At 45.0% G+C, this 57,671-nt stretch carries 51 protein-coding genes (1 of these 51 cut by a window edge); 28 read left to right on the top strand and 23 right to left on the bottom strand.

Annotated elements, in window-relative coordinates; all coding sequences use genetic code 11:
* Window positions 1–7: 7 nt before the first annotated feature.
* The 12 genes from DW015_RS06545 to DW015_RS06495 all read left to right on the top strand — a co-directional run bounded on the left by DW015_RS06545 (window position 8) and on the right by DW015_RS06495 (window position 12,586).
* Window positions 8–487 carry a dCMP deaminase family protein gene (locus DW015_RS06545; RefSeq protein ID WP_046439855.1) on the top strand — a complete coding sequence of 160 codons (480 nt, stop codon included), beginning with the start codon at window positions 8–10 and terminating at the stop codon, window positions 485–487.
* 168 nt (window positions 488–655) lie between these two features.
* The gene (locus tag DW015_RS06540) at window positions 656–1,504 is read left to right on the top strand and encodes a shikimate dehydrogenase (RefSeq protein WP_117905017.1); all 849 of its coding nucleotides are present in this window, start codon (window positions 656–658) and stop codon (window positions 1,502–1,504) included.
* Between the two features lie 26 nt (window positions 1,505–1,530).
* Window positions 1,531–2,046 (top strand): shikimate kinase, encoded by a 516-nt coding sequence (locus DW015_RS06535; protein ID WP_117905015.1) that lies wholly within the window; start codon window positions 1,531–1,533, stop codon window positions 2,044–2,046.
* A gap of 29 nt (window positions 2,047–2,075) precedes the next feature.
* A complete protein-coding gene (locus tag DW015_RS13850) occupies window positions 2,076–2,204 on the top strand; it encodes a hypothetical protein (RefSeq protein WP_272114246.1) in 129 nt (42 codons plus the stop codon).
* Between the two features lie 183 nt (window positions 2,205–2,387).
* Complete coding sequence (locus tag DW015_RS06530) at window positions 2,388–4,928, top strand: EAL domain-containing protein (protein ID WP_117905013.1); 2,541 nt, start codon at window positions 2,388–2,390, stop codon at window positions 4,926–4,928.
* Between the two features lie 96 nt (window positions 4,929–5,024).
* Entirely contained in the window at window positions 5,025–5,834 is an 810-nt protein-coding gene (locus DW015_RS06525; protein ID WP_207659361.1) for a hypothetical protein, read from the top strand.
* A 200-nt stretch (window positions 5,835–6,034) separates the two neighbouring features.
* A complete protein-coding gene (locus DW015_RS06520) occupies window positions 6,035–6,610 on the top strand; it encodes a xanthine phosphoribosyltransferase (RefSeq protein ID WP_022288138.1) in 576 nt (191 codons plus the stop codon).
* Window positions 6,611–6,655: 45 nt separating this feature from the next.
* A complete protein-coding gene (locus DW015_RS06515) occupies window positions 6,656–7,807 on the top strand; it encodes a BMP family ABC transporter substrate-binding protein (RefSeq protein ID WP_117905009.1) in 1,152 nt (383 codons plus the stop codon).
* Window positions 7,808–7,960: 153 nt separating this feature from the next.
* On the top strand, window positions 7,961–9,496 hold the full coding sequence (locus tag DW015_RS06510; RefSeq protein ID WP_242993231.1) for an ABC transporter ATP-binding protein: 1,536 nt from the start codon (window positions 7,961–7,963) through the stop codon (window positions 9,494–9,496).
* Window positions 9,489–10,595, top strand: coding sequence for an ABC transporter permease (locus DW015_RS06505; RefSeq protein ID WP_117905007.1), 1,107 nt, complete (start codon window positions 9,489–9,491; stop codon window positions 10,593–10,595). Before DW015_RS06510 ends, DW015_RS06505 begins: the two co-directional genes overlap by 8 nt.
* Window positions 10,588–11,547, top strand: coding sequence for an ABC transporter permease (locus DW015_RS06500; protein ID WP_117905005.1), 960 nt, complete (start codon window positions 10,588–10,590; stop codon window positions 11,545–11,547). Before DW015_RS06505 ends, DW015_RS06500 begins: the two co-directional genes overlap by 8 nt.
* Window positions 11,548–11,755: 208 nt before the next feature.
* Entirely contained in the window at window positions 11,756–12,586 is an 831-nt protein-coding gene (locus DW015_RS06495) for an AraC family transcriptional regulator (protein ID WP_117905003.1), read from the top strand.
* A 115-nt stretch (window positions 12,587–12,701) separates the two neighbouring features.
* On the opposite strand, the gene DW015_RS06490 is transcribed toward DW015_RS06495, so the two are convergent.
* The 4 genes from DW015_RS06490 to DW015_RS06475 form a co-directional block, all read right to left on the bottom strand.
* The gene (locus DW015_RS06490) at window positions 12,702–14,513 is read right to left on the bottom strand and encodes a beta-L-arabinofuranosidase domain-containing protein (protein ID WP_117905001.1); all 1,812 of its coding nucleotides are present in this window, start codon (window positions 14,511–14,513) and stop codon (window positions 12,702–12,704) included.
* Window positions 14,514–14,703: 190 nt separating this feature from the next.
* Window positions 14,704–15,027, bottom strand: a complete 324-nt coding sequence (gene trxA / locus DW015_RS06485; protein WP_117904999.1) for a thioredoxin — start codon at window positions 15,025–15,027, stop codon at window positions 14,704–14,706.
* 17 nt (window positions 15,028–15,044) lie between these two features.
* Window positions 15,045–15,242 (bottom strand): ferredoxin-thioredoxin reductase catalytic domain-containing protein, encoded by a 198-nt coding sequence (locus DW015_RS06480; RefSeq protein WP_117904997.1) that lies wholly within the window; start codon window positions 15,240–15,242, stop codon window positions 15,045–15,047.
* 30 nt (window positions 15,243–15,272) lie between these two features.
* A complete protein-coding gene (locus tag DW015_RS06475; protein ID WP_022288147.1) occupies window positions 15,273–15,809 on the bottom strand; it encodes a flavin reductase in 537 nt (178 codons plus the stop codon).
* 475 nt (window positions 15,810–16,284) lie between these two features.
* Here DW015_RS06475 and DW015_RS06470 point away from each other — a divergent pair, with 475 nt between their 5' ends.
* The 9 genes from DW015_RS06470 (at window position 16,285) to argF (ending at window position 25,833) form a co-directional block, all read left to right on the top strand.
* Complete coding sequence (locus DW015_RS06470; RefSeq protein ID WP_038672450.1) at window positions 16,285–17,520, top strand: argininosuccinate synthase; 1,236 nt, start codon at window positions 16,285–16,287, stop codon at window positions 17,518–17,520.
* 79 nt (window positions 17,521–17,599) lie between these two features.
* A complete protein-coding gene (locus tag DW015_RS06465; RefSeq protein ID WP_117876987.1) occupies window positions 17,600–18,034 on the top strand; it encodes a pentapeptide repeat-containing protein in 435 nt (144 codons plus the stop codon).
* Window positions 18,035–18,141: 107 nt separating this feature from the next.
* A complete protein-coding gene (gene argH, locus DW015_RS06460) occupies window positions 18,142–19,515 on the top strand; it encodes an argininosuccinate lyase (protein ID WP_117904995.1) in 1,374 nt (457 codons plus the stop codon).
* A complete protein-coding gene (locus DW015_RS06455; RefSeq protein ID WP_117904993.1) occupies window positions 19,496–19,936 on the top strand; it encodes a hypothetical protein in 441 nt (146 codons plus the stop codon). Before argH ends, DW015_RS06455 begins: the two co-directional genes overlap by 20 nt.
* Before the next feature lie 128 nt (window positions 19,937–20,064).
* Window positions 20,065–21,012 carry an N-acetyl-gamma-glutamyl-phosphate reductase gene (gene argC / locus DW015_RS06450; protein ID WP_117904991.1) on the top strand — a complete coding sequence of 316 codons (948 nt, stop codon included), beginning with the start codon at window positions 20,065–20,067 and terminating at the stop codon, window positions 21,010–21,012.
* Between the two features lie 462 nt (window positions 21,013–21,474).
* Window positions 21,475–22,731, top strand: a complete 1,257-nt coding sequence (argJ, locus tag DW015_RS06445) for a bifunctional glutamate N-acetyltransferase/amino-acid acetyltransferase ArgJ (protein ID WP_117904989.1) — start codon at window positions 21,475–21,477, stop codon at window positions 22,729–22,731.
* A gap of 34 nt (window positions 22,732–22,765) precedes the next feature.
* Complete coding sequence (argB, locus tag DW015_RS06440; RefSeq protein ID WP_022288154.1) at window positions 22,766–23,623, top strand: acetylglutamate kinase; 858 nt, start codon at window positions 22,766–22,768, stop codon at window positions 23,621–23,623.
* 32 nt (window positions 23,624–23,655) lie between these two features.
* Window positions 23,656–24,840, top strand: coding sequence for an aspartate aminotransferase family protein (locus DW015_RS06435; protein ID WP_117904987.1), 1,185 nt, complete (start codon window positions 23,656–23,658; stop codon window positions 24,838–24,840).
* 78 nt (window positions 24,841–24,918) lie between these two features.
* A complete protein-coding gene (gene argF, locus DW015_RS06430; RefSeq protein ID WP_117904985.1) occupies window positions 24,919–25,833 on the top strand; it encodes an ornithine carbamoyltransferase in 915 nt (304 codons plus the stop codon).
* Between the two features lie 120 nt (window positions 25,834–25,953).
* Here argF and DW015_RS06425 read toward each other — a convergent pair whose 3' ends face one another.
* The 4 genes from DW015_RS06425 to DW015_RS06410 all read right to left on the bottom strand — a co-directional run bounded on the left by DW015_RS06425 (window position 25,954) and on the right by DW015_RS06410 (window position 30,390).
* The gene (locus DW015_RS06425; protein ID WP_242843639.1) at window positions 25,954–26,175 is read right to left on the bottom strand and encodes a helix-turn-helix domain-containing protein; all 222 of its coding nucleotides are present in this window, start codon (window positions 26,173–26,175) and stop codon (window positions 25,954–25,956) included.
* A 99-nt stretch (window positions 26,176–26,274) separates the two neighbouring features.
* Entirely contained in the window at window positions 26,275–26,787 is a 513-nt protein-coding gene (locus DW015_RS06420; protein ID WP_117904983.1) for a hypothetical protein, read from the bottom strand.
* Window positions 26,788–26,813: 26 nt separating this feature from the next.
* On the bottom strand, window positions 26,814–29,273 hold the full coding sequence (locus tag DW015_RS06415) for a glycosyl transferase (RefSeq protein WP_117904981.1): 2,460 nt from the start codon (window positions 29,271–29,273) through the stop codon (window positions 26,814–26,816).
* A 112-nt stretch (window positions 29,274–29,385) separates the two neighbouring features.
* Window positions 29,386–30,390: an aldose 1-epimerase gene (locus DW015_RS06410; protein WP_117904979.1), complete on the bottom strand. Its 1,005-nt coding sequence runs from the start codon at window positions 30,388–30,390 to the stop codon at window positions 29,386–29,388.
* A 272-nt stretch (window positions 30,391–30,662) separates the two neighbouring features.
* Here DW015_RS06410 and DW015_RS06405 point away from each other — a divergent pair, with 272 nt between their 5' ends.
* The 5 genes from DW015_RS06405 to DW015_RS06385 all read left to right on the top strand — a co-directional run bounded on the left by DW015_RS06405 (window position 30,663) and on the right by DW015_RS06385 (window position 35,685).
* Window positions 30,663–30,869: a DUF378 domain-containing protein gene (locus DW015_RS06405; protein WP_022288161.1), complete on the top strand. Its 207-nt coding sequence runs from the start codon at window positions 30,663–30,665 to the stop codon at window positions 30,867–30,869.
* Window positions 30,870–31,460: 591 nt separating this feature from the next.
* On the top strand, window positions 31,461–31,991 hold the full coding sequence (locus tag DW015_RS06400; RefSeq protein WP_117904977.1) for an isochorismatase family cysteine hydrolase: 531 nt from the start codon (window positions 31,461–31,463) through the stop codon (window positions 31,989–31,991).
* 34 nt (window positions 31,992–32,025) lie between these two features.
* Window positions 32,026–32,736: an AzlC family ABC transporter permease gene (locus DW015_RS06395; protein WP_117904976.1), complete on the top strand. Its 711-nt coding sequence runs from the start codon at window positions 32,026–32,028 to the stop codon at window positions 32,734–32,736.
* Entirely contained in the window at window positions 32,730–33,050 is a 321-nt protein-coding gene (locus tag DW015_RS06390) for an AzlD domain-containing protein (RefSeq protein WP_022288164.1), read from the top strand. The genes DW015_RS06395 and DW015_RS06390 overlap by 7 nt, the downstream gene beginning before the upstream one ends.
* Window positions 33,051–33,324: 274 nt before the next feature.
* The gene (locus DW015_RS06385) at window positions 33,325–35,685 is read left to right on the top strand and encodes a phosphoketolase family protein (protein WP_117904974.1); all 2,361 of its coding nucleotides are present in this window, start codon (window positions 33,325–33,327) and stop codon (window positions 35,683–35,685) included.
* A gap of 130 nt (window positions 35,686–35,815) precedes the next feature.
* On the opposite strand, the gene DW015_RS06380 is transcribed toward DW015_RS06385, so the two are convergent.
* A complete protein-coding gene (locus DW015_RS06380; protein WP_117863366.1) occupies window positions 35,816–36,607 on the bottom strand; it encodes a Bax inhibitor-1/YccA family protein in 792 nt (263 codons plus the stop codon).
* Between the two features lie 181 nt (window positions 36,608–36,788).
* Between DW015_RS06380 and DW015_RS06375 the strand changes: the two genes are divergently transcribed.
* A complete protein-coding gene (locus DW015_RS06375) occupies window positions 36,789–39,470 on the top strand; it encodes a cation-translocating P-type ATPase (RefSeq protein ID WP_242993230.1) in 2,682 nt (893 codons plus the stop codon).
* Between the two features lie 65 nt (window positions 39,471–39,535).
* Complete coding sequence (locus DW015_RS06370; protein ID WP_117904970.1) at window positions 39,536–40,117, top strand: helix-turn-helix domain-containing protein; 582 nt, start codon at window positions 39,536–39,538, stop codon at window positions 40,115–40,117.
* A gap of 31 nt (window positions 40,118–40,148) precedes the next feature.
* On the opposite strand, the gene DW015_RS06365 is transcribed toward DW015_RS06370, so the two are convergent.
* From DW015_RS06365 to DW015_RS06300, 14 genes are all read right to left on the bottom strand, one after another.
* Window positions 40,149–40,835, bottom strand: coding sequence for an ECF transporter S component (locus tag DW015_RS06365; RefSeq protein WP_117858119.1), 687 nt, complete (start codon window positions 40,833–40,835; stop codon window positions 40,149–40,151).
* Complete coding sequence (locus DW015_RS06360; protein WP_117904968.1) at window positions 40,825–42,465, bottom strand: ABC transporter ATP-binding protein; 1,641 nt, start codon at window positions 42,463–42,465, stop codon at window positions 40,825–40,827. The genes DW015_RS06365 and DW015_RS06360 overlap by 11 nt, the downstream gene beginning before the upstream one ends.
* Window positions 42,438–43,304, bottom strand: coding sequence for an energy-coupling factor transporter transmembrane component T (locus DW015_RS06355; protein WP_117904966.1), 867 nt, complete (start codon window positions 43,302–43,304; stop codon window positions 42,438–42,440). The genes DW015_RS06360 and DW015_RS06355 overlap by 28 nt, the downstream gene beginning before the upstream one ends.
* Window positions 43,301–43,831, bottom strand: coding sequence for a DUF4430 domain-containing protein (locus tag DW015_RS06350; RefSeq protein ID WP_117904964.1), 531 nt, complete (start codon window positions 43,829–43,831; stop codon window positions 43,301–43,303). Before DW015_RS06350 ends, DW015_RS06355 begins: the two co-directional genes overlap by 4 nt.
* Window positions 43,828–45,849, bottom strand: a complete 2,022-nt coding sequence (locus DW015_RS06345; protein WP_117904962.1) for a transglutaminase family protein — start codon at window positions 45,847–45,849, stop codon at window positions 43,828–43,830. The genes DW015_RS06350 and DW015_RS06345 overlap by 4 nt, the downstream gene beginning before the upstream one ends.
* A gap of 17 nt (window positions 45,850–45,866) precedes the next feature.
* Window positions 45,867–46,835: a DUF58 domain-containing protein gene (locus DW015_RS06340; protein ID WP_117904960.1), complete on the bottom strand. Its 969-nt coding sequence runs from the start codon at window positions 46,833–46,835 to the stop codon at window positions 45,867–45,869.
* Window positions 46,832–47,764 (bottom strand): MoxR family ATPase, encoded by a 933-nt coding sequence (locus DW015_RS06335; RefSeq protein ID WP_117904958.1) that lies wholly within the window; start codon window positions 47,762–47,764, stop codon window positions 46,832–46,834. Before DW015_RS06335 ends, DW015_RS06340 begins: the two co-directional genes overlap by 4 nt.
* A complete protein-coding gene (locus tag DW015_RS06330; protein WP_181979862.1) occupies window positions 47,752–49,482 on the bottom strand; it encodes a prenyltransferase/squalene oxidase repeat-containing protein in 1,731 nt (576 codons plus the stop codon). Before DW015_RS06330 ends, DW015_RS06335 begins: the two co-directional genes overlap by 13 nt.
* A 10-nt stretch (window positions 49,483–49,492) precedes the next feature.
* The gene (locus DW015_RS06325) at window positions 49,493–51,373 is read right to left on the bottom strand and encodes a DUF4430 domain-containing protein (protein WP_207659360.1); all 1,881 of its coding nucleotides are present in this window, start codon (window positions 51,371–51,373) and stop codon (window positions 49,493–49,495) included.
* Window positions 51,374–51,551: 178 nt separating this feature from the next.
* Window positions 51,552–53,789, bottom strand: coding sequence for an NPXTG-anchored protein (locus DW015_RS06320; RefSeq protein WP_147338140.1), 2,238 nt, complete (start codon window positions 53,787–53,789; stop codon window positions 51,552–51,554).
* Window positions 53,790–54,089: 300 nt separating this feature from the next.
* Entirely contained in the window at window positions 54,090–55,841 is a 1,752-nt protein-coding gene (locus tag DW015_RS06315) for an NFACT RNA binding domain-containing protein (RefSeq protein WP_117904950.1), read from the bottom strand.
* Between the two features lie 16 nt (window positions 55,842–55,857).
* Window positions 55,858–56,619: a Nif3-like dinuclear metal center hexameric protein gene (locus tag DW015_RS06310; RefSeq protein ID WP_117904949.1), complete on the bottom strand. Its 762-nt coding sequence runs from the start codon at window positions 56,617–56,619 to the stop codon at window positions 55,858–55,860.
* On the bottom strand, window positions 56,603–57,088 hold the full coding sequence (locus DW015_RS06305) for a hypothetical protein (RefSeq protein WP_117904947.1): 486 nt from the start codon (window positions 57,086–57,088) through the stop codon (window positions 56,603–56,605). The genes DW015_RS06310 and DW015_RS06305 overlap by 17 nt, the downstream gene beginning before the upstream one ends.
* A 23-nt stretch (window positions 57,089–57,111) precedes the next feature.
* Window positions 57,112–57,671, bottom strand: partial view of a class I SAM-dependent methyltransferase gene (locus DW015_RS06300; RefSeq protein WP_117904945.1) — the 3' portion only. It continues 112 nt past the right edge of the window; the window shows 560 of its 672 coding nt (coding positions 113–672); the start codon falls outside the window, past its right edge; the stop codon is at window positions 57,112–57,114.

Genomic DNA, 57,671 nt, shown 5'->3' with positions numbered 1-57,671 from the left:
GTATAAAATGAAACGCAATGACTACATATCATGGGACGAATATTTTATGGGCATTTCACTGCTATCTGCACAGAGGAGCAAGGATTCTCACACGCAGGTAGGGGCGTGCATAGTTTCTCAGGACAACAAGATATTGTCAGTAGGCTACAACGGTATGCCTACCGGGTGTTCTGATGATGAGATGCCGTGGGACAGGAACGGAGAGTTTCTTGACACGAAATATCCATTTGTGTGTCATGCCGAGCTTAACGCCATTCTCAACCATGCGGCAGGAAGCTTGCAGAATGCCAAGATATATGTTTCACTTTTTCCATGCAACGAATGTGCAAAGGCTATCATTCAAAGCGGCATAAAGGAAGTCGTTTACTGGGAGGACAAATACGCCGACACTGACGGAGTTAAGGCTTCTAAGAAAATGTTTGAGCTGACGGGGGTAAAGATACGCAGGTATGTGCCTACTAACAGGGAGATAACTATTAGGCTGTAAAAGGCAATTATCCTGCTGAAACAGTTTCAGGCGACAATGCGGGCGAACACTGTTCGCCCCTACTGTACATTGTGCAGTTATTAAGGTTTGTGCAATAAATTGCAAGTTGCCCCTACGGATATACATTATTATTAATATGCGGAAATTTTTATAAAGAAGGAATGTAAAATGTCAAGAAAATACGCTATACTTGGAGAAACGCTTAAACACACTATGTCGCCGCCTATACACGCCAGGCTTTTTGAGCTGAAAGGACGTGAGTTTGAGTATGAGATACTTGAAGTAAAGCCTGAGGAGCTTAAGGACAAGGCGGAGTATCTTAATTCTCTTAACGGCTACAACATCACTATCCCTCACAAGATAGGCATTATCGACTACACTGATGAGCTTGACAAGTCGGCAAAGCGTTATCACTCTGTGAACTGCGTTGACAACAAAAACGGCAGGCACGTTGGTTACAACACTGACTGCGACGGCTTTCTCAGAACTGTTCGTGCAATGAATATCGACTTCACAGGAAAGATACTGCTTATAGGCTGCGGCGGAGTAGGCAGAATGATGGCAATTGAGGCGGCTCTTGCCGGGGCTGACCTTTACATTGCGGTACTGGAAAGCGATATGCCTTTGGCTAAGCAGGTAGAGAAAGAGATAAAGGCTATGAAGTCTGACGCTAGGATAGCTATTGTTCTAAACACTGAGATACCGACCGACGTTCACTACGAGCTGCTTATGAACGCTTGTCCTGTGGGAATGTATCCTAAGACAAACGCCTGCCCTGTTCCTGATGAAGTTATAAATGCGAGCGGTGCGGTATTTGACGTTATATACAATCCTCGTGAGACTTTGCTCATGCAGAAAGCCAAGGCTATGGGCAAGAACGCTGTCGGAGGCATGGCAATGCTAGTTTGGCAGGCGGTTTCCGCTCACGAGATATGGGACGGCGACGAATACACAGACGAGGAAGTTCAGTCTATCATAGACGAAATGGAGATCGCTGTGGAGAAGGATTTTAAGTAAAATACATTATAATAAGGATAGTAAATATGAGACCAATTTTTTTGTGCGGCTTTATGGGCTGCGGAAAATCTACTGTGGGAAAGATCTTGGCGAAAAAAATGGGCTGTCAGTGCGTTGACCTTGACAAGTATATCGAGGATACGGCAGGAATGAGCATACCTGAAATATTCGACAAATACGGTGAGGAGCATTTCAGGAAGCTTGAAACCGAGGCTCTTGCAGCATTTGCTGACATTGGCGGCGTTGTTGCAACAGGCGGCGGAGCATTGCTTTCGGAGGAGAACGGCAAGGTGGCTAAAAGATCGGGCATGGTGGTCTTTATCGACACATATTTCAACACCTGCTACGGACGCATAAAAAACGACCCTAACAGGCCTATCGCTTACAACTCCACCAGAGAACAGCTTTCAGAGCGGTTTGACTATCGAAGACCTTTATATCTTGCCCACTCACACTATGTCATAAGCGGTGGTTATCCGCCTATCGTCATCGCTTCTAAGATACAAAAGCTTTACAAGAGATTTGATTTCGGGCAGGGCTGATTCAGCTCTTCCCTGCAGGCTCGACCTTCATGCCCCCTGTTTTCGGGCTTATCGCAAACCATGCGAGCCTTAAGCTTATGCCCGTTTATCTTGCATTTTTCTTCATACTTCTGCTTGTGATGATGTCAAAAACGGAAAAGCTTTGTCATAATAAATAGTACGGCTTGTGCAAACAGTACCAAATTATTTGTATCTTGGATAATCAAAAATAGCTATTTATAACGAATAATACGAAAAGCCTGCAAGCACTGATAAAAAATGTTGAAAATCCTACCGACATGTTGTATACTTATGATATGAAAACGTTATATTGAGCTGCAATATAACAGAGGGAGCTGCACATGGACATACAGAAAACCGTGCTTGTCGTTGACGACAGCACAACGAACCGATCTATACTTTGCGACATACTACATTCTGACTATACTGTGATCCAAGCAGAAAATGGCATACAGGCTCTTACAATGCTAAAAAAACAGGATAAAAAAGTTGACGCTATAATACTGGATATCATAATGCCCGAAATGGACGGATATGAGTTCATGAATAAAATAAAGCATGATAAAACCTTATCTCAGATACCTGTTATTATTCTAACAGAAAAATCAGACAGAGACACTGAAAAAAAGGTGCTTGAAAGCGGTGCGTGGGACTTTGTTCCAAAGCCTTATGACGCTGATATTATAAAGCTAAGGCTCAAAAACGTTATCGCAAGAAGTCAGGTATCGCTTCTCAAAGAGCTTAATAACGTTATGAACTACGACCCTCTTACGGAGATATATTCAAAGAATAAATTTTTCAGTGCGTCAAAGGCACTTCTTAAGGCTAATCCTGACAAGCAGTTCGCTTTTCTAAGACTAGATATCGACCGTTTCAAGCTTATAAATTCATTTTTCGGCACTGCGTATGGAGACAGACTGCTAAAGCATGTTGCAAAACGTATAAGAGATTTTGCAAAAACAACGGAATGCTGTACCTTCGGTAGGATAGACGCTGACGTTTTCGGTATCTTCACCCCTTATCAGGGCAAGGAAGAAACAGTAAAGCAGATAGAGCAGGCTGTTGAAAACATGAAAAAACTGTCCGCAAGCTATAACATCATGATCGTTTACGGCGTTTATGTGGTGACTGACAGAAGCCTGCCAATATCCTTCATGTGCGACCGTGCCGCTCTTGCCGCTAAAACTGTAAAAGGGCATTATATGAAAAGCTATGCTTTTTATGATGACAAAATGCGGCTTTCTATTGAAAATGAGCAGAATATAATAAATGAAATGAGCGACGCTCTTGAAAATAATGAGTTCGTACCTTACTATCAGCCTAAATACGATGTAAAGACAAACAAGCCTGTGGGTGCGGAGGCTCTTGCAAGGTGGATACACCCTACCAAGGGATTTATCTCACCTGGTGTGTTTATCCCGATATTTGAGAAAAACGGCTTTATCTCAAAGCTTGATTTCTACATATGGGAATGCGTATGCAAACAGCTCAAGGAATGGAAAGACAGCGGAGTTCCGCTCTTCCCTGTTTCTGTAAACGTTTCAAGGGTCAATCTTTATAACCCTAATCTTTCAAAAATAATAATCGAACTTACGAAAAAGTATGACGTTGACCCTAAGTATTTCAACATCGAGATAACGGAAAGCGTTTATACTGACGACAATGTAATGATAGATGATATCACTAGCCAGCTCAGAAATAATGGCTTTACTATCCTCATGGACGATTTTGGCAGTGGCTATTCTTCCCTGAACGTACTCAAAGATGTTCAGGTGGATATGCTAAAAATGGACATGATGTTCATGTTCAAGGCAAAGTATGACGGCCGTGCAGAAACTATAATTTCTTCTGTTATCAGAATGGCCAAATGGCTCAATATCCCTGTTATAGCGGAAGGCGTTGACAAAGCGGAGCAGGTAGAATTTCTGAAAAGCGTAGGCTGTGACTACATTCAGGGTTTCTATTATTCAAAGCCTTTGCCTGCGGCAGACTATGAAAAGCTTATTTCAGATCAGGAGGAACAGCCTGTGCCTGAGAACGGGACGTCGGTAAACGACCTGCTGTGGGGCAAAGGCGGAGGATTGCTGGCATATATCGACAGCATCGACCAGCCTGCTACGATATATGAATGTTTTCCGGACGGCACAGTGGTAATGGTATGTTCAAACAAGGCATTTTCACAAAAATACGGCTATGACAGCAGTGTGTACGGCAAACTCAATGTTAAGAACTGCATTGACAGCGAATGCAAAGAGAAATTCACAAGCACTGTGAACAAGGCAATAGAGAGCAAGGACAGAGCAGAATGTGTTCTCAGTATGCACGAGATAAACGGCAAGAAGCACTGGTTCAAGACGCATTTACGATTTATCAGCGAAACAGGTGTAAGCTCTGTGCTTATAGCGTATTTCACGGACGTGACCGACATGGTGTTGACGGATAAACGCATAAACGACTATAAGAACTATATCCAAAACGAAATAGACCGAAAGCACAAGATCCTTATTGTAAGCAACAACAGCGACGCACGCTGTCAGCTCGAAGGGATACTTTCTCAGGAAAATACCGTTTTCACTGCAGAAACCATTCAGGAAGGGAAAAAGCTTCTTCTTAACGAGGATATCGACCTTATTTATTTTGACATACAGCTTATTTCCAAGGACGACGAATTTCCTCTTGACATTGATGAAAGAAGACTTCCCGTTATTGCTATAACTCAGGCTCATAGCGTACTTAAAGGCATGACAAAATTGAAGAACAGAGTTTCAGACTTTGTTATGAAGCCGTATATAGATGAGCTGGTACGCCTGAGAACGAACAATCTTTTAAAGATCAATATTTCAGGCAGTGCAAACGAAAAATATTTCAGCCGGACGAAATGATCTGAAAAAGTCCTCTGCGATAAGCGGGGGCTTTTTTTCTATTATTAAGCTGTCAGCTTTATTGACAAAATATACACTATCTGATATTATATAGGTATGAATGCTGAAAGCGAGGGAGAAAAAATGTATCTTGACAAGTGGCGTGTGGCAATAAGGAATTTGAAAAATTCGCTTTTTTCATATCCAAACACGGCTCAAAGCTGTTTCCCTGACCCTATCACGGACGACACAGTGTTTTACTGCGTTCAAGGTCTTGTATATGGCAGTCAAAAGTTCCCTGACGGAAAATTCATACGCAGTTCTCCTGTGACCTCGGTATACTCCGAGGACGGAAAGCTTTTTGCCAAAACAACAAACAACGTTTATGAGCTTAAAACGCCAAGCGATTATTTTGACTGCGATATAGCTGAAAATGCCGCACAAAAAACAGGAAGCAGTGAGCTTGCTGAAACAGCTAAAATGCAGAGAGAAAAGCTCACGGCACAGCTTGATAAATTTTTCACGATCTGCCGGAGGCTTTGCGATAATGAACAGGCTGACGTTGCAAATGAGTTACCTGAAGATACTCTTGTTATATGCTATTACGGCACTGACCCACATGGAAACAAGATGTTCTACAAAAAGGAAGATATGGTAGTGCCTGTTTTTGCATATGTGACCGCCGGGCTGGTCATTGATTCTGTGGGGCTTGCGGAAAGCGAGGAAAAGCTGGAATTATGGGATACGCTAGGGAGATATTATATTGACAGCGAGCTTATGGAGTTTTATGACTGTGACACGAAAAACCTTATTTTCTGCAATTTGACGAACTCTCCTATATATGTCACAATTTACGAAAGCTCCGCCGCTATGCTCTGTATGCCGAACACGGCTAAGATAGCATCAAGAAAAGTAAAAGAAAAATAATGCTTTTATCCGTCTGAGATCTCAGGCGGATTTTTTATTGTACAATACAGAAAAGACGTCGAAAATTAATAGAATGTTAAACTTTTAACGTGCCATAGCAATTGAATAATAGTCGAAAGTGTAGTATAATTTTCTTATATAGTTGTTTTTTGATGTAAAATAATATATTTAACTATTTTTTGTATCGTGAGGAAAAGATCATGGAAATTTTAAAACAGCGTATTCTTAAGGACGGAGTAGTAAAGGAAGGAAACGTTCTCAAAGTCGATAAATTCCTTAACCACCAAATGGACGTCAAACTTTTCAACGATATCGGTGAGGAGTTTGCAAAGAGATTTGCAGGAACAGGCGTGAACAAGATACTCACTATCGAGTCATCCGGTATCGGCATTGCCTGCATTGCGGCACAGCATTTTAACAACTGCCCTGTTATTTTTGCAAAGAAAACTCTCAGCAAAAATCTTGACGGCGAAATGTTCGTTACTCAGGTAAAGTCCTACACAAAGGGCGTTACATATGACGTAATGGTATCTGAAAAATATCTCGGCAAGGGTGACAAGGTGCTTATTATAGACGATTTTCTTGCTAACGGCTGCGCTCTTATGGGGCTTATAGATATCGTAAAGCAGTCCGGGGCTGAGCTTGCCGGTGCCGGTATCGTTATCGAAAAGGGATTCCAGGTTGGCGGAAAGACTATCCGTGACATGGGCGTAAAGCTCGAATCTCTTGCTATCGTTGACTCTATGGACAACGGCACTATCACTTTCAGGGACTAACGCACAAAGCGTTACCAATAAATATTTTATGGAGGAAGATCAAACATGAAGGTAAGACGTATTCTTGCGCTCGTTCTTTCTGCGGCTCTTGCTGTAACAGCTCTTACAGCTTGTACATCAGCTAAGGACGAAGCATCACAGAAGTCGGCTGACAATCAGACGGCAACTCTCAGCTATGACACTGTAAAGATCGGTGTTATACACATCGGCAACCCTGCCGACGGTTCAGGCTACACATATGCTCACGATCAGGGTATCGTTGGTATGCAGAAGGAGCTTGGACTTAAAGACGATCAGATCGTTAGAAAAAACAACGTATCAGACAGCGACCCTGCTGCTACAGAAACAGCTATCCGTGAGTGCATCGAGGAAGGCTGCAACATAATCTTCGGCACAAGCTGGGGCTATATGGACAAAATGGAATCCCTCGCTGAGGAATATCCTGACGTTTATTTCTGCCACGGCACAGGCTACAAGAACAACGGCAAGAACCTTAACAACTACTTCGGAAGAATTTATCAGGCAAGATATCTCACCGGTATCGTTGCAGGTATGAAGACAGAGTCAAATCTTATCGGTTACGTTTCCGCTATGGGCAGCGAGAACTCTGAGTGCACAGGCGGTATCGACGCTTTCGCAATGGGCGTTTATTCTGTAAATCCTGACGCTAAGGTTTATGTAAAGGTAACAAACAGCTGGTATTCACCAACAGAGGAAACAAACGCTGCAAAGGCTCTTCTTTCTGAGGGCTGCGACGTTATCGCTCAGCACTGTGACACACCTAACCCACAGCTCGAGGCTGAAAGCGCAGGCAAGTGGGGCGTAGGCTACAACACAGATATGTCTAAGGACGCTCCTAAGGCTACACTTACTTCAACTCTTTGGAACTGGTCTGCATACTACACATATCAGGTAAAGCAGATCGTAGATGGCAACTGGAAGTGCGAGAACTACTACGGCGGCATGGCTGACGGTCTTGTAGACATCGCTCCTCTGAACATGGATCTCTGCACAGAGGATATGCAGAAGGCTGTTGACGAGGCTAAGGCTAAGCTTGAGGACGGCTCATTCAACGTATTTGACGGCGTTATCGAAACAAACGACGGCAAAACAGTTGGCGAAGAGGGCAAAACTCTTGACGACGCTACTATCACAGGCGGAATCAACTGGTACTTCAAGAACGTTGAGGTCAAATAATAAGGCTTAACAGCTTAACAAAACATTTATACGGGCGGTGCAGGTTGCCGCCTGTTTTGTTAATGATATGAGCATACGGCAGCAGGTAATCCTGCTGTCGGTTTCTGATGACATTAGCAAATCTAAGGAAGTTCATAAAAAGGAGCTGAAAGTATGAGTGAAGAAATATCTGCTGAGATCGCTGTAAAATGCAGCGGTATAACAAAAGTTTTCGGCAGCGTGGTTGCAAACGACGGCATTGATCTTGAAGTAAAATACGGTGAGATACTTGCACTGCTGGGCGAAAACGGATCAGGAAAGACCACGTTGATGAATATGCTTTCGGGTATCTATCACCCTGACAAGGGCAATATCTACATTGCCGGCAAGCCTGAGGCGATAAATTCACCTATGGATTCTATCGAACTTGGCATAGGCATGATACATCAGCACTTCAAGCTTGTGGAGGTGTTCTCCGCCGCAGACAACATTGTGGCAGGCACAAAGGGCAAGCTTAAGAGCAAGGGCGCTGTAAGAGATGAGATAAAAAAGATATCTGAACAGCTTGGTCTTGAAGTTGACCCTGACAAAAAGGTATACAATATGTCCGTCAGTGAAAAGCAGACAGTTGAGATACTGAAGGTGCTTTACAGGGGTGCTAAAATACTTATTCTTGACGAACCTACGGCGGTCCTTACTCCGCAGGAAACTGAAAAGCTTTTCAATATCCTGAAAAAAATGAAAGCTCAGGGCTGTGCTATCATTATCATCACCCACAAGCTGGGCGAGGTAATGGATATATCTGACAGAGTGACCATACTGCGAAAGGGCAAGAGCGTTGAAACTGTAAACACAGCAGAGAGCAGTGAAAAGCAGCTCACTGAGCTTATGGTGGGCAAGGCGGTGGAGCTTTCAATAGAAAGACCTGAACCTGTGAACGTAAAGCCGATACTTAACGTAGTCGATCTGACGGTAAAGAACTCTGAGGGAAGCATTGCTCTCGATGACGTAAGCTTTGTTATAAACAGGGGCGAGATACTCGGTGTGGCAGGCATTGCAGGAAGCGGTCAGAAAGAGCTTTGCGAGACTATCGCAGGGCTTCAGAAGATAGAAAAGGGCGCAGTGCTTTACAACAAGGAGAACATCATAGGCAAGACACCTAAGGAGATAATAAATCTCGGCATAAGCATGAGCTTTATCCCTGAGGACAGACTTGGAATGGGTCTTATCGCTTCGGTGGGTATGACGGACAATATGCTTCTTAAAACATACAAGCAGGGCAAGCTTTGCTTTGTGGACAGAAAGCCTGCTAAGGCGCTTTCAAAGGAGCTTATAGAAAAGCTTGAAATAAAAACTCCGTCAACGGAGCTTCCTGTAAGAATGCTTTCGGGCGGAAACGTTCAGAAGGTCCTGCTTGGACGAGAGATACACAGTGAGCCTGACCTGCTCATAACCGCATATCCTGTTCGTGGACTTGACATCAACTCATCATATCTTATATATTCGCTTCTTAACGAGCAGAAGAAAAAGAACACGGCTGTGCTTTTCATAGGCGAGGACCTTGACGTTCTTCTGGAGCTTTGCGACAGGATAATGGTGCTTTGTCACGGCAAGATAACAGGTATTTGTGACGCCAAAAAGGTCACAAAGGAACAGGTAGGCATGATGATGACAGGCTCGACAATGGAGGAGGTGCTGGGCATTGGCTGATATTATAAAAAAAGAGCCTCTTATAAGAATAGCCAAGCGTGCTGAACGCTCAAACAAGCAAAAGCTTATCATAAGGCTTCTGTCGGTGCTTCTGGCTATTTGTGCAGGCGGAATATTCATTCTTATTCTTGGCAAAGATCCGTTTTCATACTATGCGAAAATGGTAAAGGGTGCTTTTATCGGCAAGAATGCCGCAAGCCCTTTTATGCCGTTCAAAGAGACCATAAAGATAATGATACCGCTTCTTATATCTTCTCTTGGCATTACGCTTGCGTTTAAGATGAAGTTTTGGAATATCGGTGCAGAGGGTCAGATAATAATGGGCGGAGTTTTCGCTTCATACTTCGCTCTTTATCATTATGATATGCCTCACTATCTGCTTTTCATTGTGATGTTCGTTGCGGCGATGATAGGCGGAGGACTGTATGGCATTATCCCTGCATTTTTCAAGGCAAAATTCGACACAAACGAAACTTTGCTCACCCTTATGCTCAACTATATCGCACTTTACGTTATAGATTGGCTCACAAAGGGCGCATGGCAGGATCCTGAGTCAAAGGGATATCCTAAGATAGCAAGATTTGACCTTAACGCATGGCTTGACTCGCTAGGCGGTGTGCAGATAGGCTGGGTGATAGGTCTGGTGCTTGTGGTATTGGTATTTATCTACCTTAAATACACAAAGCAGGGCTACGAGATAACTGTAGTATCAGACAGCCATGCAACTGCAAGATATGCAGGCATGAGCCCTAGCAAGATAATGATAAGAACTATGTTTTTGAGCGGCGCTATCTGCGGTATCGCAGGAATGGTGCAGGCTTGCGGAACAGAACACACACTTTCAACATCTGTTGCAGGCGGAGTAGGCTTCACGGCTATCATAGTTGCATGGCTTGCAAACCTCAATCCATTCGGCATACTTGTAGTGTCGTTCCTATTTGCAGTTTTGGAGAAGGGCAGCACGGTAGTATCGTCTGAATTTGTGCTTTCACCTTACTGCTCGGACGTTTTGCAGGGAATAATCCTGTTCTTCGTGCTTGGCTGTGAGTTCTTCATCAGATACAGATTTGTAACAAGAGGAGGCAGGAAAAATGACTAGACTTATTTCATTCCTTGCCCATGCGGTATATATGGGTACTCCTCTGCTTTTCGGCACAGTAGGAGAGATACAGAACGAAAAGGCGGGACACCTTAACCTTGGCGTTGAGGGAACAATGGCAATGGGCGCTTGCGCAGGCTTTATGGTAGCATACAAGACAGGAAGCCTTTGGCTTTCCATACTTGCGGCATTTCTTATGGGTGCGCTTGTTTCCCTTATCTATGCTTTTCTTACCATAACAATGATGGCGAACCAAAACGTAACAGGTCTTACACTGACTATATTCGGCACGGGACTTTCAAACTTCATAGGCGAGCAGATGATATCCGCTTCACCTACAGGAAATCTCAAGCTTCCTGAGGGAGTTATGAACAGCCTGAAAGACATAAAAATACCGCTTCTTAGCAAGATACCTGTTCTTGGAGAGGTGCTTTTCTCACAGAACATTTTCACATATCTGAGCATTGTTATCGCTGTGATAATGTTTATCTATCTGAAAAAGACTAAAGTTGGTCTTAACCTTAGAACTATCGGTGAGAATCCTGCTGTTGCTGACGCTGTGGGAATAAGCGTTGTGAAATACAAATACATAAACGTTCTTATCGGCGGAGGAATATGCGGAATAGGCGGAGCGTTCTGCTCAATGGTAATAAACGGCGGTGTTTGGATGGCAAACAGCGTGAACGGTCTTGGCTGGATAGCTGTAGCGCTTGTTATCTTCGCTGTATGGAATCCTGCAAGGGCTATTTACGGAGCGTATATTTTCGGTGCATTCATGGTACTGAAATACTACTTCCCGAAAAACCTCGGCTTCACTGTTCCTGAGTCATTCTTTGATATGCTCCCATATCTTGTAACGGCTCTTGTTCTTATCATCACTTCAGTGAAAAAATCAAGAGAGCGTTCACAGCCACAATCCTGCGGTATAAATTATTTCCGTGAGGAGAGATAGGATATTGAAGCTTGGCATTGTTTTCAAAGTGTAAAATAATTCTCAAGCCCTGAGAAAGCGGGCTGTCGAGGGCGCCAGCCCCTACAATATATTACAGATAATACCTAAAGCAACATATTTAAAAGCTCTGCGTTTTGCAGGGCTTTTATTTTACCCTAGTGACAAAATGCAGAGGATGTGATATAATCAAATAAAAGAGGGTGAGAAAATGCTCAATATATACGAAAAATGCCCACAGCCTAGGTTTTTCACCTGCGGCTGTCTTGAGAATAGCGGTGGTTTTCTGCACATCAGGAGAACGCTTAACTGTGATGTGCTTATTTTTGTGACAGAGGGGACGCTTTTTATCACAATGAACGACACCGATTTTGCCGTGCGTTCGGGAGAATATGTCCTCCTGCCCTCCGGCACAGAACATTGGGGCACAAAGCCATGCGCAGGCAGGCTTTCATATATGTGGGTACACTTCTCTGCTCCGAAAACCCGTGGGGAAAGCTGTCCTGAGAGCGGCTTTGCATACGTTATCCCTGAGCATTTCACCGCCGCAGACCCTGGACGTGTGAGCATCATTTTCAGACAGCTTCTTGACTATCAGCGACAGGAAAGGCTTTACACTGAAATGCTCCCTGTTTGCACACTTTCAATGCTTCTTATGGAGATAACACAGCAATATCTTGCCGCCGGGAATGAACATGAGATATCCCCAAAGATATACAACATCTGCCAATGGATAAGATCGAACTGTCAGAAAAAGCTCACGGCAGAGATGATAGCACGGCATTTTCACTACAACGCTGAATATCTTTCCCTTATCTTCAAGAGGGAAACAGGCTGTACGCTTATAAAATATCTAAGCCGCACTAGAATAGACATCGCCAAAAGGCTTCTTGAAACGGAGGGCATAAGTATAAAGGAAACCGCCTATTCAAGCGGTTTTTCTGACGAAAAATACTTTATGAGGACTTTTCGCAAGCTTGAGGGCATGACGCCTATGCAATATCGTGAGGCGTTTAGGAAAAGGAATATAAACAGTAAATAAAAGAAGCGATACCACACGCACTTTTGTGCGGTATCGCCTTTATTTTATATTAACTAAAAGTTGATAAAACAAGTGAGCGGACACTGGTTGCACCTACAGGAGGTTTGATAAAAACTTACTTCTTCTCAGAGAAATAAACTGTGTATTCCTCGTCCATAACGTCGTAAAGTGGCTTGAATGTGATGTTATATTCCTGTCCCTTTGTGATATACTCATTCTGCTTCCATGGAAATGTGCTGTAGGTGTGTTCTATCTGTGGCTCGAAAATATCGGCAGGCTTTGAGTAGTCACCGTGTAAACCGCAGTCACAGCCTGTTATACCTGCAAGAACTATCGGTCCGTCAACAGCTGCTGCAAGGTATGGCATATCTTCAAGACGCTCCATTCTTATTTCTGATGGGAAGAAAAGACCAACTGTGTCGTTCTGCCACTCCCCTGCTAGCTTTATATAGCCGTTTGCGATCTCAGCCTTTACTGCGTTGCCGTTCACTGTCACTTCAGGCTCACCGCTTACCCATTCAGGCAGGCGAAGCTTCAGAACAAAAGCTGTCTTTTCTTCACAGCTTACTGTGAACTTCATTGACCAGCGTGACATTGTGAAGTCAGAATGTTCATCAAAGAAAGTCTGGCTGTTGTAGTTTTTCATATCAGTTGTCTGCTCAATATGAACAGGCTTGTCTGATACTGTGATATCAGCCTTTGAAGGTATATACTGGCTGACAATAATGCCCTCACTGTCTGTAAAATAGACAAGGTCAGGATAAAGAGTCTGAGCCTGCACCATTGTTCCGTGACAGCACCAGAAATCGTGGGTCTTGCTGCCCCATTTTTTCTTTGAGCCGTGTTTAAGAGGCAGGAAATATGTTGGCATACCGGTAGAAGCGTTCTGCTGTGCAAGAAAACCGTTATAAAGGCAACGCTCGATATAATCTGCATACTTTGTGTCACCTGTCCACTTGAAGAGGTAGTCGGCAGTTCTTACGAGGTTGTATACAGTGCAAAACTCCTGATCTGACGCACCAAGGAAATGACCCTGCTGATGAGGCGGCACCCAGAACTCACCTGAGTTTGCACCGCTTGTGGCGTATGTTCCACGGTCTGTGACAGCGCACTTGAAAAATCTCTCTGTGCGCGTTTTCCACTTTTCATCCCCTGTTATCTCATACATTCTTGCCGCACCATGAGAAAGCGGGATACCTGCGTTTGCGTGGTCGTTTGTGAGAGCGTCGCCGCCCTTATCCAAGGTATCGAAAACGCAGTTTCCGCTGTAGCGTTCGGCAAGCTTCATATACTTTTCGTCTTTTGTTATGCCGTAAAGGTCAGCCCAGACTTCGAGCATACCGCCCTGCTCGCCCTTATAGATGGCGTCGGGTGAACGTTTCAGCATCTCGTCTGTCCAATGAACATACCAATCTGCAAGCTTGCTCACAATGCCAAGCGCCTGCTCATTGCCTGTGTATTTATACACGTCAGTAAGACCCATGACAGTTTTGTGCATTACATACTGAGGCGACCACACATACTGACCTCTTGCCATCAAATCGAAATACTTTTCAGGGATAGAGCCTATCCACTCGCCGCCATTGAGCTTCTGACAGCGTGCAAGCTCGCTTATTATCTTATCAAGCTTTGCTTTAAGCTCAATATCCTCATTTGAAGCGCAATAAGCTGCCGCCGCAGACAGCCAATGACCTAGAAAATGACCTCTCAACTGGCAGGTAGGAGCTTCCCAGCCCCAGTGGAGCTTTGCTCCTTCAGGATCGTTCGCCACCTGAAGCCCCGGCATTACAACGCCTGCTTCTAGGTAGAAATTCTGCAAAAGGCAAGTGGAGTCAAGCTCAAAAAGATAGTTTCTGTTAAGGTCGGCTCTTTCACGAAAAAGTCCTGAAAGCAGCGTAACGTTATGTCTGTTCACTTTATCAAGCATAGAAGATACCTCCGAAATTTTATTTTTTCTATACTTGATTATAACAGCAAACCGCATATCTTTCAAGTGGACAAAACCCGAGATTTTATGGACAAAGCTTAGGTGTTCATAGTCCAATTCCGATACAAAAAAAGCGGGCGACCAAAGGTCGCCCATACACTTTGCTTTGTTATGTTATGATAAACTGTTTTTACTTCGCCTTTGCCGAAGCCACAAAAGATTTGAGCTCCTCCTCAGGCATATAGCCGACAGTTGAAGCAACTACCTTGCCATGTTTCACAACAAAAAGGGCAGGTATGCTCGAGATACCGAAAGCGGCTGCAAGATCGTTTTCCTCGTCAACGTTGACCTTCCCCACCTTTACAGAACTGTCCTCCTCAGAATACTTATCCACCAGCGGTGAAAGCATTTTGCACGGACCGCACCATGCTGCCCAGAAGTCAAGCAGGACAGGCTTTTCCGAGTGCATTACTTCGTTTTCAAAATTATCCTTTGTTATAACCTTTACAGACATTTTTCACAGCTCCTTTTCTAGTCTTTGCTTTTGTAATAGAGCATACAATGGCAGAAGCCCTCAAAATTCGGGTCGGCTATCTGCTCACGGAACTCTTTGCACATACACTTGTTTTCATCTGTGCGCTGTATCCTGCACGGACAATAGCCACCTGTGCGCTTTAGCCCCTCTTTTATGCTCTTTACCATTTCTTTATCATCATTAAGACGTACCATTACTACCTATCCTTTGCATTTATTCGCAGATTATTCCTTCACAAATGCCTTTACTATCTCGCCGATATACTGATAGTGATAATCCTTGTCAGAATACCATTTCTCATCGTTTTCAGTATCAACAAAGCACTCAGGCTTCATCTCCTGAACATAAGCCTTTTTGCACACAAGCACCATATCAGCTTCCGCAAAAGCTGTTACCTCCACGCCGTTTTCAGACACGAACACAGGGGTCAGACCTGTTTCCTTTGCCTTGTCGCAGTCACGTCCGCTATGTGAGCCACAGAAAGAAAGCGCCTTTTTATACTCCTCTTTGAAAAAGCTTATGGTGAAATATTCTGCCTTGTCGATAAATTCCTTTGTATATCTCTGTGGTCTTATAACTGTGGTGAAGGTGTTCTTTCCCCACATAACGCCTGCAAAGCCCCAAGAAGCTGTCATTGTGTTCCAGCCACTCTCGTCGCCTGCTGTTACAAGAAACCACTCCTTGCCTATCTTTTTGTATGGATTGAAGTCAATAGCGTCAAGCTTTTCTGTTACCTCTTTGAAACCGTTGAAACTGCTCATTTTCATTACCGCCTTTCAGTATTATGTCAGACTTATCATACTTATTGTACACCAATATCGTATAGAAAACGTCTGAGTATATTATATATCATTTCTTATGAAATTGCAACCCCTTGAAAGCCCTGAAATATTGTACAAAAATCGTTAAAACAGGGCTTTTTTGTGTTGCTTTTTTTGAAGAATAGTGATATAATTGAATTAAGTATTTGTAAAGCTGTTTTTGTGTTTTTGGTTTAGCTGTTTTATTTTATGCCGTTACAATACTCGATATGTATATCTTTTGAAGTTTATACAGAATAAATTGTATATTATCTAAAAATATACATTAAAAAGTCTTGAAATGTGTATAAATATAAAATTTTTATGCAAAAGCACTTGACAATGCTGTATAAAGGTGTATAATAATTTTATCGGCATGAGAGCCGTGAAAATATTATACAAACATACTTACTACATACAATGGAGGAATTTTGTTATGGCAAAAGAGATCAAAAAAGTTGTCCTTGCTTATTCCGGCGGACTTGATACATCTATCATCATTCCGTGGCTCAAGGAAAACTACAACAACTGCGAAGTAATCGCTGTTTCAGGAAACGTTGGTCAGGGCACAGAGCTTGACGGTCTTGAGGAAAAGGCTATCAAGACAGGCGCTTCTAAGCTCTATATCGAGGACCTTACAGAAGAGTTCATCGAGGATTATGTATATCCAACAGTACAGGCTGGCGCTGTTTATGAGAACCAGTACCTCCTCGGCACTTCATTTGCTCGTCCGATTATTGCAAAGAGAATAGCTGAGATCGCTATCAAAGAGGGCGCTGACGCTATATGCCACGGCTGCACAGGTAAGGGTAACGACCAGGTTAGATTTGAGCTTGCTATCAAGGCTTTCGCTCCTGATATGCAAATAATCGCTCCTTGGAGAATCTGGGATCTCAAGTCAAGAGAGCAGGAGATCGAGTATGCTGAGGCACACAACATTCCTCTGAAGATAAACAGAGAAACAAACTACTCAAAGGACAAGAACCTTTGGCACCTTTCACACGAAGGTCTGGATCTTGAAGATCCTGCAAACGAGCCACAGTATGAGAAGCCGGGCTTCCTTGAAATGGGCGTTTCACCTATCATGGCTCCTGATAAGCCAACTTATGTAACTATCCACTTTGAAAAGGGTATCCCAACAGCAGTTGACGGCGTTGAGATGAACGGCAAGGAGCTTGTTACAAAGCTTAACGAGCTTGGCGGTGCAAACGGTATCGGTCTTGCTGACCTTGTTGAGAACAGACTTGTCGGCATGAAGTCAAGAGGCGTTTATGAAACTCCGGGCGGAGCTATCCTTTACAAAGCTCATGAGGTTCTTGAAACTATCACACTTGACAAGGAAACTGCAAGAGTTAAGCAGTATCTTTCGATCAAGTTTGCTGACATTGTTTACAATGGTCAGTGGTTCACTCCTCTCCGTGAGGCTATGAGCGCATTTGTTACAGAAACACAGAAGACTGTTACAGGTGACGTTAAGCTGAAGCTTTACAAGGGCAACATGATAAACGCAGGCGTAACATCTCCGTACACACTTTATGATGAAGAAGTTGCTACATTCGATGAGGACAATGTTTACAATCAGGCTGATTCAGCAGGATTTATCAACCTCTTCGGTCTGCCTATCAAGGTAAGAGCTAAACTCGAGCAGAAGAGAAACGCTAAGAAGGACTAATAGTGACGCTCTGCTTCACAGAGCATAAAGGTGTATAGCCTTAAAAAGTTTGTATAATATTTTTCACGGAGGTTTTGATATGTCAGATAACAACAGCATTTTTGAGCCTGCAATAGACAAGAAGGTCGAGATCTCTTATGACAGCCTGCCGAACTCCTCTTTTGAGGACGTAAACCTCGGCGGAGCAAAGTTCTCGAACGTAAATCTTAAGGAAGCCGTTTTCGATGACGTTAATATGGATGAGACACATTTCAACAACGTCAGCATGAAAGAAAGCGACTTTGCAGATATGTATATGGTAAACACAAAGTTCTTGGGCGTAAATCTCAGCAACTCGAGATTTGGCTGCTCTATCATGAACAATGTTGAGTTTAAAAATCCTGATCTTAAGAACTCACAGTTCATTCACTGTGACCTTACAAACGTTGAGATAAACGATTGCAAGATAGACGGTCTGAAGATCAACGGCGTGGATATCCAGAAGCTGCTTGAACAGCACGAAAAGGAAATGTGATCCGCACTTATTGAAATGTATTGGGGCAGGATGATCCTTTGGGGTCATTTTGCCCATACATTTTTTATATTTGATAACTTGAAATAAACATAAAGGACGGTTTTAAAATGGCAGGGAAAATGTGGGCAGGAAGATTTACAAAGGAAGTTGACGAAAGAGTCAATGATTTCAATTCATCTATTTCCTTTGACGCAAGAATGTACCGCTATGATATAGAAGGCTCTATGGCGCACGCCACAATGCTGGGCGAGTGCGGTATAATCGAAAAGCACGAAAGCGAAAAAATAGTCCAGGGACTTAAGGGTATTCTTGCGGATATCGACGAGGGCAGATTACAGTTTGACCCTACTGCAGAGGACGTTCATATGTTTGTTGAGGCTGAGCTTACAAAAAGGCTCGGTGACACAGGCAAGAGGCTTCATACGGCAAGATCAAGAAACGATCAGGTGGCACTTGACGTGAGAATGATACTCAGAGCCGAAACCAAAGAGATAATCGAGCTTGTTAAAAAGCTTGAACACACTATCCTTGACATTGCAGAGAAAAATCTCACAACTGTTATGCCGGGATATACTCATCTTCAGAGGGCACAGCCTATCACATTTGCTCACCACCTTATGGCGTATGCAAATATGCTTCTGAGAGATATTTCAAGACTTGAGGACAGCTACAAGAGAACGAACATCATGCCTTTGGGCAGTGGTGCGCTGGCTTCCACAACTTATCCTATAAACAGACAGAGGGTTTGCGACCTGCTTGGCTTTGACGAGATAACACAGAACTCACTTGACGGCGTTTCAGACAGAGATTTCTGCATTGAGCTTTGCTCGGCTATCTCACTGCTTATGATGCACCTTTCAAGATTTTCTGAGGAGATAATACTTTGGTGCTCATGGGAATTCAAATTTATCGAGCTTGACGACGCTTATGCAACAGGCTCGTCTATCATGCCGCAGAAGAAAAATCCTGACGTTACTGAGCTTATAAGAGGAAAGACAGGAAGAGTTTACGGCGATCTTAACACACTGCTCGTTATGATGAAGGGTCTGCCGCTTGCATACAACAAGGATATGCAGGAGGACAAGGAAGCTATCTTTGACGCTATTGACACTGTTAAGCTTTGTCTTAAAACCTTCGATCCGATGCTTGCCACAATGAAAGTTATCCCTGAGAACATGAGAAACGCCGCAGCCAAGGGCTTTATAAACGCTACAGACTGCGCTGACTATCTTGTTAAAAAGGGTATGCCTTTCAGGGATGCTTACAAGATAACAGGCACTCTCGTTCACACCTGCATTGAAAAGGGCTGTACACTTGAAACTCTCCCATTGGATGACTACAAGAAGCTCACTGACAACTTTGACGAGGACGTTTATGACGCTATCAGCCTTGACACCTGCGTAATGCAGAGAAAAGCGGCAGGCGGTCCTGCGCCTGAGTCTGTAAAAGCTCAGATAGAATATGTCAGAAACAAGCTTTGATAAACGCCGCTCCCCTGTTAAGGCGGCACTGCTATATCTTGTGCTGTGGGAGCTTGCGACAGTTATAATGTGGCTTTTTACAGCTAAGCTTTTTGTGATATATCCGCTGTTTGCGGTGGGATTTACGGTAGTGTACCCTGTGTGTACATGGTGGGCTTGCTACCGACACGCTAAGAACTACGGCTTGAAATGGTATGTTGCACCTGTGATGATAGCGGTTTCGGTGATAGAATATATCTTCGTGGAGGAAGCAAGGTCGGTAGTGCCGAACTTTATCGTACTCACTGTGTTGACCGCAGGCTTCGCTGCAGGTATTGGAAACTGCTTTGCGGATAAGGACGCAATAAATGCCGCAAAGGAAGATAAAAAGCGTAAAAAGCTGAAAAAAGAACCTGAATACAAGAACATTTTGGACGATTGAATAAAATCAGTGCAAGTGGGACGTTGCATTTCTGCAAAGCAGAAATTTAGCCGTTCCACTACATAAATAATATGTTTGCGTAATTAAATTGTAAGATCATAAAGTTTTATAGAAGGATATGAAGAAAAATGAAAACAAGAGTTTTTATTGACGGCAAAGAGGGAACAACGGGACTTCAGATATATGAGCGTTTTCAGAACAGAAACGACGTTGAGATAATGCTCATTGACGAGGAAAAGCGCAAGGACGTGAACGAGAGAGCAAAGATGATAAATTCATCTGATATAACCTTTCTCTGCCTGCCTGACGCAGCGGCAATAGAGGCGGCTTCACTTTGCACTAACCCTGACGTTAGGATAATCGACGCTTCTACTGCACACAGAACAAACCCTGCTTGGGATTACGGCTTCCCTGAGCTTTCTGAAAAGCATAGAGAGAATATCCGCAATTCAAAAAGAGTTGCAAACCCAGGCTGTTATGCAAGCGGCTTTATAAGCCTTGTTTATCCTCTCGTAAAGGCAGGAGTGCTTCCTGAGGATTATCCTGTTACCTGCCATGCAGTTTCAGGCTACAGCGGCGGCGGAAAGAAAATGATAGCCGCTATGGAGAGCGAAAATAAAACAAAGGAAATGTATTCTCCACGTCAGTATGCACTTGGACAGAAGCACAAGCATATCCCTGAAATGCAGGCGGTGTGCGGACTTAAATATAAGCCTATGTTCAATCCGATAGTGGACGACTATTATAATGGTATGGTTGTTTCTGTGCCGCTGGTGACAAGATGTTTGACAAAGAAATATACACCTGAGAATATTCATGAAATAATGGCGGAGCATTATCTTGGTCAGCATTTCGTTAAGGTAATGGAGCTTGGGGGAACAGAAACGCTTGCCGACGGATTTATCGCGGCGAATACATTGGCAGGAACAAATAATATGCAGATATTCGTCTGCGGAAATGAAGATCAGATATTGCTTATGTCGAGATTTGATAACCTTGGAAAAGGTGCAAGCGGCGCAGCAATACAGAATATGAATATAATGTTGGGGATAAACGAAGCAACGGGTCTGGAATAACAAAAAAGCAAAAAACAAACCAAAAGCACCGCACAAAAAATCGCCGGTGCAGGGCGGCGTTAGCCCTGCCGAGGGACGGGGGCGAGCAGCCCCAGCGGGGGCAAAATAAAGCCAAAAGCAAAATCAAACCCAACAGGGGGCAGAGCCCCCTCCACAAAAGTACGGTCTAAAAAAGCGGCGGACAAAAAAATAAAACAAACCGAAGTAAAATTTCTCAACCAAGCCTAAAAACCAACAAAACTCCGCCGCTTTTGTCATTTGAACAGCGAAGCGTCTTCAAATGACTCGCCAACGGCGACAATAAGCTCCCCCACAAAGGAGAGCAATTCCCGACCAATGAGTGCGAATATAAAAGTGCGGAAAAAATAAGCGGGCGAACGCTGTTCGCCCCTACAGAAATAATTAATAGAAAAAATCTGTCCTGATCTAATTAGTGTGAAAATTTTGTAAGGAGTTTTGAATATGAAAGAGATATCAAAGAAAAATTTCGACGGCTATAAGTATGTAGACGGCGGCGTGTGTGCTGCAAAGGGCTTTAAGGCTAACGGTCTTTATTGCGGCATAAAGGAAAACCCTACAAAAAAACCTGACCTCTGCCTTGTGGAGTCTGACGTTATGTGCTCTGCCGCCGGCGTTTTTACTCAGAATAAGGTCAAGGGTGCTCCTGTTACTGTTTCTCAGAAAAATCTTGCTAAAACAGGCGGCAAGGCTAAGGGCTTTATCCTCAACTCCAAAAACGCTAACACCTGCAACGCTGACGGCGAGGAAAAGGCTTACAAAATGTGCGAGATGACTGCCGCTAAAATGGGCGTTAAGCCTGAGGAAATTCTTATCGCTCAGACAGGCGTTATTGGTCAGATACTCCCTCTTGAACCTATCGAAGCTAAGATAGACGAGCTTTATGAGGGACTTTCCTATGAGGGAAACGAAAAAGCCGCTATCGCTATCATGACTACTGATACAGTGAAAAAGGAAGTGGCTGTTGAGTTTGAGCTTGACGGCAAGATCTGCCACGTTGGCGGCATGGGCAAGGGCAGCGGTATGATACACCCTAACATGGCGACTACGCTCAATGTTATCACTACAGACTGCGCTGTATCCTCCGAAATGCTCAAAAAGGCTCTCACTGAGATAGTGAAGATAACATATAACTGCCTGTCAGTTGACGGCGACCAGTCAACGAACGATACCTGTGCTGTTATGGCTAACGGACTTGCAGGAAACCCTGAGATAACAGCTGAGGGTGAGAGCTACGAGGTGTTCAAAAAAGCTCTTTATATCGTTATGATGAACATTACTAAGATGCTCGCAAAGGACGGCGAGGGTGCAACTAAGCTTCTTGAATGTACTGTTACCGGTGCAAAAGACCTTGACACCGCTATAATCGTTGCAAAGAGCGTTATATGCTCGCCGCTTTTCAAGTGTGCAATGTTCGGTGCAGACGCTAACTGGGGCAGGATACTCTGCGCTGTTGGATACGCTGATGCTGATTTTGACATAAACAAGGTGGACGTTTCACTGTCATCAAAGGCAGGAGAGATACACGTTTGTCACAACGGCGCAGGCATAGAGTTCTCTGAGGAAGTGGCTAAGACCGTTCTTCTTGAGGACGAGATCACAATAAGCGTTTCTATCGGCGACGGCAACGGCACTGCCACTGCATGGGGCTGTGACCTTACATATGATTATGTTAAGATAAACGGCGATTACAGAAGCTAAGACATAAAATCAGTATAGGAAAGAAGAATGAGAAATGGACATAAGCAATAAAATCAGGAGTCAGATACTTATTGACGCTCTGCCACACATTCAGAAATACCACGACAAGATAGTCGTTGTAAAATACGGCGGCAACGCTATGACAAACGCTGAGCTTAAAGAAGCTGTTATGAGCGATATCGTGCTTCTCAGCGAGGTAGGCATAAAGGTAGTTCTTGTTCATGGCGGTGGACCTGAGATAAACGCAATGCTCAAAAGAGTCGGCATTGAAAGCAAGTTCATAAACGGTCTGAGATACACTGACGCAGAAACTATAGATATCGTTAAAATGGTGCTTTGCGGCAAGGTAAACAAGGAGCTTGTTTGCGCTTTGCAGCTTCATGGCGGAAAGGCTCTCGGTCTTTGCGGCTGTGACGGTCAGATGATACTTGCGCAGAAGCTTGACAGCGAAGTAGACCTTGGCTTTGTGGGCGACATCAAAAAGGTGACGACAAAGCCTATAGTTGACGCACTTAACAACGGTTATGTTCCTATAATCTCCACAGTTGGCGTTGGCGAGGACGGACAGTCTTACAATATCAATGCTGACACTGCGGCGGCTAGGATAGCCTCTTGTCTGAGAGCGGAAAAGCTTATCCTTATGACGGATATAGTTGGTCTGCTGGAGGACAAGGACGATGATTCTACTCTTATCCCACAGGTAAACGTCAGCGATGTGCCTTATCTCAAAAAGAAAGGCATCATAAGCGGTGGAATGATACCAAAGATAGACTGCTGTGTTGAAGCCGTAAGACGTGGCGTTAAAAAGACCACTATCATTGACGGCAGAGTACCGCACTCGATACTTATCGAGCTGCTCTCTAACGAGGGTATCGGTACACAGTTTATATAAAATATCAATACATATTGAAAAGAGTGATAAAAATGAACACCATAGAACAGTTCAACGAACACGTTATGCAGACCTATGGCAGAATAGGTCTTGTTATGGAAAGCGGTCATGGTCAGACGGCTGTGGGCGAGGACGGAAAAGAGTATATCGACTTCGGCTCCGGTATCGGCACAAACAGCCTTGGCTACTGCGACGAGGATTGGGTGAACGCTATCTGCGATCAGGCACACAAGATACAGCACACCTCAAACTACTATTACACAAAGGTACAGGCTGACTTTGCAAAAAGACTTTGCGAGGCAACAGGCTATGACAAGATGTTTTTCGGCAACTCGGGCGCAGAGGCTAACGAGTGTGCAATAAAGCTTGCAAGAAAATACAGCTTTGACAAATACGGCAAGGACGCTGAGAGAAATATCATCATCACCCTTGTGAACAGCTTCCATGGCAGAACGCTTTGCACTCTTTCTGCAACAGGACAGGAGGTTTTCCACAACTACTTCTTCCCGTTCGTTGGCGGATTTGAGAATGTTATCGCTAATGATATTGACGATCTTATGGACAAGCTCAACAAGCTTGACAATAAGGTTTGCGCTGTAATGTTTGAGTTTGTTCAGGGCGAGGGCGGTGTTATACCTCTTCAGCAGAGCTTTGTGAACACTATCATGCTTGAGTGTGCAAAGAGGGATATACTCACTATCGCAGACGAGGTACAGACAGGCGTTGGCAGAACCGGCAAGCTCCTCACATCTGAGCTTTACAACGTAAAGCCTGACATAACCACCCTTGCAAAGGGTCTTGCAGGCGGTGTTCCAATAGGCGTGTGCCTTGCTAACAAGAAGTGCAGTGAGGTGCTTAGCAAGGGTACACACGGCTCGACATTTGGTGGAAATCCTATTTCCTGCGCAGGCGGAAACGCAGTTCTTGACAAGGTGACAAAGCCTGAATTTCTTGAGGAAGTTCGCAAAAAGGGAGAATATTTCAGAGAAAAGCTTGCAGAAATAGACGAAGTTGAGGGCGTTGACGGACTTGGTCTTATGATAGGCGTAAGGCTCAAAACAAAGAAAGCCGCTGACGTGCTTAACAAGTGCTTTGAAAACGGACTTCTTATTCTCACGGCAAAGGACAAGCTGAGATTTTTGCCGCCGCTGAATATCTCATATGAACAGATAGACAAGGGACTTGCTATACTGAAAAAAGTCCTTGATGAGAAATAACAAAGTGTTTAGGTGCGAACAGCGTTCGCCCGTTGGCTACGCAATACCAAATAAAAATCAAATTACGGAGGAAATATTATGAAACATTTACTTAAAATGCTCGACCTTTCCAAGGAGGAAATTCTCGACATTCTCAATCTTGCAGACCAGCTCAAATACGAAAACAAAAACGGTATCGAGCATCACATTCTTAAAGGCAAAACTCTCGGAATGATATTCCAGAAGTCCTCTACCCGTACTAGAGTTTCTTTTGAAACAGGTATGTACCAGCTTGGCGGTCAGGCACTTTTCCTTTCAAACCGTGACCTCCAGATAGGCAGAGGCGAGCCTGTTCAGGACACAGCCCGTGTTCTTTCACGTTACCTTGACGGCATCATGATCCGTACTTTTGAGCAGAAAGAGGTTGAGGATCTTGCTAAATATGGCTCTATCCCAATAATAAATGGTCTGACAGACTTCTGCCACCCTTGTCAGGTGCTTGCTGACCTTATGACTATCAGAGAGTTCAAGGGACGTTTCGAGGGTCTGAAAATGTGCTACATAGGCGACGGCAACAACATGGCAAACTCGCTTATCGTTGGTGGACTTAAGGTAGGCATGGAAGTTTCTATCGCTTGCCCTAAGGATTATCAGCCTGCTGCTGAGGTTCTTGAATTTGCCAAGGGCTACGGCGACAAGTTCTCAATGACTGACGTTCCTCTTGAGGCTGCAAAGGACTCTGACGTACTTTTCACAGACGTTTGGACTTCAATGGGCGAGGAAGCTGAGACTGAGAAGAGAAAGATCGCATTCAAGGGCTATCAGATAAACGACGATATTATGGCTGTTGCAAAGGCTGACGCAATGGTACAGCACTGTCTGCCTGCTCACCGTGAAGAGGAGATAACAGAAAAGGTATTCGAGGCTCACGCAAATGAGATATTCGAGGAAGCTGAAAACAGACTTCATGCACAGAAAGCCGTTATGGTCAAGGTAATGGGTCCGCAGGAATAATTCGCATATGACAAAAGCCGTCCACGCTGGTGGGCGGCTTTTTTGTGTTGAACACATCAAAAAGGTCTTTGATGTGACGGGATAAAAAGATCCGCAGTCCTCAAAGAACTGCGGTCATAGTTAAATAACATTTTCATTTACGATATGGTAGCTTTGCAGAATTTCTGGGTCAAACTGAATGAGTGAGATCATTCTGCGTGCAGGACCGATAGGCTGGTTCGTACCTGTTTCCCACGCCTCAACAGTTTTTGTCGAAACTCCGATCACCGCGGCAAATACCGCCTGCGTAAATCCCAGCTTTTTTCGGATCGCTTTTATATCTTCAGCAGATATATCAGGCAAAGGCTCTATTCTAAGAGTTGTTTTTTAGCAGAAATTTTACCTTTTTCGTAGTCAACTGCCTCGTTAAGTCCAGTAATTATGCTGTCAAACACATTCATATTAAAGCTGGTCTCCTTCGTATTTATTATTGAAGTTGTAATATACTTTCTCATTTGGAAGCACCGCCTTAATCGGATAAACTGACATCCCAAAAGAATCTGTAAAAATAACATCTTCTCCAATATGTTTTTCAAGAAACTCATCAGAAAAATCAGATATTAAACCAATGCTGATAGCTCCATTCCTTGTAAAATTCAATCCTTCAATTTGTATACTCTTTTCAATCAAAGAACAATCTGAAGTGTGAAAAAAATTCAACAACATTTTTTGAATATCTCGTTCGATTTGAATCTGATTATCAAAATAATATCTGATTGCTTCTTCTTGTTCAAATGAAATTACAGCATCTTTTTGATTTGAGTATATACATAGATACAGGTCAAAAGTTTTATCCCATAATGTAATGATAAAGCTCTTCTTTGTGTACCAATCTGTTTTTTTAATCAAAGTTCCTAATACAGGATGCTCAATTGTAGTTGGTTTATTTTTTTCTTTGTCTTTCCAAAAAAACATAATCTCGCCTTTAAAATTTGTATTGCTTAGCCCATTACGACCTCAATGTTAACTGTTGAACCGTTCTCAGCAACAGGGAGAACATTGCCCTCTACTGCCTTGCCGTCAACAGTTACGCTCTTTACGCCCTTGCAAACGTGATCAGGGTTCTTAACAGTGATGTTGTATGTTGCACCTCTGTACTGACGTGTTGCTGTCATGCCGTCCCACTCGTGAGGGATAGATGGATCTATCTTCAAGCCGTCAAAGTCAGCCTGTACACCGAGAATGTACTGTGAGATAGCTACCATGTTCCATGCGGCTGTACCTGTGAGCCAGCTGTTCTTGCCCTCGCCAAATCTGCTTGCGTCCTTACCGGCTATCATCTGACCGTATACATAAGGCTCTGTCTTATGAAGATCAGATATCTCCTCGTTGAATGCAGGAGCTATCTTGCTGTAATACTCGAACGCCTTGTCGCCTCTGCCTGCATATGCTTCTGCGCAGATTATCCAAGCATTGTTGTGTGTGAAGATACCGGCGTTCTCCTTATATCCGCCCGGATATGTGGATATCTCACCATACTGGATATAATACTTTGAGTATGCAGGGTTGTTAAGAACAAGACCATACTTTGTATTGAGGTACTTGTCGATAGAATCAAGTGTCTTGATGTCAGCACCCTCGTCCTTGCCTATTTCAGACATAACTGCGAAGCCCTGTGGCTCAATGAATATCTTGCCCTCTTCACATTCCTTAGAACCCATTTTTGCGCCTGTGGAATCGTAGGCTCTCAGGAACCAATCGCCGTCAAATGCAGATTCCATAACGTTCTTCTTCATCTTGTCTATCTCAGCCTGTGCTGCGGCAGCTTCATCGTCCTTGCCGAGATGCTTGAGGATAGACACATAGTTAGGACCTGTGTATGTAAAGAGTGTTGCCACCATTACAGACTCAGCTATCTTCGAGTAGCCGCCCTCGGCTGCAAACTTAGGGTTTGTATAAGTCTGGAAGCTCTCGCCCGGAGTGTCAGAGTAGCATGAAAGGTTGATACAATCGTTCCAGTCAGCTCTCATTGCAAGTGGCAGACCGTGAGGGCCGAGGTTATTTACAACGTGATAGAATGATACCTTAAGGTGGTCGAGCATTGGCTTAGCCTTTGACTCGTCGTTATCATATGGCACCATTTCGTCAAGGATAGACCAATCGCCTGTTTCCTTGATATATGCGGAAACTGAGAGTATCATCCACAGTGGGTCGTCTGAGAAGTCGCCGCCGATATCGGAGTTGCCCTTCTTTGTAAGAGGCTGATACTGATGATAGCAGCCGCCGTCAGGAAGCTGTGTAGAAGCGATGTCGATGATACGCTGTCTTGCACGGTCCGGTATCTGATGAACGAAACCGAGGATATCCTGGTTTGAATCTCTGAAGCCCATTCCTCTGCCGATACCGCTCTCAAAATATGATGCGGAACGTGAAAGGTTGAATGTTACCATGCACTGATACTGGTTCCAGATATTTACCATTCTGTTTACCTTGTCATCAGGTGTGTCAACATTGATAACGCTGAGAAGTCTGTCCCAAGTTGCCTTGAGCTCTTCAAGACCTGCGGCTACCTTTTCAGGAGTGTTGTACTGCTCGATCATTGCGAGAGCCTTTTCCTTATTGATAGTAACGCCGTCAGCCTCGAACTTCTTGTCAACAGGCATCTCAACATAGCCGAGAATGAAAACAAGTGTCTTTGACTCGCCCGGAGCAAGTGTTATCTTCTTGTAGTGTGAAGCGATAGGTGACCAACCGTCTGCAAATGAGTTGTTAGCCTTGCCTGCTTCAACAGCCTGTGGGTTATGGAAGCCGTTATAAAGACCGATAAATGAATCTCTGTCTGTATCATAGCCGTCTATCTCGTCATTTACTGTATAGAATGCAAAGTGATCTCTTCTGTCTCTGTATTCTGTCTTGTGATAGATAGTTGAACCTACTACCTCAACACGGCCTGTGCTGAAGTTTCTCTGGAAGTTTGTGCAGTCGTCCTGAGCGTCCCAAAGACACCACTCTGCAAATGAGAAGAATGAGAATGTTTTTTCTTCATTGCTCTCGTTCGTGAGAACTACCTGCTGAACCTCGCCGTTATAGTTCTGTGGTACAAAGAATGTAGCCTCAGCCTTCAATCCGTTCTTCTTACCTGTGATGATAGTATAGCCCATACCATGACGACACTCGTAAGCGTCAAGCTCTGTCTTTACCGGTGACCAGCCCGGATTCCAGATAGTTTCGCCGTCTTTGATATAGAAATATCTTCCGCCCATGTCGATAGGCACGTTGTTGTAACGGTAACGAGTTATTCTTCTCAGTCTTGCGTCCTTATAGAAGGAATAGCCTCCTGCTGTGTTGGAGATAAGTGAGAAGAACTCCTGTGTGCCAAGATAGTTTATCCATGGATATGGCGTTCTTGGATTGCTGATGACATATTCCTTTTTCACGTCATCAAAATGACCAAATTTCATCAATAATTTCCACCTTTCGTAATTTATCTATTGTTAATTAATTTCTTAATTATAACCCATACAAATGCGTATATCAACAGGTGACCTCATGTCGCCCCTACTGCATTTTCTATTATTCAGTAAAGAATCTCTGCCAGCACTTGAATGTGTGACCCTTTGTTATCTCCTTATATCCGCTCACTTCGTTAGGCAGGCTGAGATTAGGAGAGTTTATCATAGCTGTCATTGGTTCAGGGCAGAAATATCCTTTATTGCCCTTATCGTTCCACATATTCCAGAACTTAAATTCTTTTGACACCTCGTTGCAAACCTTATGACCATTGTCAGTATCCACAACATAAGAGCCATAGAATTCCTTGCCGTCAAGCTTGTTCATGCCTGCGGTGTACATATCGTTTGAGATATTGTGCAGGGTAGGCATTTTTGTACCCTCTTTATATTCAAGGTCTTTCTTTTTAAGAGGCAAAAGCTTTTCTGTTGGCAGACATCTCTTGTCAAGCTCGCACTTTTCGATTATCGGCACGCACATTCTCATTGATTCCTCCCTGCCACCGTCGCACATTGGCGCATTAAGGCAGGTATGAGTACATATGGAAACAGGCAAAGCCTTGTCGCTGTTGTTTGTCAGGTATATCTCCTGCAAAAGACCGTTTTCAGACAGCGTAAACGTATAGGATATTTTAAAATCCACCGGAAAATAAGAATACATCTCGTCATTCTTGTCAAAGGTATAAGAAGTAACAAGCACAGCTTTTTTATCCTGTGTTGAATAACACTCTATTTCGTGTTCTCTCTTATGCACCCAGCCATGGATAAAATTATCAAGCTTTTTCTCATTTACAGGCATTTGATACACTGCGTCAGAGGTCTTTATAATGCCCTTATCAAAGCGATTAGGCAAGAAAAGAGTAGGCAGTCCCCATATCTCTCTCGCCTTATTTATAGTCTTGAGAGTGCAGTCATCACGATATCTGAACACCTCTATGCCGTTTTCCTCGTCACGAAGCCTCAGCACAGCAGCACCAAGTTTTGGTGCGATAACGCAGGAATACTTTCCCGACTGCATTCTGACACATTCCGTATCTTTAAACATGAATTTAAGGTCTATATTATTCAAAAAAGTAACGCCCCCATAATGCAAAGCGAAGATCCGCCCCGCCTTACCATATATTTTCACTTAAACGATTAATACACAATTATTATAACATAGCCCGTCGCTTTTGTCTAGTACAAAAAGCAGATTTTTATATAGAATTTTGGCTGTGTTTTTTAGTAGTTTTTTACCAAACGTGTAATGAATAATCCAAAAAAATATGACAATACTACAATTAACAGCCCGCTGACAGACGGACTGATCTATATTTTAAACAATCAAAGGAGGAGTTTCTCATGATAGATAGGATCGCACTGCTGCTTCTCATAATAGGCGGCATAAACTGGGGGCTTGTGGGCATTTTCCAGTTCGACCTTGTGGCATTTCTTTTCGGAGGCGCTGCAGCGATACTAAGCAGGATCATCTACGTTTTGGTAGCTATTTCGGCTATCTGGTGCATTTCACTGTTTTTCAAAGACAACAGACTTGTCACCGAGCAGTAGTCCCCTGCAGGTCATGGCAGCAGGAGAGGGAGCTTGTTTCAGAGGGCAGCATTTTATCACGGGTTTGCCTGCTGCATATTCTAAAATCGGCTCTCTTTCCTGCTGTCATGACCTTATTTTTTTGTTTTAAATGTTAAAATTTGAACATCACAGACACTAAAAATGGATAAGATATTTTACTTTTTTAAGTCGAATTAAGTTCAGACCTCACGCAGATGTCATTGTTAGCATAATGTCAACGAAATATTTGTGCAAAATCCCGAATTTTCAGAAAATTAACAAGTTCTTTGCAACTTTTTCTTGACTATCGCTACAAAAGAGGTTATAATTTAATTGATGTTAAGGATATTGAACATAATTTGTTTGATTTAACATCCGTTTTGTTGTCTCCTTTCTTTTGTTCTACACATAGTTTTTTTTATTTTATTTTCTGCTGAGCACCGTTGCTCAGCATTTTTTTTGCCCATTTTATGCACACGTTGAAAAATTCATATTTTAGGATTATAATGTTACTTTATGGACTAATAAAACAATATGTCAGTTCTTACCTGTCAAAACGTTTTCGTCGTGAGAGAAAGGAGTAAATAGAATATGAGATATCTTATAGTTGTTGATATGCAGAATGATTTTGTCACGGGCAGTCTTGGTTCAAAAATGGCAGAAATGATCGTTCCTGCTGTCTGTGAAAAAATACGCAGTTACAAGGCTCAGGGCAACACTGTATTCATGACCCTTGACACGCATTTCAAGGATTATCTTGAAACGCCTGAGGGAAAAAAGCTCCCTGTGGCGCATTGCATAAAAGGCACAGAGGGTTGGCAGCCTGAGACTCAGGTAGCTGAGGCTATCGGCGGAAGCGCAGAGGTCTATGAAAAAAGCACATTCGGCTCGGCTGAGCTTGCACAGCACCTTGCTGAAATAACAAAGGCAGGGGACGAGATAGAGCTTTGCGGACTTTGCACAGACATTTGCGTAGTATCAAACGCTTTGCTCATAAAAGCTTTTTGTCCTGAATGCGAGGTCATAGTTGACGCAAACGCCTGCGCAGGAGTAACCGCGGGAAGCCACAAGGCGGCACTTGTAACAATGGCGTCATGTCAGTGCAGGATAGATAATTTTTGATTTGAGGGGGAACTCCGCTTCGGCGGAATGATTTATGAGTGGTTTCAAAAAAGGTCTTAAAGACGGCATACCTATTGCTTTGGGGTATCTTTCGGTATCTTTTACATTCGGACTTCAAGGCGTAAAAGGCGGTCTGAGCTGGTGGGAAACTGTGCTTATCTCTATTTGCAACGTGACCTCAGCAGGTCAGTTCGCAGGACTTGACATTATGCTGTCAGGGGGCGGTTTCTGGATAGAAATGGCTTGTGCCCAGTTTATCATCAATCTGAGGTATGCCCTTATGTCAATATCTCTTTCACAGAAAGCTGACAAGTCACTGTCGGGAATACACCGCTGGCTGGTAGGCTTTGGAGTGACAGACGAGATATTTGTCATGGCAATGGGAAATATAGGTGAAGTTTCAAGGCAGTATATGTATGGGCTTATCGCTTTACCTGTAGCAGGCTGGTCGCTGGGGACTCTTATAGGTGCGGCGGCAGGAAAAATACTTCCTGAGATAGTCATAAGCGCACTTAGCATTGCAATATACGGAATGTTCCTTGCAATAATAATACCGCCTGCAAAGAAAAACAAGGGCATTGCAATGGCGGCGATATTTGCGGCTCTTCTTAGCTGTTGTTTCAAGTGGCTGCCTATTCTTAATAAGGTATCCGGAGGATTTTCCATAATAATCTGCACCGTCCTTTCCGCAGGGATAATGGCGACTCTCATGCCTGTGAAAAATGAGGAGGACGGTCAATGCTGAGTATAAGAGATTTCTTCATTTATCTTTTCATTATGGCAGGAGTGACCTATCTTATTCGTGCCCTGCCGTTGGTGATATTCAAGGGCAAGATAACAAACAGATTTGTGCAAAGCTTTCTTTACTATGTGCCATATGCTGTGCTTGGAGCAATGACGTTCCCGTCCATACTATTCTCAACGGGAAACCTTGCGGCTTCCATAGCAGGACTTATAACAGCCTGCGTGCTTGCATTCAAGGAAAAAAGCCTTATTATAGTTGCGGCATTTGCCTGCCTTGCAAGCTTCTGCGTGATACTTATTTGTCAGCTTATCTAAATGTAGGGGCTGGCGTCCTCGGCAGCCCACCGGCTAAGGACGTTGCATATGTTCTTTACTATTATTTAGACATACTTTGACCTTTCTGCTATATGCGGAGAGGTCTTTATTATTGCTATTTTTATATAGCACATGAAATATCGTAAATGGAGTATAAAATTTTCGGCTAGTTTCATATTCTTTTCTTGCAAAAAATTCTGGGCTGTGATATAATCTTATTGTGTGAAAACGTTTACTGTTTTTGATCTATGACAAAATATATGGAGGTATTGCAATGTCAGACACAATGAACATTTCTCCTGAGCTCTTGGAGAAAATGAACAGGTATTGGGAAGCTGCCAATTATCTTTCGGCAGGTCAGCTCTATCTGCTTGACAATCCGCTTCTCCGTGAGCCGCTCACAATGGATCACGTCAAGAAAAAGATAGTTGGTCACTGGGGTACTGTACCTGGTCAGAACTTTATCTATGTTCACCTTAACAGAGTCATCAAGAAATATGACCTTGACATGATCTATATTTCAGGCCCTGGTCACGGAGGAAACTTCATGGTAGCCAACACCTATCTTGAAGGCTCTTATTCTGAGGTATATCCTAACATTTCAAGAGATATTGAGGGTATGCAGAAGCTGTTCAAGCAGTTCTCTTTCCCGGGAGGAATCTCATCACACGTTGCACCTGAAACCCCAGGTTCTATAAACGAGGGCGGTGAGCTTGGTTATTCACTTGCACACTCATTCGGCGCTGTATTCGACAACCCTGACCTTATCACAACTTGCGTTGTCGGCGACGGTGAGGCTGAAACCGGTCCTCTTGCAACAGCATGGCACTCAAACAAGTTCCTGAATCCTAAGACTGACGGTGCCGTACTCCCTATACTTCACCTTAACGGCTACAAGATATCAAATCCAACTGTATTCTCAAGAATTTCTCATGAAGAGATAAAGAGCTTCTTTGAGGGCTGCGGCTGGAAGCCATACTTTGTTGAGGGCGACGATCCTATGACGATGCACAAGCTCATGGCTGAAACTCTTGACACTGTTATCGAGGAAATAAAGGCTATCCAGAAGAACGCAAGAGAAAACGGCGTTACTGAAAGACCAAAGTGGCCTATGATAATATTCCGTTCACCAAAGGGCTGGACAGGTCCGAAGGTTGTAGACGGCAAGCAGATAGAGGGTACATTCAGAGCGCATCAGGTCCCAATGACAATGGAAGCTCCTGAGCATTTGAAAATGCTTGAGGATTGGCTCAAGAGCTATCACCCTGAGAAACTTTTCACAGAAGAGGGCAGACTTATCCCTGAGCTTGAAGAGCTTGCTCCTACAGGCGACAGAAGAATGGGTGCAAACCCACACGCCAACGGCGGACTTCTTCTGAGAGATCTCAGACTTCCTGATTTCAGAAAATACGGTATCGACGTACCTGCTCCCGGTGCAGTTGAAGCACAGGATATGATAGAGCTTGGCGGATTTGTAAGAGATATATTCAAGCTTAATGAAGAAAGCAGAAACTTCCGTATCTTCGGACCTGACGAGACAATGTCAAACAGACTTGGCAAGGTCTTTGAGGCAACAAACAGAGATTGGAACGCTGACAAGCTGGACAACGACGAGTTCCTTGCCGCTGACGGTCGTGTTATGGACTCTATGCTTTCTGAGCATATGTGCGAGGGTTGGCTGGAGGGCTATCTGCTCACTGGACGTCACGGTTTCTTCGCAAGCTATGAGGCTTTCATCAGAATAGTTGACTCAATGTTCTCACAGCACGCTAAGTGGCTCAAAGTTACTTCACAGCTCCCATGGAGACAGAAGATAGCTTCACTTAACTACATACTTTCTTCCAACGTATGGCAGCAGGATCACAACGGATTTACACATCAGGATCCGGGCTTCCTCGATCACGTTGCAAACAAGAAAGCAGACGTTGTAAGAATGTATCTCCCACCGGACACAAACTGTCTGCTGTCATGCTTTGACCACTGCATACGTTCAAAGAACTATGTAAACGTAATGGTAACATCAAAGCACCCAAGACAGCAGTGGCTCACAATGGAGCAGGCTGTTAAGCACTGCACACAGGGTATCGGTATCTGGGAATGGGCTTCAAACGATCAGGGTCAGGAGCCTGACGTTGTTCTGGCTTGCTGCGGCGACACACCTACACTTGAAGCACTTGCGGCAGTAACTATCCTGAGAAAGAATCTTCCACAGGTAAAGATAAGATTTATCAACGTTGTTGACCTGTTCAAGCTTCAGCCACAGTCAAAGCACCCACACGGACTTTCCGACGCTGACTTTGACGCACTGTTCACAAAGGACAAGCCTATCGTATTTGCATTTCACGGCTATCCTACACTTATCCACGAGCTTCTCTATCACCGTCACAACCGCAACCTTTATGTATGCGGCTACAACGAGGAGGGTACGATCACAACTCCATTTGACATGAGAGTTCAGAACGAGATAGACCGTTTCCACCTTGTTATGGAAGTTATCAAGAGACTTCCACAGCTCGGAAACACAGGCGCTTATCTCCACCAGCTCATGCAGGACAAGCTTGTTGAACACAAGCAGTATATTGCTGAGTATGGTCTTGATATGCCTGAGATCAGAGATTGGAAATGGGATATCTGATAAAAAAGCCTTTCTATTAATTAAATATACCCACACAAAAAGGGACTTCCGTTTATTCGGGAGTTCCTTTTTTGTGCATAAAAATATCCCCCGCCTTGCGACGAGGGATAAAAAGTGCTAAGTCTATAAATTATTTTCTGTTGTTTGCTATCTTTGCAAGAAGGTTCAGTATTTTAAGATAAAGATAGATAACGCCTACGATAAGACCATAGCTTGCATACCATTCATACTGAGCAGGAAGCCCCTGTTCAACTGTCATCTGGATAGTTTCAAAATCGCACATAAGAAGCGCTGCGGCGATAAGAACGCCAATAACAGCGAAAAGTATGCCGATAGGGCCGTTGTTTATTGCAACGATTGAAGTGTAGATAGCTGAATGAGGTGCGAGCCATGCAAGAAGCATGAAAAGCAATCCGCCTATGATAGACACCCAAAGGCAGGTGATAAGAGCAGTTTTCATTCTGCTTCCCACACGAACGCCCTTTGAATAGATAACTGCAAGCACTGCAACTGTGAGAAGCGTCAGTGTAACGGCTTCAACTATTATGCCTTTCCACTGCATTGCGTAGATCATTGACATAAAGGTGAGGGCATATCCCATGCCTGCGGAATAGATAGAGCCTGTTACCGCCGTTGTTTTCGGAGCGAATGAAGCCACAAGTCCTGCTATTGCTGTTGCGATAAGAGCGCCGACAAAGATAGTATACTCAGTGGAAAAAGCCTGCGCACCGCCGCCGAAGAAGTTGTGAATGTAAAAATATGCTCCCATGCCTGCGGCGAAAACTGCAACAAAATATAAGGTCTTCATTGCAATGCCCTTATAGCTGGCAGCCTCCATGCCGTAAGTGGACTGTGCGAAAGAACGCAGCTTTTTTACTCGTGGATTTGAATAGCTTTCAGAAAAATTATTATAATCGTTCATGAATTTGCCTCCTTTATTTTTTCGCCAATATTTATTTTCATGGCTTATATACTATTATACATATTTTCTTAAAAAAGTCAATATGATTTTTCAGGCAACAACGCAAAGTTCTTTTTTGGGACTTGTCCGCATATGATATAAGCAAAGGCAAAAGCCAAAAAACCGGAAAGGAAGATACATTGTGCTGGATATACTTGAAAAGAAGCTTACGGAAAACCAGACCACAAGAAAGGGGCTAACAACTGCGGAAGCTGAAAAGCGGCTCAGTACGGACGGAGAGAACCGCCTTGCCAAAAAGAAAAAGACCTCTGCGGCGAAAATTTTTGCAGGACAGTTTCATGACGTTATGGTGATGATACTTCTTGTGTCGGTGGTGATATCCGTAGCACTTGGGCAATATGCTGACGCTGTGCCTATCGTGCTTATAGTTATAATTAACGCTGCGCTGGGATTTATTCAGGAATACCGCTGTGAAAAAACTCTGGAAAAGCTTGAAAACATGACCGCTCCCACCGCCATGGTATATCGTGACGGCAGGCTTGTGAAAATTCCTGCATCGGAAGTCGTGGCAGGAGATGTTTTTACCCTCGAAGCAGGTGACAGAGTGCCTTGCGACGGCTACATAAACTCATCAAGGGCGTTATCATGCGACGAATCCGCACTCACCGGTGAAGCTGTGCCTGCGGTAAAGAAATGCCGTACATCTGAGATAGATTTTACCGCTTTGAACAAGGATTACATGGTCTACATGGGAACGGTGGTAACAAAGGGCGTTGGCGAGGTCACGGCGGTGGCAACAGGTGAGCGAAGCCAAATGGGCAGGGTCTCAACCATGCTTGATGAGATAAAAGAGCCTGAAACTCCCCTGCAAAAGAAGCTCGGGGAGCTTGGCAGAACTCTTGCTGTCATCTGCCTTGCAGTGTGTGTGGTAGTCTTTCTTGCAGGCGTACTAAGGGGCGAGCCTGTTCTCAATATGGCAATGACAGGAATAACCATAGCCATTGCCGCAATACCTGAGGGCTTGCCTGCCACTGTGACAATAGCGCTTGCTCTTGCGGTCAGAAAAATGCTAAAGCGTCAAGCACTTGTTCACAGGCTTCATTCAGTGGAAACACTCGGCTGTGCCACTGTTATCTGCACTGACAAGACAGGCACTGTGACAATGAATAAAATGACAGTTACTGATATTTTCACCTGCACCGAGAAAAGCCGTGCTTACGGCGTAACAAAAGAGGGTGCAAGCTTTGATGACAAAGCCCTCAAAGCATGGGAAAGCCCTGACCTTAGCAGGATACTTTTGTGCGGTGCTGCCTGCAACAACGCAAGGCTCTGCCCGCCTGAAAAGATAAAAAAGCGTGACAGAGGAGGCAGGCAAGGCGAGCTTTGCGCAGAGGGCGACCCTACAGAAACAGCTATACTCATAGCCTGCGCAAACTCAGGTATAAACGTCAGCTCCCTTGGTTACAGACGAACTGACGAGCTTCCATTTGAAAGTGAAACACGCTCCATGACGGTAATATGCGCTGACGAAAAGGGGGTTACAACGGCATTCAGGAAAGGCGCTTTTGACGTTATCATAAAGGAATGCAGCCACGTTTTTTCTGACAGCGGCGAGCTTTTGACATTTGGCGGAGCAATGAGAAAACAGGCTTTTTACAAGTGCGATGAATACGCTTCAAAAGGTCTGCGTGTGATAGCATTTTCACAGCAGGTGGACGGGGAATGGGCTTTTCTTGGACTAATGGCAATGAAAGACCCTCTCAGGGCTGAAGCCGCAAAGGCGGTGGCGGAATGTCAGCGTGCAGGCATAAAGACAGTTATGATAACAGGCGACCACAAGCTCACTGCCCAGGCTATTGCAAAAGAAGCCGGCATTATGAAAGCAGGCTCTATCGCTTTGACAGGCGACGAGCTTGACAGAATGGACGACAAACAGCTTGACGAGGTAATAGAAAACTGCCGTGTGTTCGCAAGGGTGACACCTGAACACAAGCTCAGGATAGTAAAGGCATTCAAAAGTCGTGGGCACGTTTGTGCAATGACAGGCGACGGGGTAAACGACGCACCTGCTATAAAAGAAGCCGACATAGGTGTATCAATGGGAATATCAGGCACAGAGGTCACAAAGCAGGCGGCTGACGTGATACTTCTTGACGATAATTTTGCCACCCTTGTGAACTCCGTTGAGGAGGGCAGGACCATATATCAGAACATAAGAAAATTCGTGCGCTACCTTATTTCCTGCAACATAGGCGAGGTCATAACAATGCTCGGTGGAATTTTAATGGGGCTTCCTATGGTACTGCTTCCAGCGCAGATACTTCTTGTAAACCTTGTTACAGACAGTCTGCCTGCAATTGCGCTGGGGCTTGAGCCTGCGGAAAGCTCGGTAATGAAAAAGCCCCCCAGAAAAGAGGACGACAGCTTTTTCAGCGGCGGTCTTATGTGGCGTATCGTCATAAGAGGGCTTCTTATCGGTATCTGCACCCTTGCAAGCTTCACTGTTCTGCTCACTAACACCCATTCTCTCGGCACTGCAAGGACAGGTGCGCTTATAACCCTCGTGCTTAGTCAGCTTATTCATGTGTTTGAATGTAAATCGGAAGAGAAGACCCTTTTCACTGTGCCTTATCTTTCAAACCCATTCCTGCTTTTCTCTGTATTCATATCAGCGTCAGCACTGTTTGCAGGCATATGGCTCCCTGTTCTGCAAAAGGTATTTTTCACAGCCGTTCCGAGCCTTGGAGAGTTTCTTGTGGCGGCATCAGCGGCGGCTATCGTGCCTGTTGGGGCAGGCATAATACCAAAGCTTTTTATTGGCAAAAAATCTCCTGACGTAACAGTGAACATTCCGCAGAATTAAGTCTACGAAGAGTAGATTGACAAATCGCTTTAGGTATTATATGATATTACCATGGAGGCGATACAATGGACAATGAAAAAACAGGCAGACTTATCCGTGAACTGCGCACTGAGAAAGGTCTGACGCAGGCTCAGCTTGCACAGCTTATACACGTCAGCGACAAGGCGGTATCAAAATGGGAAAGGGGTCTGGGCTGCCCTGACGTTTCGCTGCTTGGCACACTTTCAGAGGTGCTGGAAGTCAATATCGACAAGCTTCTTCAAGGGGAGCTTGGGGAAAATTCGGAGGCTGTTACAATGAACAAAATAAAATTCTATGTATGCGAAAAATGCGGCAGCGTTTTCACATCACTTGGGGGCGGAGAGCTTTCATGCTGCGGCAAAAAGCTTACACCCCTTACAATGAAAGACGCAGACGAGGGTCACGCCTTGAAGCTTGAAGAAGTGGAGGACGAATGGTTCGTCACCTGTCCTCACGAGATGACAAAGGGGCACTACATTTCGTTCATAGCGTTTGTATCCTATGACAGGGTGACGCTTGTCAAAACCTATCCTGAGCAGGATCTTGCGGTGAGATTTCCACGAAACGGTGCGGGATATTTCTGCTATTACTGTACAAACGACGGTTTCTACAAATTCAAGCCGTAGCAAAAGACCGACAGGGCAAAGCTTTGTCGGTCTAATTTTTTAATCCATATTTTTTATCCAGCCTTTTAAATATCCTGCCAAAAGGTTTTGATAAAACCAGCAGGAAGAACACGTTGGAAACTGCGTATATAAGGGTGAAAAAGGCTGACGAGCCAACAAGGGCAAGATATCTGCTGAGAATAAAGGCGTTATCAGCCCACAGACAGCTCCACAAGTCCATGATAAGTGAGAATGCCGCTCCTGAGATTATGCCGTAGGTCACGAGGAGTGGCTTGCTTTTTATAAGCTTATCAGCCAACATTCCTGCAAAATATCCTGTCAGACCCCAAACCAGCATTTGAAAAGGCGTCCACGCACCCTGTCCGAAATAGAAGTTTGAGATAAGGGCGGTCATTGCGCCTGTCATAAAGCCCGATTCTCTTCCCATATAAAGGGCGGTGATAATGACTATAGCGGTGCAGGGCTTAAAGCCCGGCAGAAAGCTGAAAACTATCCTGCCGAAAACGGACAATGCGGTCATGGCGGCTATTATCACAAGCTGTGTGCTGTCGGAATGCTTTTTCTCAAAGTGAAGAAAATAGCCTGCCACGGTAAGAATGGCAAGTGCGGCGGTGACGAAAGAATAGAAGCGTTCTCTGAAAAACATTATGCCGCCAAAGCACACAAGGGGTATGACAAGAAGATAGATAAGCCCTGACACAAGTTTTTTACTGCTCATTTTGACCTCTTTTCACCATTGCGAGCCGTTCTCTTACGGCTGTTGATGTCACTGCACCGCTGAAAAAGCCCCTTGTGAGCCTTGCGGCGGCGGTGGTGTAAAAGCGATTGTGAGAGAAAAACTCCACAGCATTGTCCTCGGCGACTATCTTCCCGTCAAAAAGAAGTCCGCACCTGTCGCAGTATTGTGCGGCAAATTCAAGGTCATGGGTCACGAGAAGTATCGTCCTGCCCTCGTCTTTTAGGCCCAAAAGAATATCACCAAGAGCCTTTTTGGCGAAACTGTCCATGCCCTTTGTACACTCGTCCAGGACTATTATTTTCGGGTCAGCAAGAAGAATTTTTCCAAAAGCACATTTCTGTATCTCACCGCCGCTGAGATCCCAAGGGTGGCGGTCAAGAAGATGTTCTATGCCCATGCGCTGTGAAACATTTTCCACTGCGACTTTGTCACCGCTTTGCAAAAGATCCTCACGGACGCTTTCTTTTACAAACATTGTCACAGGCTCTTGGGGCAAAAATGCAAGCATTTCACGGAAAAGCGAGCCGTTTTTATAGGCTTTCTGCTTTTTTCCGAAAAGGGATACAGCACCCATATAAGGCTTGCAAAGTCCGCATATCACACGCAGGAGCGTTGATTTTCCGCCTCCGTTCGAGCCTAAAAGCCCATAGCACTCCCCTTTTCTGATACCAAGATCACAGCCTTTGAGGATATCGGGGGAGTTTTTTTCATATCTCTGCCACAGATTTTTGCACTCTAGGGCATAAGACTCAGCACGTTCTGTATCAGTGACTGCCTGCTTGGGAATATCCGTCATGCCAAGCTTTTCAAGCCGGGTTCTGCCTTGTCTTACATTGAGGGGCAGGTCATCGCAAAGCCTTGCGAACGTCTTGGCGGTTTCGGGAAGAAAGCCCTCCAGAGCGTTCTCCACAAAATATTTTGCAGTCAAGGCAGGCGTACCGAAAAACTCGGTTTTGCCCTTGGCAAGATACAGAATTTTGTCGCAGGAGTCAAAAAGCTCCTCGGGGTCATGCTCGGCAATGATGATAGTCACGCCCATTTCTTTGTTAAGGCGGTCTAAAATGCCTAGAAGCTCCCTTGCGGCAACGGGGTCGAGCTGTGCGGTAGGCTCGTCCAGAAGCAGGATATCAGGGTCTGTGACCATGACGGAACACAGTGCAGCAAGCTGTTTCTGACCGCCCGAAAGAGTGGAGATATCCCTGTCATAGAGCGGCTCGATACCGAAAAAAGCCGCCATTTCACCAACACGGCTTTGTATCTCACCACTTTTCACACCAAAGCTTTCAAGCCCGAAAGCAAGCTCAGCCGATACTTTGTCGCACACCGTCTGGCTGTCAGGGCTTTGCATTACAAAGCCTATCTTTTCAGCACTTTCTCTATCAGAAAGTTCTATTCTGTCCTTGCCCATAAGGGTGATGTTTCCGAAAAGCTCGCCCCTTGGGGAAAGCTCTCTTTTCAGAAGCCTGAGCAAAGTAGATTTTCCGCTTCCCGAAGCACCGCAGAGCATTATTTTTTCGCCTTTTTTCACTGAAAAAGTGCAGTCAGAAATGGCATAGTCCGTGCTTTCTTTATATTTGAAAGCTACATTTTCGCAAGACAATATTTCCATTTTATGCTCTCCTTTACTTCAAGAATAAACGGGAAAACGCATAGTAATGCGAACATTCCCACAGGAAAAACGCTGTTTTCAAGCTTTATCACAGGGTAAAAAGCGGCGGACAGCTCGCCCTTTGCGGAAAATATCAGCATCAATGCAAAGATAACCGCAAAAAACGCCACAAAAATGCCGTCCCATGCTCTGAACTTGAACGAGTGTGCAAAGCTTCGTTTCCGGATACCATAGCCACGGGCTTTCATTGAAGCGGCTGTGTCCGCTCCCCTTTCAAGCGTACCTGCACAAAGGGCTGTGAACACTGTGCAGTCTTTTTTCAGGCGGTCAAAACGGCTGTCGGAGGTGTTCGCTCCTGAGCAGTTCAAAGCGTCCAAAAGCTGTCTGTGAAGCCTTTTGAGCTTCGGGATAAAGCCCATTGTCATTGTTATCACAAGGGCAGCTTTTGGCGTTTTTCGACCGAAAATGTATAGGAGCTTTTCCCTTGTAAGCACCTTTCCAAGAGCTTTGCACCACATTATCACGGCGGTGAGGGATAAACCGGCGGTCAAGCCATAAAAAAGGGCTTCCTTTGTGTAAGCCTTGCCGTTTACGAAAAACAGCGGCGTTACGCCCTTATGTGAAAAAAGTGGATTTGTAACAGTCAAAACGGCGGTAAGAAAAATGTAGAAAGCAAAGTCTGATGCGGTCTGTCTACAGCTTTGAGTTATGGCACAGAACAGGAACGCTCCCACTGCCGAGCATATACCAACGGCCGGGGAAAAGCAGAACATTGTCACCGCAAGCACAGCCGCAAAATACACAAGGGCGGTCAAAGGGTGAAAAGCTGACAACCTCATTTCACCGCCTCCTTTGTGTAGTCGCAAACGTAGTAAAACTCCACGCTGTCACCGTCATGGAGGACATACTGTGAACAGCCCTTATCGGGGCTTTCGCCATTTACCGTATAGGTCCACCCTGAGGACGGACCGCAGGAAAACTCGTAGATATTGTTTATGCCACGGACATACACAGTGTTGTAAATATTATCCTCTGAGCCTTGATAATCAAGGGGTATCTTCCCGCACCTTGTAGCTTTTTCCAACAGATCAAATGCGGTGTCGCCCTCACGGAGAACATATTTTTCCGCAGGCATAACAATGCCGTCTGAGGGCACATAGCGCTCGTCACGGAGATTTTTGTCAAGCATATCGTAATTATCCAAAATATCAGAGCAATCCACTGTCAGAGTGACAGTGTGAGCGGCATTTGCGGTATCATCGCTGTGCAGGCTGTAATACTCGTCAACGGACTGAATATCAACGCCCTTTATGACCGCTGCCGCTGCTAAAATTATGACTATGAGCAGAGCGATATCCTTTTTCACTTTCCTGCTCCCTCCTGACCTTTGAGCTTTTTGGCTTTCTTTGCCTGACCTGCGAAATTTTTAACCACTGCCATTTCCTCTTTGGTTATCTCGAGCCTTGAAAATCTCGCCTTTTCGTATATTTTCTCGCACTCTGCGAAGCTTTCCGCCATATCAGCACCAAAGGTCTTTTTTATGCTCTCGGAAAGCTCCATTGGCGTATGGTCTGAGAAATCCCTGCCGCAAAGCTTTTTTCTGCCTGCAAAGAACAGCTTCTCCACCTTTTTGCTGTCAGGCAGAGCGGCAAACTTTCTTTTTCTTACCAAAGCTATTATTGCCGCAATAAGGCAGAATATAAGTATTACCGCACCTATAACGATATATACCGCATAGCTTTTCTCCACAGGTTTAGTCTTGTTCTCCTCAAAGATCTCTTCCCTTGGTTTGTCCTCGTCCTCGGGAGCAAGGGCTTCGCCACCTTGGTTGGTGGGCTTTGCTTTTACAGAGCTGTCGTCAGTTTTTATCATGCCAACATAATCGGGGCAGACCTCGAAAGGCTGCCAACCTATGCCGTCTTTGTAATACTCCGCCCAATAGTGGAGCTGTTTTGAAGTGACGGTCAGGGCTGAGTTATCTGTAAGACCTTTGGTCATATCTGATGTGATAAAATATCCTCTGCAAAGTCTGGCAGGAACGCCCTTTGCGCGGAAGATCTTCACAGCAGCGGCAGCAAAATCCTCCTCGCCCCCACGGCAAGTTACCTCAAGCACATCTGCAAAAGAGCTTTCGCCCCCATAGGTCTTTGACCTGTCAAGCACTGTGTCTGACACAAAAAAGCTTAGCATATCAGACCGCAGTTTACCCTGAGAACCTTGCAGATCAAAATGGTTTGCGGCAAGCTGTTTGTCCTCGGCTGATATGTCAAGGCAGGTGGAATAAACATAGTCACGATAACCCTTTTCTGCGGCAAGATAATCCGCAGGCTCAGAAATGCGCAGGGTATCAAATGTGCCAAAAGGCTTTGTGAGATAGCCTTCCGACACCGCAAGCCTGTAATAGCTTTTGGTGTTCTCAAAGCTTCCGCCTATTATCTTTGGGTCGGAAAAAGCGTTCTCTGCGGCGGTCATACCATAGGTATAAAGGGGCTTTCCGCCATTTTTGATGTTTACTGTAACGTTGCCGCTGTCGGATATATCAATGGCATTGTCAAGCAAAGCGGTCTGAAAAGCCGGTGAGAAATCAAGCTTATCAAGCCAATAGAACTCATCTGAGTAGGCATATTTCTCCTCACCGCTAAGCTCCCCCCACACGCCGTTAGTTTCTTTCTCAAAACGGCTCTCCATAAGATACAATGGCTGTGGGTGCTCCATTATGATCTCATACTCACTTTTCGTATTAAAGCGATCGGCAAAGGCAAAGTTGGCAAGCTTATCAAAAAGCCCTGTCAGGCAGGCTATAAGCACTGCGCAAAATGCTGTAAGTATAAGCACAAAGGGCTTCAAATCGCCTTTTATGCTGCCGGAAAACGTCAATGCAAGGATACCTAACGCAACTTCTGCAGTGGCATAGTACAGAGGAATATCAATAAAGATACCTGCGCACAAAAAAAGCGCAAGCATTGCCACTGTAAAAACTCTGCTGTCAAGACGGCTGAAAATGCTCTGCACTGTGGAAACTATCACTGCACCCACGCAAAGAGCAAACCAAGGGTCTGAGCTTTTTTCCACAAGCATTTCCACTACTCCTACGCTTTTACCGTGGGCGGTCAAGACGCAGTTCAAAAGCCCTGCAAGGCTTGTTAAAAACTTCTTGTGGAATATCACCGCCGACAATAGTGCGGCAAAAAATGGTATAGGCAAAGTCTTTTTTGATACCCCTGCAAGGGCTGTCAATATGCACACACCTACCAAAACAAAGGCTCGCCAGCCCATACCAAGCGACAATGACAGCAGGAGCATTGTCACTGCACCAAAAAGGCTCTGCATGATATAAACACCCTTTGAAAAGTGCTTTTCCACATAGCAAACACTTGCTGTCAAAATTGTCACCTCTTTTACTATTTTATCTCGATAACACGGCTTATGCCGCTTCTTTCAAACAGCTCTGAAAACTCCGACAGTCGCTCTTTTCCCTGCTCAGGCTGTGAAGAAAGCAGGCTGTCCAGAGCGACAGTGAAGCTGTCTGCGCTGTCGATATGCTCGAAAACTTTTCTCTGCTGAGAAAAGCTGTAAAATGCCATGTAATGCCCTATACCGCCGTCTGAAAGATACATTGAAAGGCTCAGTGCCTTTGCAGCAATGCGGTCATAATCCGTTGCGGGGACATTTCCGCCTGTTTCAACGTAGATACAAAGGCTGTCAGTAACAGGCTCGCCATATTCACGGACGTAGATATCGCCAAGTCTGAAAGACAGCTTCCAATGCACCGATTTATAGCTGTCCCCCTGACGATATTCTCTTATCCCGATAGGCTCGCTGTGGTCGAAGCCCTCGTTTTCATTGCTGAAAAAGTCGCTTTCAAGGGCTTCTTTGAGTTTTGCTTCCTCGCTCTCATCTATCTCTGCGGCATCAGGCATTATGTTCACACTGCCCTTTATTTCGCACTGCGCCTTTTTCCATGTTAGCCCTGTAAAGTCAAAGGCTCTTAGTGTCAAAAACTCTGCTTTTATCTTTCCGCAGGTGTCGCTTTTTACAGTGATATCCACCTGAGCAGGCTCTCTGCTGATGATAAAATGCACCTTTATGTCCTCGCACTGTCCTGTGAGCATATTTCTAAGCCACAGTTTACCGCTGTATTCGCCGCAAGTTCCTGTGAAGATAAATTTAAGGCGCATGTCCTTATTTTTCAAGCCTGTGCCGTCGCCTGCCAGTGTTGCTGACAGCTTTTTCTTCGAGAACATATTTACACATACTGACAATACAAAAAGCACTGCGCACAAACCAAGCACCGATATGCCAATGGGCTTTCTCAGCACAAAAAGCAGTATGCCCAAAGCTGTGCAAAGGCAGAAGCATAGCCTCTTCATCTGCGTTTTTCCTCATTCTCAGGGCATTTTACGCTGCCAAGTATCTCGTCAAGCACACTTTCTGCCGCAAGCCCTGAGAGCCTGCCCTTTGCAGAAAGTGATATCCTGTGGCTGCAAACATGGGCAAAAAAATCTCTTACGTCCTGAGGAACGACATATTCTCTGCCCTTATAGCACGCCCACGCCTTTGCTATCCTGCAAAGCGCCAAAGCACCTCTTGGGGATACGCCCAGAGAAATATTTTCATTATGCCTTGTGGCGTCGCAAAGGTCTGAGATGTAGTCATAAACGCTGTCGTCAACAAAAACAGCCTTTGCCTTTTTCTGCATTTCTATAAGCTTTTCAGCGGTGCAGACGGCTTTCACATCTGCCAGTGGGTCTGAACTGCTTCGGTCTGACATTATGCTTCGCATTGCCGCCTTGTCAGGATAGCCCATTGAAAGCTTTATCATAAATCTGTCAAGCTGTGAAACAGGCAGTGCCGCCGTGCCAACTGTGCCTGTAGGGTTTTGCGTTGCTATCACTGCAAAAGGCTCAGGCAGAGGATAAGTTCTGCCGTCAACTGTGCAGGCCCGCTCCTCCATGACCTCCAAAAGGGCAGATTGCGTCTTGCCTGAGGTTCTGTTTATTTCGTCTGCAAGAAGTATATTCGTCATTGCCGCACCGCTGTGAAAAGTAAAGCCCTGTGCTTGTCTGTCAAAAGCCGTATAGCCTGTGATGTCGGAAGCCACAGTATCAGGGGTGAACTGTATCCTCTTTGTTTCAAGCCCCAAAGCCTTTGAAAACGCCACCGCAAGAGTAGTTTTTCCCACACCCGGAACGTCCTCCATAAGCACATGACCCTGCGCCAAAATTGCGGCGAACACCATATCCACCACTTCATCCTTGCCGATTATGACCTTTTTCACTTCATCTGTTATCTCACGCATTTTTTACCCTTCTTTCTTACCACTGTGAAAACTCCCACTGCGCACAGCACCGCTGCCGCAGATATCACATACACTGTCACGTTTTTATCCTCCGCCTCTTTTATTATCTCGTCAGCAGAAGTGACCTTTTTCCGCTCGCTTTCAGGAAGCTTTTTTATCCTCTCTGCGGTCTTTTCCAAAAGCTCCTTTTTGTCTTTTCCAACGCTGTCAACAGGATAAAGCTCACGGCTTATGATACTGTTAAGGTCTGATATCTCACTGTAAAGCTCGTTCGCTTTGGCGTTCATTTCTTCAAGCTCTGATATTATCTTATCCCTGTCGGAAAGGCTCTCGTCAGCCTTTGCATGGGCTAAAAGCACCGCTGTAACAGTGCAGTCCCCCGAAGTAACACCGTTTTTTCTCAGGGCTTCAAGCTTGTTCCTGTCGCTTTTTGTAAAGCCTTTTTTGCCCTTATATATTTCCGTTTTCTCAATACTGTATACACAACCGTTTCCATGGTCTGTCTGTGCAAGCTCCACAGTGAAAGCCCTGTCGCTCAAGGTCAGGCTGTATTTTTCTGCCGCATTTTCAAGCTCTGCACCGTATCTCACATATGTGCGTTCGTCACAATCAAGGTCATTGAAAAGCTTCAAGGCTTTTTCTGCGCTCTCCTCGTCTGAGATATCCGAAAGCCTGCCGTTTATGCCGTCAAGCTTTTCACGCTGTAGAACTGAAAGCTCCTCTCTCATATCGTAAATACGTCGCATCGTAAGTTCAAAACGCTTTTGTGCCGCAAGTGCGCAAAGCGCCTGCCCTGTGGCAAGCTCATCAGAATCGCCGCCATTTTCATGTGAAAATCCACCGTCGCTGTTCTGATAGGAAAGCAGGGCGGTCAAAAGGTCGGAACTTTTCACAAAACGGCTGTCAGTTTCGGGGTCTATACCAAGCGAGCAAAGTGCTATTACTACCTGCGAATCAGCTTCTGCGCTTCCGAACGTTCCTGAGCTGTCCTGCTTGCCGCTTAGATACTCCACCGCTTTGTCAACGCTTTTTCTAACATCGTCACGGGAAAAATCATTGAAATATGGGGCGATCGCCTGCAAAGCCATTGCGGTGATGTCGATATCGCTTTCACCTTTTGACAGCGAAAAGCCACCATCGGTATTCTGCGAAGAAACTATCTCATCAAGTATACGCTCTCTGTCAAATTCTGCATCCTCCGGGGTCTTGTAGCCCATTGTATCAAGGGTCAAAAGTGCAAATATCCAGCCGTTAAGGCCCTGTTTGCCTACGGAATTATTTTCATCTCTGCCGTAAACACTGCCTTTCACAAGGTCTATGCCTCCAAGGTCGGCAGGGTCGCCTCCCATTGCGGAGGCTGTTATAGCGCACCTCTGCCACTCGGTAGCGTTGTCGGTATCTGAAAGAGCTTTCACACGCTGAGGAAGCGCAGTGAGATAAGCCTCATAGTCCTCCTCAAAACCAAAGCGTGAAATGCCTATGGCAAGCCAATCGGAGCTTCCTATGCCTGCGTTTTGCAGAAAATCCCCCGAAAAAATGCTCTCGTCCTGAGAAATGCCCATTTTGTCACGCTGCCACTGACAGACCTTTTCTGCGCTTTCAGTTATCCTGTCCCTTTTATCTGCATTATCTGCATTCACCGCAGGAACATTTGTCAGAAGCATTACTGCCCCTGCAAACACCGCCACTAATCTGCCAAGAAAACCTCTCGTTTTCAACAATATCCTCCTACCATGTTTTGTCATAGCTATCCTGTGAACCTGTTATATCTCTTCCGTAGGCAACTGTGAACGCAAGCCTTACAGTGTCGCCGTCGGTGAAGTTCACCTTGCCCATGCCGTATGCAGGCATATTGCCGTTTACAGTGTACACCCAGCCTGAGCCGTAGGTGTAGTCAAATTCTCCAAGGCTGTCGGCATACTGTGTGTTGCTGTCTGCAATGCCATCATTTTTTATAAGCTCCGCAAGCTCGCTGTTTACTGCTCCACCTGCAAACGCACCGCTTTTGTGTATTCGGCTTAGATATCTTTGGTCGTCCTTGCCTGTAAAGTCACCTGTGAAGCCGTTTTGCTGAAGAAAACGCTCTATAACGTCAACGCCTGTGTCCCCCTCGTATATTGCCACCTCTGAGCCTGCGGCAAGCTGTCCAAGCCCTATGGTATCGGCGTCAAAGCTCATTGTTATAACACCTGTCTGCTCGCCCTTTTGTGCGCTGACAGAATTTATGGTATAGGCATGATCCGCATATCTGCCCTCGGGGTCATACACCCTTATTTCAAGAAGATTTGCCCCGCCCGAAAGCCTGAGATAATAGGCTGAGTTCCTGTCCTGTGCGATACACTCAACAGAAAGCCCATTTAGCCAGACCTCGGTCTTGTCGGCATATATCCTTCCGCCCTGATAGTCCTGTGCGTTAAATCTGAGGGTGAAGCCCGAGCCTTTCACTGTCTGTCCGTTGGTGACGTTTATATACGTTATCTCAGGTCTTGTGGTATCGTCTGCAAGGGGGACATAGGTGACAGTGAAAGATCTGTCTATCTTTTTGTCACCGTCTTTTGCATAAAGCCTTATACGGTTATCACCGCTTTGGAGGGTGCAGGTATAATTATCTCTGCCCGAAAGCTTTTTGCCGTTTAGAATAACGCTTAGCTTTGCACTGCCGCTCTGACCTTTCATTCTCGCATAGAAGCTAAAATCGGCATCATTTACAGTACGGTCATAAAGGTCGGTATCGATGGAAAACTCCGCAGGAGTGTATTTTATCTTAAAGCTTTTTTCAGCCTTTGAGCCGCCCTTTTCCGCAGAGAGAGTTATAGTATTCTCGCCATCAGAAAGCTGTGCGGTAAAAGTTTCACCGCCTGAAAGCTTTTCACCGTTGACTTTTACTGTCAAAGGTATTTTATCACTGCCGTAAAAAGCTGTGGCTGAAAATGTTATGCTTTCTGTGTCAGTATCCTTATCCGCAAGGTCGGTGTCAAAGGTTATCTCCTTTTTGTCAAAATAAACTGTATAGTCCTTATAAGCCCTTTTCACCTGACCGCTTTTGTCGGTATAAGTGCAGGCAACACGGATAGTGTTTTTTCCTGCGTGAAGGGTAACGCTGCCCGAAAACTGATTTACAACGCTGTCGTTCACAGTGACCTGAACTTTTTGCACTGTGAGAGCCTTGTTTTTATGTGTTATTGTGAACTTATACAGGGCTTTTTTTACACGCTCGCCCTCTTTTATAGAGGTGGTGAAATATTCTGTGTCGGTGTTCTTTGTGACAGTTTCGGTCTTGCTGTCAGGCTTTTTCTTTACCTCGTCAGACTTATTTTCACCTTGGGTATTTATGGTAACATTCGTGTTCCCGCCATTTACTGTCGGGGAATTTCCGTCGCTTTTGTCAGCCTGCGGAGCGCTTTCTGTTGTATCTGTATTGCTGTCGCTACTATCAGTGTTATCACTGTCATCTGCCTGTGAGCTGTCCATATCTGAGCTTTCGTCCTTTGGCTGAGAGCTTGTTTCATAGCCCTCTCCGCCCTGTCCGTCCTCCTCCGCAAGGCTTTCAGACAGTGCTGAAAACGGATTTTCAGGGGTCTTATAACTGCTCATATTATAAAAACGCATACACAAAAAAGCCGCTGCGATAAAAAACGCCGCTGCTGACAGCATTATTATTTGCCTGTTTTTTTGTGTATGCTTTTTCATAATATTCTCACTTTTCATATCACAGAAAATGCCCGCCCCCTGAAAATAGAGGGCGAGTATCCTGCAAAATAACTTATATCTTAATTGTCTTAATTATTTACTTTCTCTTTCTTGAAACTGTAAGAGCTCCGCTGATAAGAAGCGCAAGACCTGCTACGCAAACGCCTGCTGTCGCACCTGTGTTAGGGTTAGCCGCACCTGCGTTATTTGCTGTCTTTGATGAGCTGTCAGCCGCCTTTGATGTGTCAGCACTGCTTACTGACTCTGCGGCTGATGAAGTGGCAGAAGATGTATCCTCAGAGTTTGCAGAAGATACTGTGCTTTCGGAAGATACGTCAGATGAGCTTACAGAGCTTTCTGCTTCTGATGAAGAGCTTGGTGTCTTGAGTTCTTCAAGCTTTTCCTCTGCGGCCGTAAGAGCGTCAACATTGCCTACATATTCCTTAAGGTCGCCAAGAGCGTCATAAGCGACTCTTGCTGCCTTGATGTCATTCTCGCTGTCAAGTGTTATCTCGCCAAGATCACTGATAAGCTTCTCAACAGCCTTTACGCTGTCATAATCCTCTGCTGCAAGAACTGTTACGTCAATAGTTGCTTCAACAGGTGAAACGGCAACGCCTGTTGTGTTTGCAGCACCCTCTTTTGTCTTATCTCTGTACATACCATACTTGTATGTAACAGTAACGAAATCATCGTCTGCTGTAAGAGCTGTATCGTCGATAGTCACATAATCTGTAACGTCTTTCTTCGCGCCATTTTTGAGAACTGCGTAAACCTTCAAGTCGGAAGCGTCATAAGCTTCGCCCTCTTTGCATACTGTCTTAGCATTCTCGGTCACAAGCTTTTCCACCTCTGAGCCGACAGCCATTATGTAGCCTGAATCGTTCTTGAAGTAGATAGTGCCGTTTTCGTCTGCAACAAGGTCAGCTATAGCGTACTGTGCCTGAGCGCCCGTTGGCGTGAAAAGTGACGGTGCTGTTTTCTTTCCGTTTACTATCTGAGCGTCAAGAACTTCTGTTACGCCCTTTTTATCCTTTACATAGCGGATAGCGCCTGCTGATGCGTTCTCTGAGAAGTAAACATAGTTATAGCCGTTCTCATTCACAACGCCAAGACCTGATGTCTGTGGATAGCCCTTTGTTTCTGCCTTGTATGCTATCTCAAAACTGTCAAGGTCGATAACTGCGATAGCACTGCCCTTATAGTTGCCCCAGCCTGAGCCGTTTACGCCAACATAAGCTCTTCCGTTAAGAACTGTAGGAGTTGATGTGCTTGCGCCACCAAGTGGGATGCTGTCAAGCTTTGTGAAATTGCCCTCATCGTCTATTGTTGCCTTATAGAAATAGCCGCCGTTAGATGTGAAATAATAAGCGTCTGTATCCTTATCGTAAGAAATAGTGCTTCTTACTCCTCCGCCTACTGTATACTCAGTATCTATAACGCTTCCTGAGTTTTTGTCAAGAGTAACTATTCTTGCAGGATCAGTAGTGTTTGCCTTTGCATTTTCCATGCCGAGGACAACAAAATCATCAGTTGCATATGCGCCTGCCCAATAGAAACCGCTTTTGTTTGTGAATGTCCACTTTGGTGACTTCTCTTCATCTGTTGTGTCAGGATCTTCGTCCTTAACATCTATGCAAACATACTGATCGTCTTTTCCTGAACCATAGTTGCAGAAGCCTGTGTAGATACAGCCGTCATTATAGTAGATAGGGCTTACAGACTGACCACCCACGCTGTCCTTGTATACCCACAGCGACTTGAGGGTGTCAGCGTCAAATGCCTGAATTCCGCCGTTAAAGGCTGAGAATATCATGCCGTCTGCATAAGTAACAGGCTGGATAGCGTAGCTGTTTGTGCCTGCTCGCTGTCCAACTACTGAATCCACAACGCCCGTTTCCTTGTTCATTCTCATGAGCTTGTCGCCGGATGTATAAACGATATAATCTCCAACGATAGCCACAGGCGACGGACCATCGTTCCAGCTTTTTCCTACCTTAGTTGCCCAGTTAAGCACTGCGTTATCCGCACTGTCAGGGAGGACCGATGTTGTTACATTGTTGTTTGTTCCGTCTGAAACAAATGCGCTTACACACACGCTCAGACTAAGAGCAGTCGCAAGAGCAAAGCTGGCTGTTCTCAAAATTTTCTTCTTCATTCTTTTCTGTCCTTTCGTTGATACACACTGTTCCGCCGTCAATGCACTTTTTATGAACACCCCGACCACAGCAAAAAATGCCTTTCCGCCGAAACGAAAAAGCATTCTATCCGCTTTACTGCCTGCACAGCGATAAAGCAGACCGTCATCTTCATCGCCCAAGACAGAAATAGTCAACGAAAACACAGCAGATACCTGACTTATGACAGCGCACAAAAAGCCTGTCAAACACAGTAATGGCGGTTGTGCAGGATTTGGACCTGCTTCCCTGACGGCAAGGCTTTTGCCCTGACACGCTCTACTCAGCTAACAACTTTTCAAACTGTGCTTTCTTAATATTCACATCATGATAATTATACCATATTGCTATGGATTATTCAATAACCTTTTTACACCACTAATAAGTCCGATACAACGCCGTTTTTGTGGCATTTTCATAAACTCATAGACTGAAACTTTGTTGGATATAGTTTTAGGCTATACCCTCAGTTTCTCCTCCAGCTCCGTGTCAGGCTTGACAGTGATAGTGTAGTTGTTTGTAAAAATAACCATGCCCGGCTTTGAGCCGTTTGGCTTTTTCACGTTTCTTATGAAAGTGTAGTCAACGTCCACCCTGGAGGAATTTCTTCCCTTTGAGTTGCAGGCGGCGATTATTGCCGCTTCCTCTATTGTCCTGTCAGGTGGCATTTCCCCGTCGCAGGTGACGATAACGTGGCTTCCTGTGATATCCTTGACGTGGAGCCAAAGGTCAGTTTTCTCTGCTTCCTTGCAGGTGAGGAGGTCGTTCTGCTTATTGTTCCTGCCTACCCTTATTTCATATCCGTCAGAAGAACGGTATCTTATAGGCGGCAGAGCCTTTGGAGGCTTGCCCTTGAACTTTGAACGCTTTACATAGCCCTCCTGAAAGAGCTCCTCACGAAGCTCGGCTATATCTCCCTCCGTCTGCGCCCTCGTTAGAGAATCGAAAACAGAATCCAGATACTTGACTTCCTGCTCGCCCTCTGCAATAAGCACAGTGAGCTTTTTCTCTGCGGTGTCGAGCTTTCTGTACTCCTTATAATACTTCTGAGCGTTCTGTGTTGGCGTAAGCCTTTTGTCAAGTGGTATCTTCACTGTAGGGCAATTCTCGTCATAAAAGTCCTGCACCTCGGCATACGCCATGCCCTTTTGGAGCGCATAGAGATTTGAAGTGATAAGGTCACCGTAAATGCGGTATTTTTCCCTGTCCTTGCACTCTTTAAGCTCCTCACGCTGATTTTGCACACGCCTTTGAGTTCTCTCGGAGGTGTTTATAAGAAGCTTGAAAAGGTCGTTGGCTTTCTGCTTTATTCTTGAAAGGGAGTCCCTCTCCGCATAGAAATAGTCCAGCAGAACACTTGGCGACTCAAAGCTTTTTGTCACCATGAGCGCACCATACTGTGCAATATCGCAGAAACAGAAATCTTTGAGATTACCCTCTTTTGTTTTCAGCACCGTGTAGACGTTAGTGCCGTCATTTATGCTGTCACGGACTTTCGAGAAATAAAACCACAGCCTGTCCGCAGTGTCTCCGCTTAGCTGTTCGGCTGTTATCTCAGCACCCCTTGCCGCAAAGAACACAGCTTCCCTTGCGAACACTGGCGAAATGCCCTCCAGCGTTTTCATTATTGCCTTTGAAAGCTCCACCGCAGGATTTTCGGCTATCTTTGCAAGAAATTCTTCTTTTGTACATTCCATAAGATTCAGCCTTTGCTCTCTTGGGGGCAAAGTATACTGCGCACCGGGAAGAACCATTCTCACTGATGACATTTCCTGTCCCACACGCTTTATGCTGTCTATTATCCTGCCGTCCTCACGATATAGGATAAGATTTGAACGCCTGCCCATTATCTCCGCCGCAAGTGTGAGCTTCACCCTGTCGCCCATTTCGTTGGTGGCTTCAAAGTCAAAGAAAAGTATACGCTCAAAGCCGTCCTGCCTAATGGCAGTGAGTCTGCCTCCTGCAAGATGCTTTCTCATGAGCATACAGAACATAGGCGGTGTTTTCGGATTTTCTATATCCGCCGTTGTAATATGCACCCTTGCCGAGCCTGCGCCTGTGCTGAACATAAGCTTCTGCGCACCCTCTTTAGTGCGGATAGTCATTATAAGCTCCTCTCGTGAGGGCTGGTGTATCTTATCCACCCTGCCGTCGATAAGAGGGTCAAATTCTTTTCTGAGCAAGCTCAGATAAATTCCGTCCAATGCCATTTTACTTACCTGCTTTTTATATTACTTCAACTATATCCCTGTTGCTTACGGCTATCTCTACTCTCAGATCACTGAACTTGTTTCTCAGCTCACCAGCGATAAACTCGCAGAAGATATTTTCCGTATAGAAATGACCTGCGTCTATAACAGAAATGCCCATATTCTCGCCGTCTATAAAAACGTCATGCTTCACGTCCCCTGTCAAAAGCACCTGACAGCCCTTTTCTGCGGCGTCAGCCAAAAACGAGCCGCCTGAACCTGAGCATATTCCCACACGCCTTATCTCACGCTCGCCGCCGCTGAAACGGACTACCCTACAGCCGAGAACGTCCTTCGCTCTCTGTGCAAGCTCACGGACGTTCATGCCGTCACATTTGCAGACATATCCACAGCCAACGCCATGCTCCTCATGCAAAGCGCTCTCGGGTTTTAGACCCAGCATTTTGCAAAGCACGTCATTCATTCCGCCCTCTGCGGAGTCGAAATTTGTGTGCATGGAAAGAGCGTTCTTTCCCCCTGCCGCAAGTATGACCGCAGGATCGTTCGGCACAAGGGTCTTTAGCCCTCTGAAAATAACAGGGTGGTGGGTGAGAACAAGGTCAAAGTCGCGCTGACAAGCCTCTCTTGCCACCTCGGCGGTGCAATCCAGTGCTACAAGCACGCTCCTTACCTCAGCGGACATTTCCCCCACGTTAAGACCGCTGTTGTCATAGCCCTCCTGCAGGCGGTATGGGGCTATATCCTCTATAAAACTATAAATATCATAAACTGTCGTCATTTTTGTCAGCTCCTTTTTTTATATCCGATGTGCTGTCAGGGGTATTTCTGTCCTTGATCTTTGCGTCAAGAAGTTCGTAAAAGCCCGTGATGAATGTTGTCACTGCGATAACCACCAATGCAGGCATCATAGCGACAAAGGGCAGATAGTTGAGTCCGGGAAACCATGTGCCTCTCGACAAAGCCTCTGCCACATCTTTTTCGCAACGAGTATAGACAAAAGCCATAACAATGGTATGTATAACAAGCGGAATAAATGTAAAGCTGAGCCAGTAAAAGGCTTTGCCCACGTTTGGTTTCTTAAATTTAAAATAAAAACCTATATACGCACCCAAAGCAACAACGCCGCTTAATATCACGCTTGCGCCGCCGGGACTTACGGAGCAGAATGCAAGCAACAGAATTACTGACAGTATCGTTACGGAAAGTTGAGTCGCTATACCTATCCCTAAAGCTTTCAGAAATTTCATTTTTGCCCCCATGTTTTTTTGTATCATATTTTTTTCAACGTTTCAAGCTCGCTCTGTGCAAGTTTAACGAGCCTTTCACCCAGCTCCTTTTTGTCCTCGGACTTCATCATTCCGCTGCCTGCAACAAAAATTCTTTTTGCCTGCCTTGCGATATACTCTTTTCCCTCGCCCTCAGGCTCAACAAAGCCGAACTGCAAATATCTGTCGTCGCAATCATAGGACGGCATTTTGCCTGTATACACCGCCTGCATGACAGAATATGCAAACTGCCCCTCTGTGCAGGCAAGCTCTTTTTTCACCTCAAAGCCGTTGTCATAAAGCCACTTTCTAAGCACGTCCCACTTTGTCATAGGCTGTAAAACGAGGTTTACGCTGTTTTTCACCCACGGACATTTTTCAAGCAGCCTTGCAATAAGCTCACCGCCCATGCCTGCCATAACAACGTCTGTTATGCCCTCTTGGGGAACATTGTCAAGCCCGTCTGAAAGCACCGTTCCAATGCGGTCTGAAAGCCCCTCACGGTTGATATGCTCCTCAGCCGACTTTAGCGGCATTGGTGCAACATCACAAGCTAGAGCCTTTT

The sequence above is a fragment of the Ruminococcus sp. AF37-20 genome (genome assembly GCF_003460465.1).
GTDB classification, from domain to species: Bacteria; Bacillota; Clostridia; order Oscillospirales; family Ruminococcaceae; genus Hominimerdicola; species Hominimerdicola aceti.
The sequence above is the reverse complement of the archived record's forward strand: the minus strand, read 5'-3'. Positions and strand labels throughout refer to the sequence as shown.

What these genes read in the sequence shown, in the direction of transcription:
- DW015_RS06530 (WP_117905013.1), top strand. Translation starts at nt 2,388, where the DNA reads ATGGACATACAGAAAACCGTGCTTGTCGTTGACGACAGCACAACGAAC.
- DW015_RS06335 (WP_117904958.1), bottom strand. Translation starts at nt 47,764, where the DNA reads ATGCGTGAGATAACAGATGAAGTGAAAAAGGTCATAATCGGCAAGGAT.
- DW015_RS06420 (WP_117904983.1), bottom strand. Translation starts at nt 26,787, where the DNA reads ATGTTTTTTTGGAAAGACAAAGAAAAAAATAAACCAACTACAATTGAG.
- DW015_RS06470 (WP_038672450.1), top strand. Translation starts at nt 16,285, where the DNA reads ATGGCAAAAGAGATCAAAAAAGTTGTCCTTGCTTATTCCGGCGGACTT.
- DW015_RS06325 (WP_207659360.1), bottom strand. Translation starts at nt 51,373, where the DNA reads ATGCGTTTTTATAATATGAGCAGTTATAAGACCCCTGAAAATCCGTTT.
- DW015_RS06360 (WP_117904968.1), bottom strand. Translation starts at nt 42,465, where the DNA reads ATGGAAATATTGTCTTGCGAAAATGTAGCTTTCAAATATAAAGAAAGC.
- DW015_RS06490 (WP_117905001.1), bottom strand. Translation starts at nt 14,513, where the DNA reads ATGCTTGATAAAGTGAACAGACATAACGTTACGCTGCTTTCAGGACTT.
- DW015_RS06340 (WP_117904960.1), bottom strand. Translation starts at nt 46,835, where the DNA reads ATGAAGAGGCTATGCTTCTGCCTTTGCACAGCTTTGGGCATACTGCTT.
- DW015_RS06465 (WP_117876987.1), top strand. Translation starts at nt 17,600, where the DNA reads ATGTCAGATAACAACAGCATTTTTGAGCCTGCAATAGACAAGAAGGTC.
- argB (WP_022288154.1), top strand. Translation starts at nt 22,766, where the DNA reads ATGGACATAAGCAATAAAATCAGGAGTCAGATACTTATTGACGCTCTG.
- DW015_RS06355 (WP_117904966.1), bottom strand. Translation starts at nt 43,304, where the DNA reads ATGAGGTTGTCAGCTTTTCACCCTTTGACCGCCCTTGTGTATTTTGCG.
- DW015_RS06515 (WP_117905009.1), top strand. Translation starts at nt 6,656, where the DNA reads ATGAAGGTAAGACGTATTCTTGCGCTCGTTCTTTCTGCGGCTCTTGCT.
- DW015_RS06495 (WP_117905003.1), top strand. Translation starts at nt 11,756, where the DNA reads ATGCTCAATATATACGAAAAATGCCCACAGCCTAGGTTTTTCACCTGC.
- DW015_RS06315 (WP_117904950.1), bottom strand. Translation starts at nt 55,841, where the DNA reads ATGGCATTGGACGGAATTTATCTGAGCTTGCTCAGAAAAGAATTTGAC.
- DW015_RS06535 (WP_117905015.1), top strand. Translation starts at nt 1,531, where the DNA reads ATGAGACCAATTTTTTTGTGCGGCTTTATGGGCTGCGGAAAATCTACT.
- DW015_RS06370 (WP_117904970.1), top strand. Translation starts at nt 39,536, where the DNA reads ATGGACAATGAAAAAACAGGCAGACTTATCCGTGAACTGCGCACTGAG.
- DW015_RS06415 (WP_117904981.1), bottom strand. Translation starts at nt 29,273, where the DNA reads ATGAAATTTGGTCATTTTGATGACGTGAAAAAGGAATATGTCATCAGC.
- DW015_RS06400 (WP_117904977.1), top strand. Translation starts at nt 31,461, where the DNA reads ATGAGATATCTTATAGTTGTTGATATGCAGAATGATTTTGTCACGGGC.
- DW015_RS06305 (WP_117904947.1), bottom strand. Translation starts at nt 57,088, where the DNA reads ATGAAATTTCTGAAAGCTTTAGGGATAGGTATAGCGACTCAACTTTCC.
- DW015_RS06435 (WP_117904987.1), top strand. Translation starts at nt 23,656, where the DNA reads ATGAACACCATAGAACAGTTCAACGAACACGTTATGCAGACCTATGGC.
- DW015_RS06500 (WP_117905005.1), top strand. Translation starts at nt 10,588, where the DNA reads ATGACTAGACTTATTTCATTCCTTGCCCATGCGGTATATATGGGTACT.
- DW015_RS06480 (WP_117904997.1), bottom strand. Translation starts at nt 15,242, where the DNA reads ATGGTACGTCTTAATGATGATAAAGAAATGGTAAAGAGCATAAAAGAG.
- DW015_RS06310 (WP_117904949.1), bottom strand. Translation starts at nt 56,619, where the DNA reads ATGACGACAGTTTATGATATTTATAGTTTTATAGAGGATATAGCCCCA.
- DW015_RS06390 (WP_022288164.1), top strand. Translation starts at nt 32,730, where the DNA reads ATGCTGAGTATAAGAGATTTCTTCATTTATCTTTTCATTATGGCAGGA.
- DW015_RS06475 (WP_022288147.1), bottom strand. Translation starts at nt 15,809, where the DNA reads ATGAGCAGTTTCAACGGTTTCAAAGAGGTAACAGAAAAGCTTGACGCT.
- argJ (WP_117904989.1), top strand. Translation starts at nt 21,475, where the DNA reads ATGAAAGAGATATCAAAGAAAAATTTCGACGGCTATAAGTATGTAGAC.
- trxA (WP_117904999.1), bottom strand. Translation starts at nt 15,027, where the DNA reads ATGTCTGTAAAGGTTATAACAAAGGATAATTTTGAAAACGAAGTAATG.
- argC (WP_117904991.1), top strand. Translation starts at nt 20,065, where the DNA reads ATGAAAACAAGAGTTTTTATTGACGGCAAAGAGGGAACAACGGGACTT.
- DW015_RS06395 (WP_117904976.1), top strand. Translation starts at nt 32,026, where the DNA reads ATGAGTGGTTTCAAAAAAGGTCTTAAAGACGGCATACCTATTGCTTTG.
- DW015_RS06365 (WP_117858119.1), bottom strand. Translation starts at nt 40,835, where the DNA reads ATGAGCAGTAAAAAACTTGTGTCAGGGCTTATCTATCTTCTTGTCATA.
- DW015_RS06455 (WP_117904993.1), top strand. Translation starts at nt 19,496, where the DNA reads ATGTCAGAAACAAGCTTTGATAAACGCCGCTCCCCTGTTAAGGCGGCA.
- DW015_RS06525 (WP_207659361.1), top strand. Translation starts at nt 5,025, where the DNA reads ATGAATGCTGAAAGCGAGGGAGAAAAAATGTATCTTGACAAGTGGCGT.
- DW015_RS06385 (WP_117904974.1), top strand. Translation starts at nt 33,325, where the DNA reads ATGTCAGACACAATGAACATTTCTCCTGAGCTCTTGGAGAAAATGAAC.
- DW015_RS06380 (WP_117863366.1), bottom strand. Translation starts at nt 36,607, where the DNA reads ATGAACGATTATAATAATTTTTCTGAAAGCTATTCAAATCCACGAGTA.
- DW015_RS06540 (WP_117905017.1), top strand. Translation starts at nt 656, where the DNA reads ATGTCAAGAAAATACGCTATACTTGGAGAAACGCTTAAACACACTATG.
- DW015_RS06510 (WP_242993231.1), top strand. Translation starts at nt 7,961, where the DNA reads ATGAGTGAAGAAATATCTGCTGAGATCGCTGTAAAATGCAGCGGTATA.
- argH (WP_117904995.1), top strand. Translation starts at nt 18,142, where the DNA reads ATGGCAGGGAAAATGTGGGCAGGAAGATTTACAAAGGAAGTTGACGAA.
- DW015_RS06520 (WP_022288138.1), top strand. Translation starts at nt 6,035, where the DNA reads ATGGAAATTTTAAAACAGCGTATTCTTAAGGACGGAGTAGTAAAGGAA.
- DW015_RS06545 (WP_046439855.1), top strand. Translation starts at nt 8, where the DNA reads ATGAAACGCAATGACTACATATCATGGGACGAATATTTTATGGGCATT.
- argF (WP_117904985.1), top strand. Translation starts at nt 24,919, where the DNA reads ATGAAACATTTACTTAAAATGCTCGACCTTTCCAAGGAGGAAATTCTC.
- DW015_RS13850 (WP_272114246.1), top strand. Translation starts at nt 2,076, where the DNA reads ATGCCCCCTGTTTTCGGGCTTATCGCAAACCATGCGAGCCTTAAGCTT.
- DW015_RS06405 (WP_022288161.1), top strand. Translation starts at nt 30,663, where the DNA reads ATGATAGATAGGATCGCACTGCTGCTTCTCATAATAGGCGGCATAAAC.